We start from the raw sequence: 57,189 nt of genomic DNA, 5'->3' as shown, positions 1-57,189 counted from the left end.
AATGGCACGTGATGCGCGAAGAGACCGGCATTCTGTTTACGCAGTATCCCTACTATTTCGGTGACTTTGCTCTAGCTCGATCTGGAATTCACGGTCAGTTTCTTCAGCGACAGTCGGAACTATACCGATCCGCCTACCTTAGGGTACTTGCATACGCCGTTGCCGCGTGGGATATGCCCGTTCGGTTGGCTACCCAGTACTGCCTTGACGTGCTTCCGGCGGTGCCCCGCTTGTTTGAGGTAGAACCTCAGCCTCGGCCTAAATGGGTGGCCGATTTCCCGGCGAAACTCCACGACCCCAGCGCTGACTTCCAAAAACTTGGACGTGCGCTTGTCAAAGCGGGCGTGTCGAAATCCCGGGTTGCTGTCTCGCTAGACGTTCCCTTGCCAAAAGAGATTGCCGAGTTTGGGGCAGTCTCCGCTACCGCGTACCTCTGTTCGGCGGACTTCGAGCCGGCCGAGGATTTTGACCCCTTCCTGCCCGAGACACTTGTTTTTTCTCATGACGTTGGACTGGGAGACGACATCAGTTTTCGAGACTTCGAGGACGTTCGCGTTGACGGAAAAGTCGGATGGTGCGCTCCTGTGAGCACGCACCTGATACCGATGCCGTCCGGTCTTTGGCACGATGAATACATTGGCGCTGGGATGGCAATACCCGCCGCTTACTGCTTCGACTCGACACCGCGGCTCTCAGCAGACGATCGGGGATTGGCCTTGTTCATCGGCAAGGATGTCGTTGCAACCACCTCATTCTGGCACGATGACTGGACGCCACTTGTGCCCAAAAAGGGTGCGACGCGAGTCGGCGTAGTATCTTGCATCAACCGGCGGCTTCTTAAGAAGACACTTCAACGCTTTGAGGCTCGGCTGGGGTGGTTCGTACGGCTTTCAGCTTTGGAAGGAGAACGCATCTACGGTGATCTCAAGCCTCGCGAACAGCTAACTTTCTTTCTCGACACCAACGAGCTAGGGCCTTAACTGGCTAGCACCCTCACTCGGTGATGCTACTTTCTCAAATTTGATATCCGCCGACCTGGATACGACGACCGCTTGGAGTGGCAAAAGCTGCCATTCAGAACGTAAAAAACTTGGAAGAGCGTGCGCCATAAGTCGCCGCCTTCCAATTTGCAAAATCGAATCTAGCGTCCCACTTTGTCCATAAGCACCCGCAATTCGGGCTGAGGCGCGACCCAGAAAGTTCGAAAAGCTTCCAAGAACCCCAGGCAGACTGGACGCCGCGGCGGACAATGGGGTGCACGGATATCCCGGCGAACATACGCAATGGGGCGGTCAATATCGTCGGCAGAAGAGCGTCCGAAAAGAGCTGTCGGCGGCTCCGTCGTGGGAACGAAAAAAGAAGGGAAGCAGAACTTTCGTGTGCGATTTAGCACACAACATCTGGGAACTAGCTGATTATACTTATATTTCTGCCCCATCCATCATGGAATGGCCGGCTTCCTGTTCGGTGCGGCCCTTTCCTGGCCGAAAGTTCGGCAACGTATTCTGGCTGATCCGTTCGCACCAGTCGCGCGCCGAAATCGGCCTGACGCGAAGCAACCGCGGAAAATATTCGAGCGAGTCCTCGCAGGGCAGGCTGGGTCAGCTGCGTGGCTCGTCGCGGTCGATCAGGATCCGCTCGGCGGCGCCATTGAGATCCTCATATTGGCCGCTCCTCAAGGCCCACAGGAATCCGGCCAGCCCAAGCGCTCCGAGGAACAGGGCCACAGGTATGAGGTAGGCGAGCGTCGTCATGAGGATTGTGCCAGTGCGCCAATGTCGGAGCGCCTGTCATGTCGGGCATTTTGCACCGATGCATTTGACACGAAACCTTGCAGGCGTAGCGCATTGCCGATGACCAGGAGGGACGAGGCGGACATCGCGACCGCCGCGATCAGTGGCGTAACGTGCCCCAGAATGGCGACCGGCACGGCGATGCCATTGTAAACGATCGCGATGGCGATGTTCTGCCGGATCAGCCGTCCGGCCTTCCGCGAAATGTCTAAAGCAAGTGGGACCGCCAGAAGACTTTTACGCAGGAACACGAAACCCGCGGCGTTGCGACCGTGGCCGGAGCGATCGAAACGTGTGCGGCGCCCAATGCAGGCGTGTCGTTGAGCCCATCGCCGACCATCAGCACCTTGTGGCCAGTTCGCGTCAATGCTTCGATGTGTTCGACCTTCCCGGAGGGAAGCAACGCGGGAACGAAGCGCTCGACGCCCAGCGCTTCCGCGACTTCGCCGCAGGCAGCTTCTGTGTCGCCCGACAGCATCTCCACCGACACGCCGGCGCTGTTCAAGAGTTCGAGGGCCGCCTTGGCATCGGCACGCAGCTCATCCTCGAAATCGAAAGTCGCGACAATGACCCCGTCCTTCGTCAGAACGGTTCCGCCATAGCCTTGTTTGCCTTCGCCGCCGGTCCGGGCTTTCCACTCACCCCATCCGCGGCGACCCAGCCGCCAGGTACTGCCCTCGGCGATGGCTTCGATGCCGAAGCCCGGATGCTCGCCGACGGACGCGAGTTTCGGCTGGCCGGCAAAGGCTGTATTGCCAGCGATTGCCTTCGAAAAGGGATGGCGGGAATGCGCTGCCATCTCGGCCGCCATAGCGAGCATCGTCGCATCGATGGACGGCGCATTGATCAGCCTGGGCAGTCCGAGCGTAAGCGTGCCGGTTTTGTCGAACAATGCCGTGTCGATCCCCGCCAGGCGCTCCATGGCGGAGCCGTCCCTGATCATGACGCCGCTTTCAAACAGCCGCCGCGCAGCGACCACCTGCACGATCGGCACGGCGAGACCGAGCGCACACGGGCATGTAATGATCAAAACGGCGATCGCGATTGTTATTGCCCGGTGCCAGTCGCCGGTCGCCGCCATCCAGCCGAGGAACGTCACAAAGGCGGTGAGGTGGACCACGGGGGCGTAGAGCGCGGAGACGCGATCGGCGATCCTGCGATGGCGGGCGCGGCCGCCCTCTGCCGCTTCCATCAGTCGAATCATTTCGGCCAGGAAGGATTCCTTCGCGGCGGCCGTCGCCTCGATGGTCAGCGGACCGGTGAGATTGAGTGTACCGGCCTGGACCTGCGCCCCCGGGCCCACCGTTCTGGGCGTGCTTTCCCCGGAAACCAGGGAACAGTCGAGATCCGACGCCCCGCCAATGATCCTGCCGTCGATGGGCACCCTCTCGCCAGCCGCGATCAAGAGCTCCATTCCCGGTTCGATCTCGCCAACCGGCAAGTAGTCGCGCGAACCATCCTCGCGCAGCACCATGGCGCCGCGCGCCGCCAGCCGAGCCAGTCCGTTTACGGCCGTCCGTGCCCGTTCCCGCATCACGTGATCCAGCGTGCGGCCGATCAGCAGAAAGAACAGCAGCGACACCGACGCGTCGAAATAAGCATGGTCGCCATGGTTGATCGTCTCGTAGAGGCTCATGGCGTAAGCGAGCGATACCCCGACCGCGATCGGCACGTCCATGTTCATGCGGCTGTGGCGCAGCGCATTCCAGGCCGAGCGAAAATAGATGCCGCCGGCGAAAGCGAGCACAGGAATGGCAATCAAGGCCGAGACCCAATGGAACAGGTCGCGGGTCGCGCCTTGCGCGCCGGACCAGACGGAGACTGATAGCAGCATGATGTTGCCCGCCGCAAAGCCGGCGACCGCGACGGCGCGGATCAGTTCCGAGAGCGTCTTGTCCTTCCCGTCAGCCTCGGGATCGAACAGGTGCGCGCCATAGCCCAGCCGTCCAAGTGTGGCGACGAATGGCGGAACCTCCTCGCCGCGCCACCGGACCGAAACACGTTTCGTCGAAAGATTGACACGAGCGCCTTCGACGCGATCCAGCTTGCCGATCGCCGTCTCGATCGTCTGGATGCAGGCGGCACAATGCACAGCCGGCACCGAGAGGTCGGTCTGGCGAAGATTTTCGCCGATCGAGCGGCTCGCCAGTCTGATTTCCTGCCAGAAGGCAGGATCAGTGTGACCTTTTCCAGGTCCAATGCCATTTCGGCGCCTGGCGCGCAGCAGCTCATTGCAGCGCCCCGTGGGAAATCATGATCCGGCGAAGGTCGCGATAGGGTTTCGCAATGCTCGCATCGGCGTCGATTTCGACGATCCAGACGCCATCCTTGGGAATGTGGTGCGCGGCGAATATCTGACCGGAGGCAGCGGCAAGAGTGACGGATTTGTCCTCGGCCTCGTAGGCGGGATGACGAAACAGCACCTTGACGCCACGCAAGGCAACCGGCTTGCCGTCAGCATCGGTGAGACTGTAGCGGACCTCACCGCCTGCGATGGTCAGTTTGCCAGTCCAGCCGAGGGCTGCCTGAGTTCGCCCTTGCTCGGCCTTTTTGTTGAATTGCTGGCTCGCCACATAGGTGTTTTCGACGACAAGGCCGGTCCAGCTCGTGTTGGCGAGCGTCGCCATGGTCAGATTGACCGCTATGACCACGCCGAAGAAGCCAAGGACGGTGAACAGCATATGCCTGCCGGTGAATTCGCGGGATTGTCGCGAGGTGTCGCTCATCTGGCGATCTCCGGTGCGTTGAAAGTGGCCGTGTATTCGTCCGACTCGAACGTTGCCTTGTTTTCGACCCGGAACTTGAAGCTTTGCGCTGCACCCCGAACCTGATCTGCCGGCTGACGCACGAAAACCTTGAGCATCTTCAGCCGGTCGGGTTCGACCGGGATGGCGAAGGAGCGATCCGCCGGCAGGTCGATGCCGACAACGCTCATTTCGGCTCCATGCAGGCCCTGCATCGTGACAATGATCGTTCTTGGTTCGGGGATCATGTTGAGCAGCTTGACGATGTAGCCGTTGCGGATCGAACCGTCGGACAGCGTCACGAACTGCGGGTTGCGATCGTGCAGGACATTCAATTCGAGCCGTTCGCGGGTCAGCAGCGAATAGAGCAGCGCGAGACCGACCGCCGACCAGGCGCCCATGTAGACGAAGGTGCGCGGTCGAAAGATCTTGCGGATATGGAAACGGACCACCTTGTCGGAGAACAGGCCGTCAGCGCTCCTGACCAGTGACGGGTTGACTGAACCGGAGCCGCCCGGGGTCGCCAACATCATGTTGGCGTTGTAGTCGGCCAGCGTCGCATAGGAAATCAGTCCGCGCTCCCTGCCGAGCTTGTCCATGATACCGTCACAGGTATCGATGCAGAGCGCGCAGGTGATGCATTCAAGCTGCTGGCCATCACGAATGTCGATCCCCATCGGGCACACCGCGACACAGGCATTGCAGTCGACGCAGTCGCCGACGGGCTGCCCGGCGGCAAGGACCCTCTTGGCGTGACGCGAGCGCGGTTCGCCGCGCCAGTCATTATAGGTGACGGTGAGGGAATTCTCGTCGAGCATGGCCGCCTGGATGCGCGGCCATGGGCACATGTAGGTGCAGACCTGCTCGCGCATCAGCCCGCCGAACGTATAGGTCGTCGCCGTCAGCACGGACACGGTGATGTAGGCGACGGGGGCGGCGGTGCCGGTGAAGAGTTCCCCAAGCAGCGTCGGCGCATCGGCGAAATAGAAAATCCAGGCGCCGCCGGTCAGCACCCCTATGACCAGCCAAATGGCGTGTTTCGATGTTCGCAGCACGAGTTTGCGCGCAGTCCAGGGACCGGCATCGAGCTTGATGCGCGCGTTGCGGTCGCCCTCGATGGCTCGCTCGACGACCAGAAACAGATCGACCCACACGGTCTGCGGGCACGTATAGCCGCACCAGGCCCGGCCGACGGTGGATGTGATCAGGAAAAGGCCGACACCGGCCATGACCAGCAGGCCGGCGACGTAGTAGAATTCCTGCGGCCATATCTCGATGAAGAAGAAGTAGAAGCGGCGGTTGGCAAGATCGACCAGCACGGCCTGGTCAGGGGCAAATGGCCCGCGATCCCACCGCAGCCAGGGGGTCAGGTAGTAGATCCCCAGCGTGATTGCCATCACCGACCACTTGAAGCGGCGGAAACTGCCAGAGGCCCGGTTCGGGAAGATCTTCTTGCGTCCGGCATAGAGCGGCTGACGGGTCTTGGCGGAGTTGACCGCATCGGCTTCGAGCCGTTCTATTTGCGTGTTATCGAGCACGAGAAGCTCCAGTCACCAGCGACGATTTCGCCGGAAGCCCGACCCATCGGTTTCTGGATGATGCCGAGGCCCGGCTCGCGCCGGGCCTCGTCGCTTGGCGGTTGGGGGGAGGACGAGAATAGGCTTGCGTTCCTATTCTCCGCCGCCAAGCGAATGGACATAGACCGCGAGTTCCTTGACCTTGATCTCGCCGAGACGCCCGATCCAGGCCGGCATGACGCCATGCCTCGGGGCGCGGACCTGCGCGGCGATGGCTGTTTCGCCAGACCCGTAAAGCCAGATCGCGTCGGTCAGGTCGGGTGCGCCGAGCTCCCTGTTGCCCTTTGCATTCTCACCATGACAGGCCGCACAATTCTCGGCGAAAACATTGGCGCCGAGTTCGATCAGGCTTGTGTCCTGAACAGGATCGGAGAGGCTTGCGACATAGGCGCCGACCTGCTTGATCTGATCCGTCGTGATGATGTCGCCAAAAGCAGGCATTTCCGACAGGCGCGTATCCGGGTCTGATGCGAAGCGGATGCCGTGCGCAATCGTCTGCTGGATCTGTTCGGCGTTGCCACCCCACAGCCAATCGTCGTCGTTTAGGTTGGGAAAACCCTTGGACCCTTGAGCGCCCGAGCCATGGCACTGCACGCAATTGACCTTGAACGCGGCGCCACCTGCGGCGACGGCGAATTCGCGTAGTGTATCGTCGGCAGTAATCTCGGAGACGGTCTTCGCCTGAATGGCAGCGACATATTTGCCTTTGGCCACTTCGGCCGCCGCCAGTTCATTCTTGACATCTTTGCGGCTCGAATACCCCAGCACACCCCTGGTCGCGGAAGTCAGCATCGGCCATGCCGGATAGACGACGGTGTAGCCGATCGCCCAGGCAATGGTGATGTAGAAGGTGATGACCCACCAGCGCGGAAGCGGGTTGTTGAGTTCCTTGATGCCGTCCCACTCATGGCCGGTCGTCGAGATGCCCGAAACCTCGTCGATATGCTCGCTGCCCATGATCAGTCGTCCTTGAGAGGAATGTGAGCGGCTCTCTCGGCTTGCCTTCGGCTGCCGGGACGAAGTGCAAAGGCAACGCATCCGAGGAAGAAAAGCGCCATGGCGACCAGACCCCAGCTGTCGGCAAACTCCCGCATCAAATTGTAATCCATGGATAAAACTCCTCAGCGGTAGCCGGCGGCTTCGTCGTAGTTCTTGAAATCGACCAGCGTGCCGAGCATCTGCAAATAGGCGACGAGGGCGTCCATTTCGGTGACCTGTTGCGGGTTGCCGTCGAAGTCGCCGATCTTGGCTTTGGGGTAGCGGGCTTCGAGGCCGGATGTGTCGGCGTTGGGATCAGCCTGCGCCATCAAGTCGGCGCTGGCGTGTGCGATCATGTCGTCGCCGTAGGGGACACCGACACGGCTGTTGGCGACCAGATGCGTCGAGAAATCCTTCACCTCGATGGGCATGTCCTTCAGGAACGCGTAGCTCGGCATGATCGATTCCGGCACCACCGAACGCGGCTCGGTGAGATGCTGGACGTGCCATCCGTTCGAGTAGCGGTCGCCGACCCGGGCGAGATCCGGCCCGGTGCGCTTCGAGCCCCACTGGAACGGGTGGTCGTACATCGACTCGGCCGCCAGGCTGTAATGCCCATAGCGCTCGACCTCGTCACGGAACGGCCGGATCATCTGGCTGTGGCAGAGGTAGCAGCCCTCGCGCACATAGATGTTGCGCCCCACCAGTTCGAGTGGCGAGTAAGGGCGCATGCCTTCAACCTTCTCGATCGTGTTGTCGAGATAGAAGAGCGGTGCGATCTCGACGATGCCGCCGATTGTTACGACCAGCAGGGACCCGAGGAGAAGAAGTGTGGCGTTCTTCTCGATGACCGCGTGTCTCTCCATCAGGCCCATTTTCTGGCTCCTGATCGCACAGGCTGGAGGGCGGGGATGGAGCGCGGCATCGGATCCTCCTCGCGCCGGTAGCCGAGGATGGTCATGGCGATGTTCCAGGCCATGATGAGGGCGCCCGACAGATACATCGCGCCGCCGATGGCACGCATGATGTAGTAGGGATGCATGGCGGCGACGGTTTCGGCGAAGGAGTAGACCAGGAAGCCCTGCTCGTTGTATTCGCGCCACATAAGGCCCTGCATGACGCCGGAGACCCACATCACCGCAGCGTAAACGACGATCCCAAGCGTCGCCAGCCAGAAGTGCCAGTTGACGAGCCGCAGCGAATAAAGCCGGTCGCGGTTCCATAACTTCGGGACCATGAAATAGATCGCGCCGAACGAGATCATGCCGACCCATCCGAGCGCGCCCGAATGGACGTGACCGATGGTCCAGTCGGTGTAGTGCGAGAGCGAGTTGACGGCCTTGATTGACATCATCGGGCCTTCGAAGGTCGACATTCCGTAGAAGGCGATGGCCATGACCATCATACGGATGATCGGGTCGGTGCGCAGCTTGTCCCAGGCGCCCGAGAGCGTCATCAGGCCGTTTATCATGCCGCCCCATGACGGCATCCACAGCATGATCGAGAACACCATGCCGAGCGTCTGGGCCCAGTCCGGCAGGGCGGTGTAGTGGAGGTGGTGCGGACCGGCCCAGATGTAGAGAAAGATCAAAGCCCAGAAGTGGATGATCGACAGCCGGTAGGAATAGACCGGTCGGTTGGCCTGCTTGGGCACGAAATAATACATCATCCCGAGGAAGCCGGCGGTGAGGAAGAAGCCGACGGCATTGTGGCCGTACCACCATTGCGTCAGGGCGTCCTGTACGCCGGAGAAGGCTGAATAGCTCTTGGAGCCCAGGAAGGAGACCGGCACCGACAGGTTGTTGATCACATGCAACATCGCGATGGTCACGATGAAGGAGAGGTAAAACCAGTTGGCGACGTAGATGTGCGGCTCCTTGCGCTTCAGGATCGTGCCGAGGAACAGGATGAGATAGGCGACCCAGACGATGGTCAGCCAGATGTCCACATACCATTCGGGCTCGGCATATTCGCGGCTCTCGGTGATGCCGAGCAGGTAGCCGGTCGCGGCCATGACGATGAAGAGCTGGTAGCCCCAGAACACGAACCAGGCGAGATCGCCGCCGAACAGCCTGGCACGACAGGTCCGCTGCACGACATAAAGTGACGTGCAGATGAGTGCATTGCCGCCGAAGGCAAAAACCACGCCGGAAGTATGCAAAGGCCGCAGTCGGCCGAAATTGAACCAGGGCTGGATGTTGAGATCGGGGTAGGCGAGCTGCAGGGCGATGACCACGCCGACCAGCATGCCGACGACGCCCCAGAACATGGTGGCGATGGCACCGTAGCGGATCGGCCCATCCATGTAAGCGGCGGGGTCGATCGGAACTGCCGGCTTGAACTCCGTGTTGCGCAACAGAATCGCAGTGAAGCCAGCCACGGCGAAGAACAAAACCCACATATGCCGGCGAAAAGGTTCATCTACGCCGAAGCCGGCAGCCAGCAGGGCCGCAAACGCAAACAGGCTTAGAAGGACGATCTCTGTGCCGAATTTCATCGCAAGCCCCGATTTCCAATTCCGGCGGGCGCCAAACCGCAGTGCCTTATTGCGCAGCCGTGGCCTGCTCGCCCTGATCCATGTCAGAGCCGCACGATTTTGCTTCGAGCAGCATCGAGTTCGGTGCGATCAGACTGTGGCGATCGAATGTGGAAGCGCAGCACCGGCCGCCACGCTTATGGACAGGCCCGGCGTCCCCAGTCTGGCCGGGTATGGAGGCGATCGCGGGCGTGTGGGAAGCGCGCCTTCTGTGACGCTGGAAAGTAGGCCGATGCCTTGCCGAACGTCGATCGTTTCAATGCCTTGGGACAGCCAGCGCCAGCGTTGCGCTGCCTTCGTGACATTCATGGTTCGGGGGAACGGCGATTTTCCCCTGCGTATGAGGCGTATTGACTTCGGCCGAGTGCGATCCTGCCTGGAACAGCCGGTTGCACGTCGAGCACCTCGAGGATGGATGCTTCGCCGACGAGTTGGCCGAAACGCACCTGGCTCATGCGATCGGATGGAGAGCGGGCTATCGCTATGCGACTTCTTCTAAGCCCAACGCGAGCATGCCCTGCCCCGAACGAAGTAAGTGACGTAGGCCATGCAGCTTCGGTGTCATTCAAAGGGCGGTTGCGCCTCGGCCGCCGCAGCGCCGTTCCAGCCGGCTCATGCTGTCCACGGTGACACGGCGGTTGTTCTCGATCCGAATCACGCCGTCCATTCTCAGGCTGGTCAGCTGACGGCTCACAGTCTCGTTTGTAATTCCAAGGAAATCAGAGATGTCGGCACGCGTCATCGGCAGCTCGAAGCACGCCGACCTAGCCGCCGGGTCAACACTGGAACCGATGTTCCGGGCGATCATGAGGAGAAAGCTCGCCACCTTCTCCGGTGCGGTCTTGCGCCCCAGAGTCACCATCCATTCGCGTGCCTCGTCGAGTTCGTTCAGCGCCTGCTTGAGCAGGCGATGCACAAATTCCGGTGATTCCTTCATCATCCGTTCGATGGCCGCTCTCGGAAACGAGCATAGCGAGACAGCTGTTGCCGCTTCCGCATTGATCGCGCTTTTCATCTTGAAGGGCCGTCCCAGAAAGTCCGGCGCGAACTGGAGACCGACGATCTGCTGGCGGCCGTCCGAAAGGCTCTTCGTGAGCTTCACCACGCCTGAAAGCACGTTTGAATAACAGTCGACCGCCTCGGCGTCGCCGATCAGTTCGACCCCCGGCTCGATATTGTGCCGCGACGACGTCTTGGCGAGCTGAGCCAAATGGTCTGGTTCGAGCGCACCACAGACACCGTGGTGCCGTGCCTCGCAAGACAGGCAAAGAACGGGAATGCCGGAACTATGAATGTCCTGCCGTAATGTCATTCGATTGCTCTACCGGTCCAGTGCGGGCAGGATAGCAATCGACGGTAGAAAAATCCTTGCGGCAGTTTGTCCGTGCTGAAGGTTGATCGAAATCAGGGCTTAGGCTCATCCAAGCATCCACAGTGCCGGCGACGCAAACACGGTGGGACCACGACATGCGACTGGAGCTAGCTGCCAGACTTGGCGAGAACGTCCCGCGCTATACCAGTTATCCGACCGCGCCGCATTTCAATTCAAGCGTCGATGCTGCCGTTTGTCGAGGCTGGCTGCAGGCGCTCGACGACGGCGATGAGATCTCGCTCTATCTGCACATCCCGTATTGCGACAAGCTTTGCTGGTTCTGCGCTTGCCATACCAAGCAGACACGCCACTACGAACCAGTGGCCGCTTATCTGCGCTCGCTGTATGCGGAGATCGCGACTATTGGCGGCCTTGTCACCGGCAAGGGCCGAGTTCGCGCGGTTCATTTCGGCGGCGGTTCGCCGACGATGCTCAAACCGGAAGATATCGTGGCGCTGGGAACCGTCCTGCGCAACAGCTTCACGTTTCTCCCCGGTGCAAAGATCAGCGTCGAAATCGAACCCAATGATATGGACGATGCCCGCCTCGAGGCACTCGCCGAAATCGGCATGACAAGGGCGAGCCTCGGCGTCCAGGATTTCGACCCGAAGGTGCAGACAGCGATCAACCGCGAGCAGAGCTTTCTGCAGACCAAGACGGTTGTTGATGGCGTCCGTTCGCGTGGCGTCGAATCCGTCAATCTCGATCTGCTCTACGGCCTGCCGCATCAGACCAGGGAGAGCGTCGTCTCCACGGTTGCACAGGCACTGACCCTGGAACCGGATCGGATCGCGCTTTTTGGCTACGCCCATGTGCCGTGGTTCAAGAAACATCAGACGATGATCGACGAGGCCTGGTTGCCGGGTCCGGCGGAGCGGTTTGCCCAATCGCAATTGGCAGCGCGGGCGATCATGGACCAGGGATACGAAGCAATCGGGCTCGATCATTTCGCCAAGCCGGGCGATGCGCTGGCGCTTGCGGCCCGCGCCGGGACTTTGCACCGGAACTTCCAAGGCTACACCGAGGACCGCTACGAGACATTGATCGGCCTCGGCCCATCGTCCATCAGCCAGTTTCGGCAAGGCTATGCACAGAACATGCCTTCGACCGCCGAGTATGGGCGCATGGTCGAGAACGGCGGGCTGGCTGCGGTCCGCGGCATTGCGCTTTCCGAAGACGACCGTGTTCGCGGCTGGATCATCGAGCGGCTGATGTGTGACTTCGGCTTCTCGGCGATCGTACTGGTGGAGCGCTTTGGCGAAGCCGGCCAAAGACTTCTCGTCCGAGCGAGTTCCACGGCCCTCCAAGATCCTGCGCGGTTGCTTGAACTTGATGGTGACCGCTTCGTCGTGCCTGCGGAAAGCCGGCCCTTTGTCAGGAGCATCGCGGCAAAGTTCGACAAATATTTCGAAAGTGGAACGGCCAGGCACTCAGCGGCAGTCTGAGCACCGCAGAGGAACGGTCATGGTTCTCAGTCGATCGTGAACCGATTGCGCTACGTTTTTCACTGTTGATCGGCGACCGTCGTGTCGAGACAAGAGAGCGGACCAGACGCGTCTTGGCATAGCGACGATATCGTCCGGTCGTGCCTTCCGGCGCCGTATTCCATTTCGCAGTCCCTGAAGCGCCACGTCGAGTCCGGCCTCTTTTCTGTATCGGAAGCAGTCGACAATCGTCCTGGCCAGATCATGGTTGTCGGCCGACAGCTCCCTTCGGCCTTGCAACAAGAATCCGCAAGGACCGTGCCAGCTGCAGCAGGCGCCGCCGCATCGCACCACCATACTATCCACCCGTGGCTCGCGCTAACCTTTGATTGGTTCGCGCCAGGCCGACGCCCGTCGAAACCGAGCCTCGGCAACAATCCGAATCGTAAGCGGCTGGCCACGCTCTTGGTGCCGGTGGCAGAAGTCCGCAAGCACCCCGGCAGCGCCGTCAAGCGTGGGACAACCCGTCCACCCGAATATCTGCCGGCGCAGTTTCAGTGAAAAGCGGGCCTAGGCTAGACGGCTCTCTTGTTACCCCAGAGCATAACGTGCAGCTGCGGCAGCACACGGGCTTCGAACCACCTGTCGCGGGTCACGCTATCAACCAGCCACTCCATGCGCTTCAATATTCCGTCAAGGTCGACAGGCGCGTCTTCATTTGCGGGGCGTGGCGGCGTGTGATTGCCGGGTTGCAGATAGATCGGAAGTCGCGGAAATCTCGCAGCGGCGTCTTTCGCGTAGGCGTAGTCCCTTTCGTCGAAAACAATGAGCTTGAGCACGACTTGCGGCCTGCCTTGTGCCGCCTGGAGGCACGCCTCGAAAGCGGCCCAATCGGTCGTCATTTGGCTTGACGGCGGCTTTGGGCTGAGGACTAGCACGTCAAGGTCGGCAAACCAGTCCCTGGCCACCGAACCTTGGGTTTCCAGCGCAAAACGGTAACCTTCACCATGGCCTCGCTCGATGAGCGCGGCGAGCGGCTGGATGGCCGGATTGCCGCCTGACAGCGACACCATCAGCGGGCGGCCACCGGAAAGCGCAAGCACGTTTTGCCACACCGCGCCAATGGACATCATCTCCCATTCATGGCGGAATTGATTGTCCACCGCATGCAGGCTGTCGCACCAGGAACAGCGATAGTCACACCCGCCGGTTCTGACGAAGACGGTCGGCAAACCGATGAGCACGCCCTCGCCCTGGATCGTCGGCCCGAAAATCTCACTCACGCGGATTGCGGGATGCGTATCGGTCATGGCCGGTATTCCGCCCAGGTTTTCGGCGTTTCGCTCACCCGCACGGCCGAGGTTTCGGGCAGGCGTGCCTTGCACCATTCATAAAAATGTCTGGCCAGATATTCCGCCGTGACTTGCTCATGTCCCAGCACGTCGTTGAGATGTCGGTGGTCGAAGCTCTCGTCGATGTAGCGTTTGAATGGCGCCAAATCGTGATAGTCGCGCACGAAGCCGTTCTCGTTCAGTCCATTCGCTGAAAGCTCCACTTCAACGATGTAGTTATGCCCGTGCAGGCGCGCGCATTGGTGATCGGGTGGCAACGAGGTGAGCTGATGCGAGGCTGAGAAGTGGAATTCCTTGGTGATGCGGAACATTACGCGGTCCTCCTTCGCAGCGCATCGAGCCAGAAGTCGGAGTCCTCGTAGTCGGTGGGGTCCGGCTGCCCAGAGAGATGAAACGCCTCGCGCCGCTCGACACAGGTCCCGCACCTCCCGCAGTGACGCTCGGCGCCCTTGTAGCAGGACCAGGTCTGCGCAAATGGCGTGCCGTATGCTGCTCCATTCCTAACAATGTCCGCCTTCGTGAGATTCACATAGGGTGCATAAATGCGAATCTTCGCGTAGCCGTCGAGCGCGTGGTCCTGCATCATCTGGAAAGCGTCGATGAAGGCCGGACGGCAGTCGGGATAAATGAAATGATCCCCACCATGCACGGCCGTCGCCACCGCGTCAGCGTCGTGCGCTGCGGCGAAGCCGAAGGCAATGGCCAACATGATGGCGTTCCGGTTCGGCACCACCGTGACCTTCATCGTGTCTTCGGCGTAGTGCCCGTCGGGCACGTCCACATTATCGGTCAGCGCGGAGCCGGAAAGGCCGCCGCCGATCTCGTGGATGTCGATGATGCGGTGCGGGACGCTCAGTCGCTCCGCACAAAGGGCGGCGAAGCCCAATTCCTTCCTATGCCGTTGGCCGTAATCGAAAGATAAGAGGCCGGCGAGTTCGTGCTCCGCTGCCACCTTGTGAGCAAGGGCGACGGAGTCCAATCCGCCGGAGCAGACGACGAGAGTCTTCATTGTTGGGTCCTTGTTTTAACCGGGTAGGCTGCGACCGGAGATTTCTCTGCGCTCCCAGTACTTCAGGAAATCCATTTTGTGAAGTGAACGGGGGACGAGTTTCATGCGCTGACGTGCCGCTGTGTGCAAGGCGCCCTCGCGGTGAGCCTGCAAGGAACACGGACTAGCGAAACGTCACGCTTCAGCGGAATGCTCAAAGGCGAGCGCACCGGAATATGCTCTGCAGGAGGTCCGGACCTTCGTAAACAAAGTTCTCGACGATCAAGCGCCCGGCGGTCCCGAGCTTCGAGGGACGCCACCGCGAGGGTTTCAGGTACAAGACGGCCCGAGGATGGGCTTGCCGCAAGAGAACGGACTTACCAGTGGGATGTTCAGCGACGCCGATGCAGATGTCTGGAATGATCACGACATCAATTGTCGCGGCAACTTTGGCTGGCCTGCTCCTCGGGTTCCGTAGATCCAGCGCATTCCGCTTCAGGATCGGTTCGAACCGGAGCACGCCCTCGGTCAATGGACTGACCGGCAAACCCTGAATGATCGGTCGTGAGCCGACATCTGTGAACAAGCGGTGTGGTCGATTGCTATCACCCATGTGTTGCGCGCAGGTACCTTATGGCAGTGGATGAACTGGATTTGATGGTTTTACGGCTGGCGGTCGAAAGCGTCCGCTCGCTCTCCTTAAGCTTCGCTGAAAAGGCCGCCGAGGTAGCCACCAGGAGCCGCGGCATCCTGCTTTTCGACGTGCGGGTCGACGGTGACGCGGAGGTCCAGCGGGTCGCAGCCATCCGATATCAGGGCGACCAGATCGGCGTGCTGGCGTTGGACAGACAGGGTCTTGTTACCCACCAGTGCATCGTCAACGGTACGTTCTCACATTTCACTACGCCCTTGGAGAACTGGCACAGCATGCCCCTGTCGATGCAGGCCAAGATCGATGCCAACGGCCATGCCAGTCTCTTCCTAGGGGCCTTGCGAAATGCCGGACATTTGCTGGGCAGCTAGCATTTGGCTAGAATGCATCTGTGAATTTTTGCATGCGCATCGCTGCCGCGGCGGTCGCGGCAAAGCGATCGCCGCGATGATGGCGATCAACGCGCGGGCGTTGCATCGATGCGCGATCGTTTAGACAGAGGTCTCCGCCTGGCATCGAGCAACATGCACGGAGGACGCAAAGCGCAAATGCATCAAGTATTTGAAGGGACGAGCCCCTCGCGCAAATGGAGCTTGCGCTGCCGTTGTCATTCCATCGTGCCGCCGAACTCGGGGGCGTGACGATCGACCACGACGGCCTATTTTTTGCAAAGCCGAATGTCCCGATTCCGAAGCCACGAAAAAACTCCGATCACAGCGAAGAATAGTAACAACACGGGCGACGCAAGCCGCCTTGCCGTAGCAGGGGAGGTGCTTGCGGTGCTCTCACCGACACGAGATCGCAAATGGCACATGGGTGAGCACCAGAACTGGCGACACCCATGGTGATCGGCTTGACTCGCTGGAGGAAGCACAAGGCTCAGCGGGCAGAGGCGCAAGCGACGGTCGGACACTGGCTGGCTGCTCGGGATCTGATCGAGGCGTAGTCGGACAAGGAAGCGTAGTGCCCTACCTCGATGTTCCTAGAAGCGCGCCGGCAGCCTGGCGGGGGGGCTTGGGGTTAGACTGCCGGCGCACGCCACTCATGAAGAGCGGCCCCTTTTTGCTGTTCCGACACCCATAGTCAACCCGGCAGCGTCTGGATGCCCGCTGTGCTCTTTTCAGAGCGGCGCGCGATGCCGGCCATGTCGGCCGATCCTGCCTAGTCCAGGATGGGGGGCCACTCTCGTCGGCCGAGTTGATGCTCCAGCCAGTATCGCCTTGCCGACCAGCATGAGTTCGCTGTTAGCAATCCATCGTCGCGAGCCGATGCTATCGTGCACGTGTCGCAGCACTCCGGGCGGCTATATCGCCTAAGACAGCATGACGAAGCGTTCCAACTTCCTGTTCGGCGAGCCCGTGTGCAGTTCCATCGGACAGTGGACGAGAATTCTCTTGGCGGTACTGCGCCAGAAGGCATTCGCGTCCAACGGAATCAAGCGACGACTATCAGCCGCAAACTTCACATCACAAGAGCGGTCTTCCACCCATTGCAGATTATCCGACTGATCAGGCGGCGTCCGATATGTCCGCCTCTGCCTCAAGAATTCCCACAGGTATGGACAGCGATCTTGCTATCCGATCCCGATAGCCCTTGTTGTACCTCACACCCCGCTCGATGTTTTGGATTTCCTCAGCGGCAAGCCCGCACGCCACCGCGAGGTCCTCGATTGAATACCCAAGGTGCTCACGATAAGCGCGGATGATGTGGGTCCCCTGCGACATAGCCGTCAAGACTGGCTCGGGAATGCGCGAATCCTTCATAAACATCTCCAAGAAGATGGGAGCGCCTGACAAATCGGGAGATTTCCTCCCCGACCCTGGCGCACACCCAGCAAATCAAAAAAATGGACGTCCATTCGGCCGGACCGGCCTCATCCATGGAATGGGCCACTTGAAATTGGCAGCCGGGTCGGAATATGGCGGCTCACCTGCTTCTGATCAAGTTCTAAGAACCTGCCCACCCTGAGATGGCCTGATCGGCTGTAGCGCATTCGACCTGCGATCCTACACGACTCACTCTCGCCGATGGCTTTCTTGAACAGCAACTCGAACTCCCCCTGACGCCTCCAGTGGCTATTCGCGGCACCGTCCACCCAGCCTCGCGGACGCTGATACCTTCGACCAATTTCCACCGCCGATGCAGCGAAAGACGCGCTTGTGCTTGAATCACACATCGATCAACGCTGTTAACGAAATTTTTTAAGCCGCCGATGCTTGTTCGGAGACCGAAAGGATGGGGCGCCCGAGGGCGCTTTTGTGCTGACGTCGGCTTGAGCAAGCTCGATCCGGCTGCCCTGTGCAATCGCCCGACCGGCCGAAAAAAGGATGGCGATTGTCATGATGCGGCGACGGCGAGTTTCCCGAAATTGCAGCAAACAATGGTCATCTGGTTCATCCGGGCTTCGGATCCAGACAGGGGGTAGCGCTTTCGATGGACGAGCATCGCCACCTATAAAGGTTCGCAATCATTCGACCGTGACCGATTTTGCGAGATTGCGCGGCTGGTCTACATCTGTGCCCATGAAGAGCGCCGTGTGGTAGGCAAGAAGCTGTATCGGCAGCGAGAAGATCATCGGCGCGATAATCTCGTCGACAGCCGGCAGCACGAGCGTGTGCATAGTGTCGAGTTTCGATGCGGCTGCCCCTTTTTCATCGGTGATGAGGATAATCCGCCCTCCACGGGCAGCCACTTCCTGCATGTTGGAGACGGTCTTGTCGAAAAAGCGATCATGGGGCGCGATGACGATCACTGGCATGTTGTCGTCTATCAATGCGATCGGACCGTGCTTCAATTCACCCGCCGCATAGCCCTCGGCATGGATGTAGGAAATCTCCTTGAGCTTCAGCGCACCTTCCATCGCTAGCGGGAAACTGGTGCCACGGCCGAGATACAGGACGTCACGACACTTTGACAGTTCGCGCGACAGGAACTCGATCTCCGGCTGGATGCTGTTGAGTACCTGGCCCATGACGCGCGGCACTTCGGCGAGGCTCCTGACGAGCGCCTGCAGCTCGTCTTCGGTTACGGTCCCGCGGGCTCTGGCGGCGCCGATGGCGAGTGCGGCTAGAACGGCAAGCTGGCAGGTAAACGCCTTGGTGGAGGCGACGCCGATCTCCGGTCCGGCAAGGATCGGGAAGACCGCATCGGCCTCCCGAGCGATGGTCGATTCGCAGGCATTGACGATAGCGCCAATTTTCAGCCCACGCTCCTTGCAGTACCTCAACGATGCGAGCGTATCGGCGGTTTCGCCGGACTGCGAAATGAAAAGAGCCGCCGACTGCGGCGACAACGGGATCTCGCGGTAACGGAATTCGGACGCAACGTCGATTTCAACCGTCAGGCGCGCGTAGCGCTCGAACCAGTATTTTCCGATCAGTCCGGCGAGATAGGCGGTCCCGCAGGCCGAGATCGCCAAGCTCGGGATCCTGGCGAAATCGATGCCAGAAACCATGTCGGCGCGATTCTCTATGATGTTGCTATAGTGACGGAGAGCATGGGCGATGACTTCGGGCTGCTCGCAGATTTCCTTCTCCATGAAGTGGCGATGATTGCCCTTGCTGGCCAGATCGGCCGCGGCCGTGGAGGTATGGCGCGGACGCTCGACGGGGTGGCCGTCGAAATCGAAGATATGGGCGCCCGAATTGCCGACAACGGCCCAGTCGCCCTCGATGAGATAGGTAATTTCATTGGTGAAGGGAGCGAGCGCGATCGCGTCGGAGCCCAGGAACATCTCGCCGTCGCCGTGACCGATCGCCAGCGGTGGTCCGTTGCGCGCCGCCATGATGGTCGACGGATCATCTTCGAAGAGGACGGCAAGCGCATAGGCGCCCCTGACGCGTTTCAGCATGGCACGCATCGCCTCTTGCCGCCTCATGCCCTCCCGGCGGTGTCTTGCCAAGAGATGCGCGACGACCTCGGTGTCGGTGTCGGTCTGGAACTCGGCGCCAGCCGCCGCCAATTCGTCCTTCAGCTCGGTGAAATTCTCGATGATCCCGTTATGGACGACGGCGACACCGTCGGTAAAGTGCGGGTGCGCATTGCGTTCCGTCGAGGCCCCATGGGTTGCCCAACGCGTATGGCCGATGCCGATGTTGCCGCTCAGCGGCTCTTCCTTCAGTCTCCTCTCGAGATTGACGAGCTTGCCCTCGGCGCGCCGGCGGTGCAAGGCACCTTCGGTGATCGTCGCAACGCCGGCGGAATCATAGCCGCGATATTCCAAACGCTTCAATGCGTCGACCAACCGATCCGACACCGGCTGTTGCCCAACGATGCCAACAATCCCGCACATGTTCGTCTTCCCATTGTTGCCGGCAGCTTCAGCCCACGCGAGACGGATACCCATCCGGCCGCTTTCATTGGGGACCTTGTAGTAGTATTCGGTAATATTGGTACAATTGATTGTAGGGATAACTATCATCCAGCCCATGGATGAGCCCCTGATCTAAACTTCTCGTTGCGCCTGACGCCCTCATGACCGAACGCAAGCCCACACCCCGCGGCACGAAGGAACAATCGGCCATGCGCGACCATCCCGGCTACGCACCTGACACGAAGCGCCGCCGCTCGTGATCACGCGGTGATCGGCATGATCACAAGCACTGTAGTTAGGCAGCATCAGCGACGCATGATCGGCATCATCATCATCGGCAGCGTCGGCGCCGTCGGCATGATTCACGTGTTCGTCACGTTGATCATAATCATCGTCGCCGCCGATCCAGTTTCTGATTGCCTGCCGCTGTTGACGCGGCTTTCGCCGGTAGAGCTTAGCCCGCGATGGCCTATCAATACGCTGTTAGTCGGCATGGCCGAAACCGAGAGTCAGGCGGCGCACGCCACAGAGCACGTTCAGCGACCGTTTCACTCAGCGCCGGCTTTCTTGGGGTTCGTAACGGTCAACAGGATTCTCGGGGCATGAATGCACTATCACGAAAGCGTTGGTTCTCAGTGCTTCGTCCGTCTTACTCAAACCCGATTCCCGCAGCGGAAGAACTAGCCGCCTTGATGCACGGCGATAAGCTTTTGACGGCCTGAAGCGACGTTGTGGTCGCCGTTGCGGTGCTTTTCCACGCGCCTCGTCAGGCGCCGGGATTGCTCCGTCGTGATGGCAGGCGGGGGTTTGCAGGTTGCGGTCGACGGGTTCGTTTCGGGGCGTCTGCCCCCATCGTTATGTCGCGAGTTGGGGGATGCGATCGAGGACGATGCGCAGGATGCGCTGGTCGGGGCACGATGTCGGCAGGTGCAGGCGGATTTGCGATTTCATCTCGACCACCCGCGCAGCGATTTTGATGAGGCGCAATCGCAGCGTGTCGAATTGGGCGACGGCAAAGCTCGAGCGCCTCGGCATCGCGGCCCCCAAGCCCCACATCAACCAGTAAGCACCGGCATGCAGGAATAGCCGGAACTGGTTGGCCGTCGCTCTGGTGCAGGATGTGCGGTCGGCGGCAAGATGCGTCTTCCACGACTTGATGTGGTTCTCGGCCGCGCCGCGCCGGCAGTAGACATCCTCGTAGAGCGCCTTGGCCTTCCACCGGCAAGGTTGGTGACGACGAAGCGGATATCGCCACCTTGGGCGCCGACCTCGACCCGCGCGATGATGCGCCCGACGCGGCTCCAACTAGCGGCGCCGTCAACGAACTCCTTGAACCTGCGGACCTTGCCTGTCTTACGCTTCGAAGCGCGCCGTCGTGCTGGCCTCCAGATCCGCGACATGCTTGCGCAGGGTCGTGGTGGGCGCGAGGCCAAAGATGAAGTCGACGTCGTTGGCGCGGCACCAGTCGATGACCTGCGGGTTGCAATAATGGCTATCGCCGCGGAGCAGGATTCGAATGTTCGGCCAGTTGATCCGGATCGCCCGCACCAGACGGCGCAGGTGGGGGCGGATCTCAGCCCCACTCGGCCGCTTGGCCGGTCGCAGGATCGCGCTGACGAACCGTCCCGCACCATCGAACACGACGATCGGCTGGAAGCCGTACTCGTCATGGTGGGCATTGAACAGGCGAAGCTGTTGGCCTCCGTGCACAGCGTCGAAGGTATCGTCAATGTCGAGTACGATCCGCTTCGGCACCTGCCGGAACGAGGCGCAATAGAGATCGACCATCGCCCGTCCCATCGCGACCAGCTCCCGCACGCCGGGTAGGTTCTCCAGCCGGCACAGCGTCGATTGCGACGCCAGATCCCGACCCGACGGCAGCGCATCCTGGGCCATCTTGAAGACCGGATCGCGGCGCAGCCGGTTGGCGTCGTTGCCGTCCTCGTAGCCGGCGGCGATCATCTTCATGCGAAAGCCGATCATGTCCGCCAGGCTGTAGACGACTTGGTCCGGGCAGCGCGGATCGTCGATGCAACGCGCCAGACGCGGCCACCCGCAACCGCTTTTCCACCTCGGCCAAGGCCAGAACGCCGCTGTTGGACGACAGCATGCCGCCGTCGAAACGGGCGACGACGGACTTGCCGCCGACTGATGACAAACCGCTCAGCGGCAGCGCAAGATCGTTCATGGTAGGTGTGGTCTCCGGGAAATGGTTCGGATCGGCTTAAGCAACCAAATCCTACGTCATTTCAACGGCTTGCGCCACATCCACCAACCCCCATGAATTTGGTTAGGTTGATGCGGCGTGCCGCCGCCGTGAGGCCGCGCTCGCTCAGCAGCGCGTCGAGAACGACGAGAAGATTCAGATCGAGCCCTTGAAACGCATGTCTTAGCTATCCATAGCGTGGATGCATTTGATTGGAACAAACGATTTTACCAATTTTCCGGAATGTCGCATGGACTTGGCAGGACCTAACGTGCGCCGATCACTGCCTCTATCGCGTGGCGAGTCCCTTGAGAAGAGCCCGAAAGAGGAAATCTGTCGCGTGCGGTGGAGATTGTACTGGGAATGAGAGGCAGCGCTCCGATCATGTCGAACTCTCCGACGAATGGTGGACCGGTACAATAGTTGATCGCAATGGTCCGGAGCTATGAAACATCTCGATTACATATGAGGTGCCGAGTGAATACGCTGACAGCACCCACCGTCGCAGCGTTTAGCTGACGTTTGACGACGGTTCCTATCCATTTACACGCAGATTCTTGATGTGCTGGCGCAAAAGCGGGAGGCCGGCGACTTTTCTTCCTGACGCCGCAGAAGCCGGAACTCGTCCGGTTCCTATGGGCATTGGGCTTGGTCGGTCGCACAGGCTCTATGAGGGGCAATTTTGGCAACGCGACGCGACTCGGGTTTTGAACGACGCCGAAAACGCAAGCTGGAAAGGAACAAGATGGCAGATCAACTCGCCAACGAAATAATGGCCATGATCAAGAAGCGCGCCGCGTCGGAGGGCGGCATAGCGCCTGCCACGGGCGGCGAGATAACGGCTGCCACGGGACTGACTTCGCTCGGTATCGATTCACTGGGATTGGCGGACGTTCTCTGGGACCTGGAGCAGGCCTACGGCATCGAGATCGAGATGAATACGGCCGAGGCATGGTCGGATCTCCAGAATGTTGGGGACATGGTGGAAGCCGTGCGCAGCTTGCTCGCTAAGGGGGTGTGAATGGACAGGCGCGTCGTGATTACTGGGATTGGCGGGATTTGCGGGCTTGGGACCAACGCCGCCGCCATTTGGAGAGAGATGCGAGAAGGCCGCTCCGCCATCGGCCCAATCGTCAACTCCGAGCTCCATGAATTGAGGGTCAGGATCGGTGCCGAGATCAAGGCGCTGCCGGAGCATGACATCGACGGCAAGCAACTCATCTCCATGGACCGCTTCAGCCTGCTCGCTGTGCTTGCGGCGCGCGAAGCCATGCGTCAGGCCGGACTTTCCTCCAAAGAGGGAAATAGCTATCGCTTCGGTGCGACGGTGGGCGTTGGCGGCTGCGGGTGGGATGCGATCGAGCAAACCTACCGCGCCATCCTTCTGGGCGGTAAGCGTGCCGCTCTCTTGACTGTACCCAAGGCGATGCCGGGTGCCGCTGCCGGCCAGGTCAGCATGAGTCTCGGCCTGCGCGGGCCGGTCTTCGGCGTCACGTCCGCCTGTTCCTCGGCAAACCATGCGATTGCCTGCGCGGTGGACCAGATCAGGCTCGGCCGGGCCGACGTGATGCTTGCCGGCGGCAGCGAAGCGCCGCTCATATGGGGTGTGCTGAAGGCATGGGAAGCGATCCGCGTGCTTTCGCCCGATACTTGCCGGCCATTCTCGGCCGATCGCCAGGGCCTGTCGCTTGGTGAAGGCGCCGGCATGGCGGTGCTGGAAAGCTACGAGCATGCCCTGGCTCGGGGCGCCGCCATCCTTGCCGAAATTGCCGGTGCCGGCCTTTCCGCCGATGCGTCCGACATCGTCGCGCCGACTGTCGAGGGGCCGGAGGCAGCAATGCGGGCCTGCCTTGCCGATGCCAGGCTGGACGCCGAGGATGTCGACTATCTCAACGCGCACGGCACCGGCACCAAGGCCAACGACCAGATCGAGACGGCGGCGATCAAGCGCGTCTTCGGTCAGCACGCCTTCTCAATGTCCATTTCTTCTACCAAGTCCATGCACGCGCATTGCCTCGGCGCGTCCGGCGCGCTCGAGTTGATCGCCTGCGTGATGGCTATCCGCGAGAGCGTCGTGCCGCCGACTGCCAATTATCGTGAGCTGGACCCCGATTGCGATCTCGACGTCACGCCCAATGTGGCACGCGAGCGCAAGGTGCGCGTGGCACTGAGCAACTCCTTCGCCTTTGGCGGCACGAACGCGGTTCTGGCGTTCAGGCAGGTGTAGAAGCCATGAGAGATGCCTCCGGCAACATTATCTCTCGCATCCAGATGCTTGCCGGATAACTATTGTGAAGGGCGGGTCATTGACCGCCTCGGCGAATGCGGGAAGTGGCAGCGGAAGCTCGACGATCCGGGGGTATCGTCTTTGCGAAATTCTTAACTGTTGAAGCGGCTTGGACGTACCGCCGCCCCGTAAAAGGTAAGCGAGGCCCTGCGGGCTCGGCTTGAGGGTCTGAAGCTGTACACGAATGTCTGGAAGCCGCAGGGTCGGCTCTGCGCCCGTTATAGTCGCCTGAGTGCTGCCGGCAAGAAGCCACCGGTGGTCATGGCCGAGATCGTGCATGAGATGGCCCCTTCTTGTGGACCATCGGGCGAGAGGTTTCACCATCATAGCGGTCTCGAACCAACGTGCGGCACAGCGCCGGGGGCGGAGCCACGGTGGGGAACTCCCGTCGGTGGTTATGTGGCCGAGCCAGTCCGCGCGGCGCCCTCTCCGATAGGGTTAGAAGGGTTCAGCTAGCTAGGCGCGTGTCACGTTTTGTATAAGGCATAATAGCAGTGAGAAATGGAGATTGATGCCTGCGCGTTTTCGAATAAGGCAATCACTAAGCTGTCACCCGAATTACATCAGGAATTGTCTATAGCCGCCGCCCATCAGGTAGCGGCCACGTTGGATGGCGCGACGCACCTGATCGCGAAGATGGCTACCTGGATAAGACCAATCTTCTTCGACACGGCGTCTCCCGAACAGGGCAATGGCGATCTCCTGATGAGATGCTCCCGCAAGCGAGCCATCCAAAGCCTGGAGCACGAGACGCAGACGCGCTCCGCGGGGCTCCGGCGGAAAGCAAGCAGCTGCCAGGCGGCCGCAACCATTGATGTCGTTCAGGAACTGAAGGGCAGCGACATGGAACTTCAGGTGCTGCGGCTGCACGATCGCGTCGACATATAGCCGCAACGGGCGGAGAACGGATGCACCGGAAAGGGCGATCTGCAGACTCCGGCAGTCCTCCCTCAGCAGCACGTGCTGCACGCCGGCAGGTGTCAGCAGGATGTCCTTGCAGCATGAGAGCGAAGAAAGATCAAGCGGTTCAAAATCGTGGTCGAGCCCAACTGGCTCCGCGGCCGCTCGTAGGATACGGGCGCAGTCGCGCGGATCCCAAAAGACCCTTGCCGACGTAGCGTCCGACTGTGGCGCGTCCGCGAAAAAGGAGGCTCCATTGTCTTAGGAAAGATGATCCTGTCGTCAACTCGATTATCTTCATGTCGGCCTGGGCTCCGACAATGCAGGCGGACGGTGCCATTTTGGCGTGGTCGCGCTGGAATTGTGGATTGCGCCGAAGAAACTCCCAGGCCCAGGCAGTGCGCGGCAATCGTCTGGCGTAGTGGTAAGCTTCGTGACGACGCCAGTCCGGCCAGCATTCAAGACCGACCGTCGCTTCCTTGGGCAGACCAGCATCCTTCACGGCTCAGGTGTCCACAATGCCGACGGGCCTAGAACCGGTTGCCACAGTACCGGTCCGCTCAGACGTCCCCTGCTGCGGATGCGCAAAAGGCTCGCGCGGGAAATCTCGAGAAACCCGGCCACCGCCTCCGTTTTGCCGACGGACTTGGGTTGTCCGATGCGCGACAATGGCCACGTCGCGAGGCGAAGGATCCGTTCCATGCGCGTATCCGTCACCGTTACTATCCGGGTCAGATCCTTGGCCAAGCCGAACTCGATCATGCCCGCGAAGAGCTCGTAGGTTGCCTGGGCCAGCCCGCCCGCTGCCTTGGGCGCCGACGGAGGGAGATCGAGCGCGAAACGACTGCTCTCCCATATGTCGGCAGTCGATGGCATGACGTCAGCACCCAGCAGCACCGGGAACGTGTCGCGCAACATTGTGGGTCCGGTGCTGGGCAAAAGACGCACGCAACCGCGAATTCGCCAGTCGGATCCCTTGAGGAGCAGATAGACAGGCTTCAGACCATCAAACGGGTCTGTTTCCATCTGGTCTTCGGTATCAACTTCCCAATCGAGCCTTTCCTTGAACACCCGAAACCTGAGCCCGTGCATCTCTTTGAGCTCGCTTGCGAACTCGTTGTAAAGGTCTGGTGTTATCAGCTGCATCATGGTCGCCTCCGTGCGGGATGTGTTCCCGCCATCGAAGGGCAAAGCTGGCAACGATGCAGCCTGTAGAGGTTTACAGCTATCGTGGCAGAAGAATCAGGATCTCGCCTGGCCGGAGGCAACCAGTCGTGCAACGGCCTGGTTGATCGTTCGAACGCCAAGCTTTGCCTTGGCGTTTTCCAGATGAAAGGTCACGGTGCGCTTTGAGACGCCGAGAAGCTGGCTGATAACCCAAGCCGACTTGCCGCGCGCCGCCCATTTCAGGCACTCGAACTCCCGCGGGGTGAGCGTTACACCATCCACCACGCGATCGTCGGCGAGCCTGCGCCGGACATGGATATGAAAGTTGATGGCCACCAGCTGCAATGCTTTTTCGTAACGTGTCAGTGACCGCAACAGAGGCGGACGGGACTCGTCGGAAGCAAAGGTCAGGGCAGCAAACCGGCCGCGATGATCATGCATGGACATCGTCAGGCCGCCGCGGATGCCAAACTCAGCCGCACTCTCCAGAATTTGTTGCTGCGAATTCGGCAGACAGTGCCGAGCGCGATCCACACCCCAATCGAAGGTATCCCAGCCTTGCAGCCCGCGCAGGATGACCGGATCAAGACTGTGGTACCGCTGTTGCAGATAACGTGATGTCCAGGATGAAGGATAGTTTGAGATCAATTGCGGGGCGTCGCCGGAGGCCGACGGGTAAGTGAAATAGGCGAATAGCGGAAAATCGAAGCCGGCTGCAGCGGATGCCATTGCCTCACGGAGATCGGCAGCATCAACACTTGCAGACAGTTGCTCGACGAAGTTCTCAAACACGCGATGCATTTGCGCTTTGCGTAACCTCCGTGATCGCTCGATGCCAGGCAGAGACCTTGTTTTAAACGATCCCGGACGGATACAGCGCGTGCCGAGAACCCCGTTAACCTGTTAAAACCCCTGATATTCTGACGTTGTCTATGAGCCGTGTGCCGCCGAGCCAGGCCGCGACAAGCAAGCGTGCAGGTCGGTTAAGGCTTGTCATGGGTCGCAGATCTGCCTCGTCGCGAAGTTCCAGGTATTCGATCTCGCGATAGCCTGCAGCCAGAATTGCTGCGCGCGCTTCGGCAAGCGTTGGCAGGACGGGCGAGCCGCGGGCAAGCCGCTCAGCCGTCTCGAGCAAGACCGATGGTAGCTTGTGGGCAACAGCACGCTCTGCTGGTGAGAGCCGGACATTGCGCGATGATAGTGCAAGACCGTCGGCTTCGCGGACTGTCGGACAAGGAACAATGGTGATTGGAATATCTAGGTCCCGGGCCATATGCCTGACTAGCTGAAGCTGCTGAAAGTCCTTTTCGCCAAAGAAGCCGAAGTCAGCGCTGGTCTGCAGGAAGAGCTTGGCGACGACGGTCGCCACGCCATCGAAATGTCCCGGCCGGAAGGCACCGCACAGGCCCTCGCTGACACCGGACACCGAAACGGTCGTGGCGAAGGCCGCCGGATACATCTCCTCTGCATCCGGCGCATAAAGCAGGTGCGCGCCAAGCGGTGCCAGCTTGGCGGCATCCTCGTCCTCGGTGCTCGGATACGCGGCGAGATCGGCCTGGCTGTTGAATTGCTTCGGGTTGACGAAGAGCGTCACGATCACCCGGTCGGCCTTCACGAGTGCCGCGCGCACCAGGCTGAGATGGCCCTCATGCAGGACACCCATCGTTGGCACGACGGCAATCCCCACGCCCTCGCGGCGCCATGCGGCGACAATTTCGCGAAGCCGGGCAACGCTCCTGACAATCGGCACGCTCACGCTGCTTCTCCGCTCTTGGCCGCGTCCGCGTCGGCGGGCTTGGGCGCATCGGCAAACACGTGCTCGGCGGCCGGAAACTGGCGCTCCTTCACTTCCCGCGCATAGGCCGCGATCGCAGCCGCAGCGGCCTCCCCCAGTTCAGCATAGCGCTTGACGAATTTGGGCCGGAAGTCGCCGAAGAGGCCCAGCATGTCGTCGACGACGAGAATCTGGCCGTCACAGGCTGCCGAGGCACCGATGCCAATGGTCGGGGTCGCCACCTCCCCGGTGATCCGGCGGGCGAGCGCCTCGGGAACCTTCTCCAGCACGACCGCAAAGGCGCCCGCTTCGCTCACCGCAAGCGCGTCGCGCCTGATGCGCTCGGCATCCCCGCCTCTGCCCTGCACGCGGTAGCCACCGATGGTGTTGATCGCCTGCGGCGTCAAGCCGACATGGGCCATGACCGGCACGCCGCGCGCGGCGAGGAAGCGGATCGTCTCTGCCATCGTTTCGCCGCCTTCGAGCTTGACGGCCCCGCAGCCGGTCTCGGCCATGACGCGCGCGGCATTGCGGAAAGCCTGCTCGGGGCTTTCCTCGAAGGAACCGAACGGCAAGTCGACGACCATCAGCGCCTGCTCGAGGCCACGGCGCACGGCCTGGCCGTGCGTGATCATCATCTCCAGCGTCACACCGAGCGTCGAGGGCAGGCCGTGGAGAACCATGCCGACGCTGTCGCCGACCAGCACCACATCGCAATGGGGATCGACAAGCCGGGCGACTGGCGTCGTGTAGGCGGTAAGGCAGACGAGCGGCGTCCCACCTTTGCGCGAACGAATATCCGGCGGTGTGATCGCCTTGGTGTCACCAAACGCACTCAATGGACCCTCCTTCCCCAACGTTACCAACCGCGGGTGTCGCGTTTGCCACATTTTTGTGCAAGTGCGAAGAGCTAAAAATGGCCGTGCAGCTGTGCGGTGTTGACGTGCGGACAGGCGCGCTTACACTTAAATCGATTCAGGCGCCCCCGAGCTGGCCAACCACTTTCGCGAACATGGACGATCAGGCAAAAGGACCCAGGAAAGACAGAGCCGCTGTCAAGGCCGACGAAGTCAAAGTGGACCTGATCGCCTTTGTCGTCGCCGTAAACGACAGTGAACCCTGTGTCCTCACCATCGGCCAGGCGGACACCCTGCCCTCCGGACCATTTGCGCTTGAGCACCGATCGCTGCAATCCGGTTTGAGGGGGTGGGTCGAGCAGCAGACCGGCCATCCGCTGGGGTATATTGAGCAACTCTACACCTTCGCGGATCGGGATCGCATCGGCGCCGAGCGCCAGCAGCGCGTCATCTCCATCAGCTATCTCGCATTGACCCGCAAGGAACAGGCAGCTGGCTCGCCCAAGTGCGGCTGGCAGAGCTGGTATGAATATTTTCCATGGGAGGACCACCGCTCCGGCACGCCTCCGGTCGTGCTGGACGTTCTGCGACCGCGCCTGATTGAATGGGCAGACGGCGTCAGCGACGCGGCCACGCGACGTGAACGCTGGCAGCGGGCGACGATAGCCTTCGGCTTCGACGACCGCCTTTGGAACGAGGAACTCACGCTTCAACGCTATGAGTTAGTCTACGAAGCAGGCCTGGTCCAAGAGGCCGGAAGCGGACGGGACGCGACGCTGCCTCCGCTGGTGCCCAGCAAGTCTATGGTCGCCGATCATCGCCGCATCGTGGCGACCGGCATTGCGCGGCTGCGCTCCAAGATCAAATACCGGCCGGTCGTCTTTGAGCTGATGCCGCCGGTCTTCACGCTTTTGCAGCTGCAGCGAACCGTGGAGGCGCTTGCCGGCAGGCTCGTGCGTAAGCCGAACTTTCGCCGCCTGATCGAGCAGCAGGAGCTGGTCGAAGAGACCGGAGAGGCCACCACGGAGACCGGCGGCCGGCCAGCGAAGCTTTACCGGTTCCGCCACGCCGCTCTCGACGAGAGGGTCATCGCCGGGACAAAATTGCCGCTGGCGCGGGGTTGACATCCCTTATACTCACAGCAAGTATATGCTGGTTATTTTCAACTAGAGTATAAGCTGGAGGGGTCGATGAGCGCCATGCTGCCGACGGCCGCGTTTCTCTACGAGCGCGTCCGACGAGTGATCCCGCCGATCGAATGGCCGGCTTTCGTCGAGGATATCGAGGCGATCCTTGCACTGAAGCGCGAGCGCAACGCCATCATCCTGGCGCACAACTATCAGACGCCCGAGATCTTCCATTGCGTGGCCGACATCGTCGGCGACAGCTTGGCACTGGCCCGCAAGGCTGCGACGATCGAGGCGCAAGTCATCGTGCTGGCCGGCGTACATTTCATGGCCGAAACGGCCAAGCTCCTTAATCCAGACAAGACCGTGCTCATTCCGGATCTCCGCGCCGGTTGCTCGTTGGCGGAATCGATCACGGCAGAAGACGTGCGCTTGATGCGCCAGCGTTATCCCGGCGTGCCGATCATCACTTATGTCAACACGTCGGCCGAAGTGAAAGCCGAGTCGGATATCTGCTGTACATCCGGCAACGCCAAGGCGGTCGTCCAATCCCTTGGCGTTCCCCAGGTGATCATGTTGCCGGACGAATATCTGGCCGAGAATATCGCCGCCCAGACCGATGTGCAGATCATCGCCTGGAAAGGGCATTGCGAGGTGCATGAGCGCTTTACACCGGCCGACATCCGCGAGTTGCGCGAAAGCCATCCCGGCGTGATCGTGCTCGCACATCCCGAATGCCCGCCCGACGTCGTGGCTGAAGCAGATTTTTCCGGCTCGACCGCTGCCATGTCCGACTATGTCGAAAGGCAAAGGCCGGCACGTGTCGTGCTGATGACGGAATGTTCGATGAGCGACAACGTCGCGTTAGCGCACCCAGAGGTCGAGTTCATCCGGCCCTGCAATTTGTGCCCGCACATGAAGCGGATCACGCTTGCCAACATCCGCATGGCGCTCGAGCAGAACCACCATATCGTAACCATCGAACCGGGGATCGCCGGGCGCGCGCGGCTTGCGGTGGAACGGATGCTGGCAATTTGAACGCCGATGTCCGCAGTTTCTTCGGGCGGCCCATCATCATCGGCGGCGGCATCGCCGGACTGATGACCGCGCTTCAACTGGCGCCCGAGCCGGTGCTGCTTCTGTCCAGGACGCTGCTGGGAGCTGACAATTCGAGCACCTGGGCACAGGGTGGTCTGGCTGCAAGTTTCGGCGAAGACGACGATCCGGCACTGCACCTGGCCGATACGCTTGCCGCCGGGGATGGTCTCTGCGACAGAAACGTGGCGAGCCGCATCCTCCAAGCCGCGCCAAAGGCGATAGAGGGGCTTGCGGGCTTTGGGGTTCCCTTCGACCGTACACCGAAAGGATCACTGTGCCTCGGATTGGAGGCCGCACACAGCCGACGTCGCATCGTTCATGCGCATGGTGACGGCACCGGGCGTGAGATCATGCGTGCCCTGATCGCGGCTGTGCGTTCCACACCGTCGATTGTTGTCGCGGAGGGCGTGGAAGCGCGCCGGCTGGCGGTGCGAGAGAATGCGATCCGAGGCGTCTGGGCGAGCGGTTCGATAGGACCTGTCTTCTTCGGCTCACGGCGGGTCGTCCTCGCCACCGGTGGGATCGGGGGACTGTTTCTCGACACCACCAATCCTTGGGGCAGTTGGGGACAGGGCCTGGCGCTTGCGGCCCGCGCTGGAGCTGTCCTTGCCGATCTCGAGTTCATCCAGTTCCACCCGACCGCGCTTGACGGCCCGGAACGCCCTATGGCGCTGGTCAGCGAGGCCGTCCGCGGCGAAGGTGCTGCCCTGATCGACGAAACCGGCCAGGCTTTTCTCCAGAGCGTGCCAGGGGCGGAACTTGCGCCTCGTGATGTCTTGGCGCGCGCCGTCTGGAACCATCTTGCCAACGGCCACCGTGTTTTTCTCGACGCGCGGCAACGGCCTGGCCCGGAATTTGCTCGACACTTCCCGACAATCGCATCAGCCTGTCGTGGAGCCGGCATCAATCCCGCGCGCGATCTCATCCCCATTCGTCCGGCCCAACACTACCACATGGGTGGCGTTGCCGTGGACGGCTCCGGTAGGACCTCCGTCGAGGGGCTGTGGGCCTGCGGCGAAGTCGCTTCGACAGGACTGCACGGCGCCAACAGGCTCGCCAGCAATTCCTTGACCGAGGCCGTCGTGTGCGCCCGCTGGGTCGCTGAAAGTGTCGCCGGAACGCCTGCTCGCAGAACAAAGCCTGCGTTTGCGGACGTTTACCCATCGCCCGCTCCGACACCCGTGCGTGTTTTCCTGTCGCGTGCACTGGGCATCGTCCGGGATGGTGAAGGTCTGAAAGCAGCCGCACGTGCCTTATTGCCGCTCACCGAAAGCAAGGACGCGGCCTCGGATGCGGCGGCTGTCGGGCTAATGATCGCGGTTGCCGCCTTGTTGCGCCAAGAAAGCCGCGGCGCTCATTACCGGACAGATTTTCCTCATCATGCGACTGTCGCCCGACGGTCCGAAATCACCCTCGAAGCCGCCTTGGCCGCTGCGCGGGAACTCGGAAACTCCCCAAGCCTCGAAGGGGCAAAGTGATGACGCTCTCACCGCTTCCCACGGTCATGCTTGAGCCGCTTGTAAGGGCAGCTCTTCTTGAAGACCTTGGCAGAGCCGGCGACTTGACCACGGAGGCCATCGTCCCGAAGGAACACCAAGCGGGAACCGTGTTGGCGGCGCGCCAGTCCGGAGTTGTCGCCGGCCTCGATCTGGCGATGCTCGCTTTCCGCTTGATTGATCCTGATGTCGAAATTTCGGTGGAGCGGGCAGACGGCTGCAATGTCATGGATGGAGAGGTCATTGCATCAGTGGTTGGCCCTGCCCGGGCCATTCTCACAGCCGAACGAACGGCACTCAATTTTTTGTGCCATCTGAGCGGCATCGCTACAGCAACGGCATCGATCGTCGCTGCGGTTCGTGGATATGGCGCGAAGATCGTCTGCACGCGCAAGACGACGCCCGGATTGAGGGCAGTCGAAAAGTATGCGGTGCGCGCGGGTGGCGGATCCAATCACCGTTTCGGCCTCGACGACGCAATTCTGATCAAGGACAACCACATCGCCATCGCAGGCGGCGTTCGCCCGGCGCTCGAGCGAGCACGAAGACGGGCCGGTCATCTCGTCAAGATCGAAGTCGAGGTCGATACGCTGGCCCAGTTGGAGGAGGTACTTGGCTTCGCTCCCGATGCGGTTCTGCTCGACAACATGTCCCTCGCCGATCTTCGCCGCGCGGTCGCAATCGTTGGTGGCCGCACTATCACCGAGGCTTCTGGCGGGATCACGTCCGATACAGCGCGAGCGATTGCCGCGACCGGCGTTGATCTGATTTCAGTCGGCCGACTGACCCACAGCGCGCCGATCCTGGATATCGGCCTCGACTATTGGGACTCATGATTGCCTGAGGAACGAACAGGATCGAATCAACTGTCCTTTCCGATCGTCGTCAATCAGACAGCAAAGCAAGGCAGAACCGGAGAACAGCATGGACATGCAAACAGCCAGTCCAACGCAGACATCGCCACAGGCTCAATCCCCTGACCCTGGAGCGTGGACCCTGGAGAAGGCTCAGGCACTTCACGATGCCCCCTTCAACAATCTCCTCTTCCTCGCGCAAACCGTGCACCGCCAGAATTTCGATCCAAACAAGGTCCAGCTCAGCCGGCTGCTCAGCATCAAGACGGGCGGATGCCCGGAGGATTGCGGCTATTGTAGCCAGTCGGCGCATCACGAGACCGGCCTGAAGGCGTCGAAGCTGATGGAGGTCAGGCGCGTCATCGTCGAGGCGAAGAAAGCGCGTGACGCCGGCGCAACCCGCTATTGCATGGGCGCGGCCTGGCGAAACCCCAAGGCGCGCGACATGGATGCGGTGGTGGCGATGGTCGAAGGCGTCAAGGCGCTGGGCATGGAGACCTGCATGACGCTCGGCATGCTCGATCTTGAGCAAGCCGCTCGACTGAAGCAGGCTGGTCTCGACTTTTACAACCACAACATCGATACGTCGGAACGCTACTATAGCGAGATCATCAGCACGCGGAGCTTTGCGGAGCGGCTCGAGACGCTCGAGCACGTTCGCCAATCCGGCATCAATGTCTGCTGCGGCGGCATTGTCGGCATGGGCGAGGAGCCGGTGGACCGGATCGGCATGCTGGTGACGCTGGCCAACCTGCCGGAACATCCGCAAAGCGTTCCGATCAACATGCTGATCCCGATCCCCGGCACCCCGCTTGCCGACGCCAAGCCCATCGAGCCGATCGAATTCGTGCGCGTGATCGCGCTGGCACGCATCATGATGCCGAAATCGCATATCCGTCTTTCCGCCGGCCGCACGGCCATGACCGACGAGATGCAGGCGCTGTGCTTTTTTTCCGGCGCCAACTCGATCTTCGTCGGCGACACGCTGCTGACGGCGGACAATCCCGGCGAGGACAAGGATACCCTGCTGTTCCGGCGCCTCGGCATCGAGCCGATGGACCTCGAGGCGCAATGAACGGGGCACCGCTTGCCCGCTATGAGGCGACCTTGCAGGGACTGGCGCGCAAGGACCGGCTGCGGACGCTCAAGCCGCGCGCCGGGCTCGACTTCTCGTCGAACGACTATCTCGGGCTTGCCACCTCCAAAAGACTTGGCGAAGCGGTTGCGGCGGCGATTGCGCGTGGCACGCCGGCTGGCGCCACCGGGTCGCGGCTGTTGCGCGGCAATGCGCCGGAACACGAGCAGCTCGAGGCAGACGCGGCGATGTTCTTCGGAGCCGACCGCGCGCTGTTCTTCGGCAGCGGCTACATCGCCAACTTCGCTCTGCTGACGGCGCTGCCGCAGAAGGGCGACCTTTTGATCCTCGACCAGTTCGCCCATGCCAGCATGCATGAGGGGGCACAGGCCGGACGTGCCGAGTTCAAGCTGGCCGCGCACAACGACGTCGATGCTGTCGAGGATGCGATCACGTGTTGGCGCGCCGAAGGCGGCATGGGATGCGTCTGGATCGCGGTGGAAAGCCTTTACAGCATGGATGGCGATTGCGCGCCTTTGGAGAGCCTGGTCGCGCTTGCCGATCGGCACGACGCATTCATCGTCATTGACGAGGCGCATGCCACCGGCGTCTGGGGACCGGACGGCCGGGGGCTGGCCGCCGCTTTCGAGGGCCGCGACAACATCGTCGCGCTCCACACCTGCGGCAAGGCGCTCGGCGCATCTGGTGGGCTCGTGACCGGGCCGAGGACACTGTGCGAGTATCTGATCAACCGTTGCCGGCCATTCATCTACGCCACCGCGCCATCGCCGCTGATGGCGGTCGCGGCGCGCGAAGCGCTCGCAATGCTCGCCGACGAGCCTATGCGGCGTGTTCAGCTGCATGAACGCGTTGCCCTCGCAGGCCGCCAATTGGTCGATCGCTGCGGCGTGATACCAAGTGGCTCTCAGATCCAGCCCTTGGTAATCGGCGATGTCAGGCGCACCATGGCAGTGGCGGCGCGCCTGCAGGCCCGCGGCTTCGACATACGCGGCATTCGTCCGCCGACCGTGCCCGAGGGCACGTCGCGGCTGCGCATCTCACTGACGCTCAATATCGGCGAAGCCGACATTTCCGCCATGCTCGCGGCGCTCGTCGAGGTGTTGGCCCAGACATGACCGGAGGCGACATGACCAAGCGCATCGTCATCACCGGAACAGACACCGGAATTGGCAAGACGGTGTTTTCGGCCGGGCTTGCCGGCCTGCTTGACGGTTTCTACTGGAAGCCGGTGCAATCGGGCCTCGACGGCGAGACCGACAGCGAGGCGGTTGCGCGACTTGCCGGGCTGCCGTCGGGGCGCGTGCTGCCGGAAGCCTACCGCTTGAAGAGCCCGCTTTCGCCGCATCGTTCGGCCGAAATCGACGACGTTTCGATCGAGGCTGCCGATCTTTCGTTTCCGGTCCTGCCGACACCGCTCGTCATCGAAGGCGCCGGCGGGCTGATGGTGCCGCTGAACCGCCGGACAAGGTTCATCGACATATTCGAGCAATGGCAGTTGCCGGTCATTCTGTGCGCCCGCACCGCGCTCGGAACAATCAATCACACCCTGCTGTCGATCGAAGCCCTGCGGGCGCGCGCTATCCCGCTGGCTGGCATCGCCTTCATCGGCGATGAGATGACCGATACGCAACGGACGATCGTGGAATTCGGCGACGTGCCGCAACTCGGCAGGCTGCCGCACCTCGATCCGCTGACGGACAAAACGCTGAGACAAGCGATGATTGCCGGCTTCGACCTCGCTTTGATTGCCGGAGGCGAATGATGACGCAATCCCGTGTGTGGCATCCCTTCACCCAGCACGCGCTCGAGCCGGCGATCCCTGAAATCGTCCTGACGGAAGGCGCCTATGTCCACACGGCCGACGGCTCCCGCATCCTGGACGCCATTTCCTCCTGGTGGGTCGTCACCCATGGCCACCGCCATCCCCGCATTATGAAGGCAATCGAGACGACCGCCTCGAGCCTCGACCAGATCATCTTCGCAGGTTTCACGCACGAGCCTGCCGAATGCTTGGCCAAGGCGCTTGTCGGACTCGCTCCCGCCGGACTCGACTGGGTGTTCTATTCCGACAGTGGCTCGACCTCGGTCGAAGTAGCGCTGAAGATGGCACTCAGTTATTTCCGCAACATCGGCGCCCCACGCTCGCGCATCGTCGTCATGGATCACAGCTATCATGGCGACACGATCGGCACGATGAGCGTCGGTGCGCGTGGCGTGTTCAACGCCGCCTACGAACCCTTGCTGTTCGAGGTCGACACCATCCCCTTTCCGGCAGCGGGGCGCGAGCAGGAGACGCTGGATCGTTTAGAGGCTGTGACCCGCGATCGACGAGCCGCAGCCTTAATCGTCGAGCCGCTGGTGCTGGGCGCCGGCGGCATGCTGATGTATCCGGCTTCAGTTCTGGCCGAATTGAAGAAGATCACTGAGGCCTCCGGCACGCTGCTGATCGCCGACGAAGTGATGACCGGCTGGGGGCGGACCGGAACCATGTTCGCCTGCGAGCAGGCATCGATCTCTCCAGATATCCTGTGCACCTCGAAAGGCCTGACCGGCGGCGCCATCCCGCTGGCCGTAACGCTTGCCACCGATGTCATCTTCCAGGCTCATTATTCCGAGGACCGGAAGAAGACGTTTTTCCATTCGAGCTCCTACACTGCCAACCCGATTGCCTGCGCGGCAGCACTTGCCAATGTCGAGATCTGGCGGGACGAGCCGGTGGCCGAGCGCATTGCGGCCTTGAGCGCAATGCAGGCCACCGGGCTTCGACGCTTTCGCGACAACAGCTTCTTCACCGACTGCCGGGCGACCGGCACGATCGCGGCGCTCGACCTGCGAACCGGTTCCGCAGGTTATCTCGCCGAGATCGGACCGAAACTGCGCGCTTTCTTCCTCGAGCGAGGGCTACTTGTGCGCCCGCTCGGCAATGTCCTCTACTTTCTGCCACCCTATTGCATCACCGGCGACGAGCTCGAGCGACTCTATGACGCCATTGAGGAGGCGGGCGAACGCTTCGGGTCCAGGCCATGAGCAAGTCGTCGCGCATTCTCGGATTTGGCCATCATGCGCCTGGGCGAAAGGTGGCGAATGCCGAAATCGAGAGCAATCTCGGTCTTGATCCAGGCTGGATCGAAAGGCGTACCGGGATACGGTCGCGCTTCTGGGCAACCGACGAAGACACGCTGTCTGGTCTTGCTGCGCAGGCCGGCGACATGGCGCTGGCGAACGCCGGCATTGCGCGCCACGACATCGGTCTGCTGCTGCTTGCCACCTCGACGCCCGACCATCTTCTGCCGCCCAGCGCGCCGCTGGTCGCACACAAGCTTGGCCTTGGCCGCGCAGGCGCGGTGGATCTGACCGGCGCCTGCGCCGGCTTCATCTACGCGCTCATGTTCGCGGACGGATTTACCCGCCTGCACGGCAAAGCGAGCCTTGTTATCGCCGCCAACATCCTCAGCCGCCGCATCAATCCAGCCGAGCGCGCAAGCTCGGTCCTGTTTGCCGATGCCGCCGGCGCCCTGGTGATCGGTCAGTGCGATGATGCTGATCGGGGCATTCTCGGTGCCTCGGTGGATTCGGACGGCTCGCGATACGGGCTGATCCAGATTCCCGCAGGAGGAAGCAACAAGCCGTTCCACGGTGACCTCGATCTCGCGCAAACCCGAATGAGGATGACGGACGGCCGCGAAGTGTTCGCAATGGCCGTGGAGATGATGACCGATTGCTCGACAAGCGCTCTAGCCGCTGCCGGAGTGCGGCCACACGATCTCGGCCGGTTCGTGCCGCATCAGGCCAATACTCGGATTTTCGACGCGGTCGGGAGGAACCTCGGCATCGCGGACCAAGCAATTGTCAAGACGATTGCCGAATACGGCAACTCTTCGGCCGCGACGATCCCGCTGTCGCTCTCGCTCGCCAACCAGACGGAGCCATTCCAGCCTGGAGAGAAAATCCTTCTGTCGGCGGCGGGTGCGGGTCTCAGCGGCGGCGCTCTCGTGGTTGGAATCTAGCCGGCCGGCTCACGCGCGCAGGACTGGTCATGAATGGCGATAGGGCAACAGAACCAATGCCAAAATGGCCTTCTGAAGCTCGACATGACCGAGCTGACGCAGCACGACCCCGTGCGAGCCTCTGGATGAGATCAAATGCATCACCCGTTGCATCATTCGTGCCATCTGAATAAAGCTCAAATACAAAGGGTGAGCCGCCCCATATATGTCTGATACCCGACATTGTTCACATAAAAGGCTCGATGCTTACACGCTCTTTACTCTCTTCTCTTTGCTGTCTGCTCTTTTCTCTTTGCTCTTTGCTCTTCCGTCTTGACTAGCAGGAGCATGCGGCTTATCTCATTGCCGCGTTAGCACTCGCTTCGGCTGAGTGCTAAGCACGCTCCGGCAACGGAGAACCGTTCAACATTCGCACCAAGGAAATCCAAAAATGGCAAAGTCGAATTTCCGGCCGCTGCATGACCGCGTGGTCGTTCGCCGCGTCGAGTCCGAAGCGAAGACCGCCGGCGGGATCATCATCCCCGATACGGCGAAGGAAAAGCCGCAGGAAGGCGAGATCATCGCCGTCGGTTCCGGCGCCCGTGACGAGGTCGGCAAGCTCGTCCCGCTGGACGTCAAGTCCGGTGACCGCATCCTGTTCGGCAAGTGGTCGGGCACCGAAGTCAAGCTCAACGGCGAAGACCTTCTGATCATGAAGGAAGCCGATATCATGGGCGTCATCGGCTGACACGCCGCCTTTCATCCGCACCATCCAATCTGAATTTCGGGCGAAATGCCCAGGAGTAAAAAATGGCTGCCAAAGACGTAAAATTCTCCCGCGACGCTCGTGAGCGCATGCTGCGCGGCGTCAACATCCTCGCCGACGCGGTGAAGGTCACGCTCGGCCCCAAGGGCCGCAACGTCGTCATCGACAAGTCGTTCGGCGCGCCGCGCATTACCAAGGACGGCGTCACCGTCGCCAAGGAAATCGAGCTTGAGGACAAGTTCGAAAACATGGGCGCGCAGATGGTCCGCGAAGTTGCTTCGAAGACCAACGACATCGCCGGCGACGGCACCACCACCGCGACCGTTCTGGCACAGTCGATCGTCCAGGAAGGCCACAAGTCGGTTGCCGCCGGCATGAACCCGATGGACCTCAAGCGCGGCATCGACCTCGCCGTCGCCGACGTCGTCGCGACGCTGATCAAGAACGCCAAGAAGATCAAGACCTCGGAAGAGGTTGCCCAGGTCGGCACCATCGCCGGCAATGGCGACGTGTCGGTCGGCTCGATGATCGCGGAAGCGATGCAGAAGGTCGGCAATGAGGGCGTCATCACCGTCGAGGAAGCAAAGACCGCCGAGACCGAGCTTGAAGTGGTTGAAGGCATGCAATTCGACCGCGGCTATCTCTCGCCCTACTTCGTCACCAACGCCGAGAAGATGGTTGCGGATCTGGAAGACGCCTACATTCTTCTCCATGAGAAGAAGCTCTCCAACCTGCAAGCCATGCTGCCGATCCTCGAGGCCGTCGTGCAGACCTCGAAGCCGCTGGTCATCATCTCGGAAGATGTCGAAGGCGAGGCCCTGGCCACGCTGGTCGTCAACAAGCTGCGTGGAGGCCTGAAGATCGCTGCCGTCAAGGCGCCGGGCTTCGGTGATCGCCGCAAGGCCATGCTGGAAGACATCGCCATCCTCACCGGTGGCCAGGTCATTTCCGAAGACCTCGGCATCAAGCTCGAGAATGTCGGCCTCAACATGCTCGGCCGCGCCAAGAAGGTGTCGATCTCCAAGGAGAACACCACCATCGTTGACGGCGCCGGCAAGAAGGAAGAGATCCAGGGCCGCGTCGCCCAGATCAAGCAGCAGATCGAAGAGACCACCTCAGACTACGACAAGGAGAAGCTGCAGGAACGTCTCGCCAAGCTGGCAGGCGGCGTTGCCGTCATCCGCGTCGGCGGTGCGACCGAGATCGAAGTCAAGGAAAAGAAGGACCGCGTCGATGACGCCCTCAACGCGACCCGTGCGGCCGTCGAAGAAGGCATCGTTCCCGGCGGCGGCGTCGCCCTGCTGCGCGCTTCGCTGGCCATCACCGTCACTGGCGCCAACTCCGACCAGACCGCGGGCATCAGCATCGTGCGTCGCGCGCTGCAGGCTCCGGCCCGTCAGATCGCGGCCAACGCCGGTGCGGAAGCATCGATCGTCGCCGGCAAGATCCTCGAGAACAAGGGCGCGACCTTCGGCTACAACGCCCAGACCGGCGAATATGGCGACATGATCGCCATGGGTATCGTCGATCCGGTCAAGGTTGTGCGCACGGCTCTGCAGGACGCGGCCTCGGTCGCCGGCCTGCTGGTCACCACCGAAGCCATGATCGCGGAGGCTCCGAAGAAGGAGTCGGCTGGCGGCGGCATGCCTGGCGGCATGGGCGGCGGCGGCATGGGCGGCATGGGCGGTATGGATTTCTAATCCAGCCCCTATCAACCTACAGCGGAAAGGGCGGCAGCAATGCCGCCCTTTCCTTGTGTGCCGAACATGATCGACAACTTGGAGTGCGTCCCGAGGATCTCCTTCGAGCCTCACCGCATGGTCGAGAATTAGGATCTTGTCCGATCGAGCAATTCGCGGGCTCAACCTGGTCAAACCGGCGCCCCCTACGAACTGCCCGATCCTTGAGGATTCCGCTGCGCGACAATCACGATGATTCATTCAGTTGGTAGCTATAGGCGGTGAATCATGAGGGGCATTGAGGAGCGTGGCAAGGCGCCCATCTCGGCATTTAACTCCATCGAGCGTGATATCAGGGACAATTCTCTCATCGGAACCGGCGGCTGGCGTTGAAGGACCCGGTGAATCATCCTGTTCTATGGTGGAGCAGACGCGCTCTGAGCCTCAAGATCAAGCGTTTCCTCCTCTGAGTATCCTTGATCTGCCGCTGGAGATTCTCGTTGATATTGCTGAGCGGCTCAGCCCGATGGATCTGCTGAGGAATCCGCACACAAATCAAGAGCTGCGTGTCGCCGCGATGATAGTCGCAACGCCTCAAGAAAGGCGGATTCAGGTTCAGGCCATCTGTGGCAGCCCTTGCAACCGGGCTCCAGCAGCGTCTCGTCGTCGTGGCCGAGGGGCCTCGTGACGCCGACGACTGCGCTTCGGCCTTGCGGGGCCTTGGAGCGGGCGTGGCAGCGCTTGCACCCGAGCTCCAGCGGCGTCTCATCCTCCTCGCCGAAGGGCTAGCCCAGGTCTCAGACCATTGCACTGGAGGGCCTCGGAGCAGGCGTGGGTGGCGGACATAGCACCTGTCCCATACCTATGAATACGTTTGGCTGAAGCAGACCGATGGCTGCGCGTCGAAGCCGAAGCCGTCGAGTTCGCGGACAAACGGGAACTGCGCGATCTTGCTCGACATGAGCGTGTCGAGCTGGTCGCGGATCGCCGTCAACTTCAGCCGATCCAGGATTGCGATCAGCAGGTCATGATCTAGGGTCGTCATCACCAGCTCCCTCCGGCCGCCGCTTCGTACTCGGCGAGTGGCCGCAGCAAGGTGGCCGGGGGTGATCTTGATCCGCTCGGCGCGCACCGGCCCTTCGAAGCCGGCAACGCCGACAAAAGGCTCTGTCGCAAACCTGGAAATGGGGTTGTGAACGGCCATTTCGGCCTGTCCGTCAGGCAGCGAGGATATCGCAACAGCGATCGACAGACTTGTAGGCATACCTCGCCTGTCGCTTGCCCATCATGTGGATCATCTCGATGCCGGAGAGGATAACCACGTCGTTCGCATGCGACTTGAAGCCGAGCATGGATCGGATGCGGCTTGATACGCCGGTGATCCTGTTCGATGCGATTGTTGAGATGCCGGCTATTGTGGAGCGGATCGGCTTCAGCGGTCGCCGCGATCGCTGCCGCAGCCGACTTTCAGCGTCGCAGGAAAGGATTGCTTCGTAATTGGTCTGGCTGCCGTCGATGACGATGCGCTCCGGCCGGCCATGGCGCGTCAGCGCCTTGCGGAGGAAGCGTTGGGCCGCCACCTGGTTACGGTTTTCGCTAAAGAAGAACTCGACCGTATCGCCGAGGATGTCGATAGCGCGGTAGAGATACCGCCGCGGACCTTGATGTACGTCTCGTCCAATGCCACTTGCTGCCGACCACACGCTTGCGCGGGTTGAAGCGCTCCAGCAGCTGCGGCGAGAAGTTGGGCGACCCAGCGATGCACAGTGGAGTGGTCGACCTCCAACGCGTTCGGCCATCATCTCTTCCAGATCGCGCAGGCTCAGAGTGTAGGCCAGGTACCAGCGCACGCACAGCAGGATCACCGACTGGTCGAAATGGCGGCCCTTGAACATCACGTGCTCCTCCACAGCTGAGGCGTTTTTCTTGCCATGCTCGCTTACAAAAAGGTTTGCGACAGAGCCGTTCGAACCGCATGCCGACACCATCGTCAAGGGCGGCCGCGATGTCCACTATGGCCACAAGATCCTATGAGGAGGGTGGATAGCGACCTGCGCTGTGGCAAAGGTGAGGTTGCTAAACCCTAGACACCCTACCTTGGAGGCCGAGCATGCCCGTTGCAGCACACCGACCCGATGCGTTGACCGCCATCCGCACTGATCTTGGCGCAATTTTCGTCTCGTTGGAACTCAGCCGCTCGAAATGGCTGATCACCTCGCTGTCGCCGGGCGCTGGCGAGAAGATGTCGAAACACGCAGTGGCGGCCGGCGACGTGGCCGGCATGCTGGCGCGGTTTGCCGAGCTCAACCGGAAGGCCGAGGCGCGGACCGGGAAATGCTTTCCGATCATCGTCGTCCAAGAGGCTGGGCTCGACGGCTTTTGGATCCACAGGGTGCTGCAGGCCGAAGGAATCGAAAGCCACGTCGTCGATCCGGCCTCGATTGCCACCTCACGCCGGCGGCGTCAGGCAAAGACCGACAAGATCGACGGCGAGGCGCTGGTGCGCGCGCTGCTCGCCTATAAGAGGGGCGAGCCGCGCGTCTGCGCCATGCTGCGGGTGCCCACCCCCGAGGAAGAGGACCGCCGCCGCCTCTCGCGTGAGCGCAAGGCCTTGACGAACGAGCGGACCCGCCATGTCAACCGCATCAAAGGCCTGCTGTTTGCACAGGGTGTCTCCGGCTACGAGCCGTTGCGGCGCGATCGGCGCAGGTGCCTTGAGGCGCTGAAGACCGGCGACGGGCGTCCGCTGCCGGACCATCTGAAGCAGCAGATTGATCCCGAACTCGAACGGCTGGAGCTGCTGATGGAACAGATCAAGGCGGTCGAGGCCGAGCGCGACGCCATGCTTGCGACCGAGCAGAGTGCCTCGCCAGCCCCGGCCATGCTGCTCGACCTGAAGGGCATCGGGCAGGAGTTTGCCGCCGTGCTGTGGACGGAGGGCCTGTCGCGGCACTACGACAACCGACGACAGCTGGCCGCCTACGCCGGCCTGGCGGCGACCCCCTGGCAAAGCGGCTCCGTCTCACACGACCAGGGCGTTTCGAAATCCGGCAATCCAAGGCTGCGAACTACGCTGATCCAACTCGCGTGGCTATGGCTGCGCCATCAATCGCAATCGGCGCTCTCCTTGTGGTTCAAGGAGCGGGTGAAGCAGAACGGCGGGCGCCTCAAGAAGGCGACGATTGTGGCGCTCGCCCGCAAGCTACTCGTGGCGCTGTGGAAATACGTCAACGCCGGCGTCGTCATCGAGGGGGCGGTCATGAAGAGCGCCTGATGCCGATTGCCGCTCACCCATGGAATGTGAACTAAGCACTTCTTCCAGGGCCTGATCAGTCCTGGCGGATCCAGGTGGACGAACCGAAGGTTGGGATGGCCTAAAATGCCCCGCCACAAGAATGGTCCCGTCCTCCTGAGCCCGTACCCGCCGCAAGCGGGATGTTGGTGCCGCTGTTTCGAGCAGCGACCGTATATAAGTTGGATTGGGCTCGGATAACCGGGCCGCGTCATGCCATCGGGCTCAGACCATGGATTCCGCAACACATCGAGAAGGTGAAGAAATGTTGCCCTGACACACCCGTTCCGTCTTTACCTTCCTCATATAAGCTCAACCTGACGACGGGCAGGCAGTCTGTTCTTTCAATTTAGACCAACTATGCGGATGCCGCCTCAGTCAATTCAAGAATGTAACCAATGCCGCGCATGGTCGTGATACGTGGCGTTGCACCTGACCTACTCAGGTGTCCACGTAAGCGATAGATTCCGACTTCAAGCGCGTTGGCAGATACCTCGTCGTTGAACGAATAGAGGTGATCTTCCAACTGCGCACGAGGCACGATGCGGCCTGCACGGATAAGCAGATGCTCTAAAATACATAGTTCGCGGCGTGCGATCTTCAGAGGATGACCCGAGACGGAAACCTGTCGGCCGATCGGATCGAAATTGAGATTGCCAAATACAACGATGGGGTCGGTCACCTGTGTCGACCGGCGCAGAATGGCTCTCATTCTGGCGATGAGCTCATCGAAAGAGACGGGCTTGAGCAGAAAGTCGTCCGCGCCACCGTTGAAAATTGCAATCCGCTTCTCGAGATCGTTGATGCTACTCATAATGAGGGTTGGAACTGAATGCCCGTTGCTCCTTAGCTGTCTCAGCCAGCCCAAGCCATCGCCATCTGGCAGAGCCAACTCCAGCAGGAGAATTTCATAGGTTGCGCAACAAAATGCCCTCGAAGCCTGTTCCAGGTTGCCAACTACATCAACGGCAAAACCGCTATCCCCGAGCGCAACTCGCACAGCGCGCGTAAGATCCACATGATGATCAATGAGCAGCGTTCGCATTTCACGTCCTATCAAGGTCGGACAGGTCACCGTCCGCTGTAAGACCGGGGCGACAGCGGAAGTCGCGCAACTCTTCGTAGTGTTCGTAACGCTCTTTCCGATGGGTGATCGCGGGAGCATGCAAGCCGCACGCCTGCAATAGTCGGGGATGGAACACGTGAAGACCTGTTGACGGGCTGAAACCGTCGGTCGGCGGGCCCACAATGCCACCGACTCTGCCTGCGATTTCTCTGCGCATCGATCCTCCTATGGGTTGCGTCGCAACATCCAGCTGAGGTCGCAAGGGCAGGTTGCGGCTTTGTTCATTGAGAGGACCCCCTGGAGGCAATACCAGGAGGATTCCCTATATGGCACTTCCCGATTTACCACCGGTCATTCCGAACCACGTTCGGCGGCTTTGAAGACACTCATTGAGCGCGGCTAGGTAAATCAAGGGTACGACCTGCCGGGTGTCGATGCCGCTTTTGAAGCAGGCATCGGCACCAGCTCGGTGAGCGTCGCCCGCGCAATTCAGCGGACGCGCTCGATACGCCCAGTCGAATCGTGCCGCAACTTGCCGCGCCGACAGGGCGCCCGAAGACTTCAGACTTGTGACCGAAGGTCTACGCCCAGTCCTCCTCCCATTATCCACCTCCCTCAAATCAAAGTGGACGTTCAATCTGAACAAATTACGCCATCGTATCACAAACGACTTACCGATCCCCGACGTGCTCTAGCCTTAGTGCTTGTTAAGAAGGTCGGCTACTGTCTCTCCGCGTCGTCGGGCATCGGCGGCGAGCCACACCTCCCCCACCTCATACACTTCGCCGTGGGTACTGAACGGCACAATGACGTCAATGGCAGCCGACAGCAGGTCAAGAAGCGTGTGGTCTTCCACAGCAGCTCCTTGCGGGCTGCTCTTGACGAGTGAAAAGAGCTTTTTAAAGCCTTGGACCGGATCCGCCCCATGAATCGTTGATATTGATCCCGCATGGCCGGAGACGACTTCGCTAAGGTAGGCCCAAGCAGCATCATCGCGCATCTCGCCAAGCAATATTCGATCAGGGCGCATGCGCAAGCTGGCTTGCAACAGTTGCTCGGCTGTCACCGCACCTACGCTTGCTCGGTCCTTCGGATAGAGTAACCGGACATGGTTCTCGTGCGGGATTGCAAGTTCGAGCGTGTCCTCGATACTTATCAGCCTCTCTTGCGGGGGTATAGCGTTGATCAAAGTCTTGCTCATTGTCGTTTTGCCGCTTCCAGTAGGTCCGCAAAGCAGCATCGTGAGCCGCCCGCAAACGCATGCTCGCAAAAATTGCTCCAAGTCACCATGGTCGTAGTGCTGAAGAATCGTTTCGTCCTGCCGCTCTTGGCGCTCCTTTCGTGACCGCCATTGATTCCAACGCGAGTATTCGTAGCGAGAAGAAACTTCCTTGAGTTCGGTCACACGACTTGAGGGACGCCGTATCGTCAGGCTTATTGTTCCTGACGGAACAGCGGGCGGCAAACAGATCTGCAGCCGCTCTCCGTTCGGCAGCTCAGTCGCACAGAGGGGGCTTTGCGGTCCGACATCTTGCTTGCGCAGCGCTCCAGCGAGGATCGCGATGTCCTCCAGATCGTCATAAGATAGCGGCAGCGGATGTTTCGTGAAAACGCCGGCCTGTCGGACAAAGGCTTCCCCAGGCCGGTTGATAGCGACCTCTTCGGTCCTTGGCTCCTCAAGCCATTTCAAAACAGGGTTGAGAAGCAAACGCAATTGAGGGTCAGCCTCCGGTCGCATTGTTGTCTCTCCGGCGTTGGCGATGTTGGGGGGCTGGCGCCACGGCGATCGGTCTAAGATCGTATACATCTGAGAAATCGAGGTCCCGAGCCACAAAGATGGATACAGCATCTCCCTGGTTTTTCTTCAGAGTTGGCGGAACGTTGATCGTTGCTCTAAGGGTCGTGTCAACGGCTTGTCCGGCGTTGCTCTGGAAGCTGTTGATGCCGCTTCCTCCACCTGAGCTGCCAGCGTATTGACCGGCGGCCTGAAACGCGCCTTGAATGACGCTCATGAGCATTGCTCCGCCAAAGCGCTGCCAGAAGTGATTATCCACCGTGCCAGGCATTCCGGAGCGGCCGAGCTCGTCAGCGCCCGGCGACGCTAGCGAAACGAGGGCATGGTCAGGCGTTTCGATGCGCGTCCACAGCACGAAGACACGCGCATCCCCCTGTTGGAGACCACGCTGAATCTCGCCAATCACGGTCGTCCCGCGATCCAAAAGCACCACGTTGTTGGTGGCGCCGCGGACGTCTTTAGGTAAGACGCACTTCACATAACCCGGTAAATTTGTGTCGACTGCCGTTTGCAAAATGCAGGGAATTATCGTTCCTTTGGTAATCACGAGATCAGGGTGCGGCAAAAGTGTGGCCCGGCTTGGCTCCTGTATATCTGGCTTCAATCGCCCCGTCAGATCGCCAGCGTCTGAAATCTCATGCGAGGTCGCGGGAGCATCCCTATGGTTGTCTTCGCTCCGCTGACCGTCGTTGGGCATTTGACCGCTGCCACTGTAGGCGAAAATTGGTGTTTCCTCCGGCGGCGGATCAGCTGGCGCCGGAGGCGGCGTGGATGGCGCAGAATCTCCTGCCTGCGCCGCCTGTACGGGTGCTGGAGCTTCGGGAGCAATCTCAATCGGCACGGGGCGGAATGGCTCGGCGTCGGCGACAATTGGAGGTTTTGGCTGAGTTGGCTCGTCTTGTGTGCTGGGACGACCGCCGAGCCAGATGAGCGATAGAGATGAGATGAGAACAAGAGCAGCGACGGCCAACTTCTGCAATCCCGAAACATGCCGGCGGGCCGGCTCCGAGACCATCGATCCTGAGGCATGGACATCATGTCCCGACTGTGGGCCGGTTTCATTCATCGGCCGGGCCTTTCAAAACGCGCCACACGTCGGGTGTCACTGTACCGGTCCCTGGCGCTCGTCCCACAGGGTCATAAGCCCTGTTGAAAATGGACAAGACCGTATTGCCATCTCTCAGACGCCATTCCCGGGCGACTGCGGATACTTCAACATAGTCTCCTTTGACCGTGTAATTGGCAGCGGCTTCCTTGCCGTCGGGATTGATAATGTAGAGGGAGGGTATGCGGGAATTGCTTGCGAAGCCAAATACGGTGGTAAAGCCATTATCGAAAACTTCCAGCGGCGCCAGCGATCGATCGCCCTTTGCGACGTAGTGAAAATTGCTTTCGTCCGGACTGGTAGTTGCGGCGGGCCGATTCAACAAATCCTGAACTCTCTCGTCGCGCAGCACTTTCGCCCGGGCCTGACCAAGAATCGAGCGCCTTTCTGCGTCCTTTCTCTGAGCAGCAGCCTCATCAGCAGGATAGGTGAACTGCACACTGTAGTATAGGTCAGGTTGCTGCTCATCGAGTTTTGGCATCGCTCTCGTTGAAATACTGAAGACGTATCTCCGTGTACCGGACTCACTCTCGGCCAGCACGACGACCGGCTGCGGCGGGAGCATCCGGCTAGCCTTAAAAAAGAGATAGTTGGCGCGCGGGAGCGCAGCCAGGTCTTTGCTATTGGAAACGGCCACGGCTGCGACTGTCTCGTTGGCCGCGAATGTGACAACCAGCGTTGCCCCCACTGCGGTAGACAGGCGCACCACTTCGTCAGGACGGTAAGCCAGGTAGCGCATGCGCGCATCATGCTTGCCGGCAAGTGGTGTGTCTTCCGCTGACGCTTCCATCGTTAAGAAGAGTGAACAGACCAGCGCGAGAAACGCTCTTTTTGTCATGGCTGCACATAGCCCAGGTTCGATACGCTATCTTCCGAGCTTTGATAGGAAGTGACGAGTAGACCTCCCGGATTGGTGAGCCTCGATTGCCCAGGCAGACCCGTCAAGCGCTCGTAGCGGATGGTAGCTGTCCAGGTGGTCACTATCGGCATCTGCCCATCGACAACAAGCGTACGTTTGTAACGGATCTGTTGAACGTCCGGACTGATGTCGTTTGAAGAAATATGCCCGACCTCGAGCTTGCCGCGTTTGCCGACCGTGACTTGCGGCGAGGTGGGATTCGGATAGTTGAAGAAATCTTGATATTGCTGTCGCACAGCCGGCGCGCTGAAACTGGATACGAGGTCATAGGCGTATTGGGCTGTATCTGCTGTGTACCCCTCGCGCAGGCGTACATATTCCCACAGCGAAGCATTTATGACGGCTCGGTCTTGGGTTGCCGGCAGTCGAGAGACTGACACTTCGCTGTCGACGGTCCCATCCGGCCGGACCCAGAGGAACACAGGTACGAGCTTGGCCAACGGGACCATGGCAGCAATGGTAAATGCCTGGGCAACATTTCCTAGGACCGCCGCTGCGGCAAAGGCTATCAGGGCCTTTGACAGGCGCCGCGCAGACTTCGCTCGTGAAGTTTGAAACGCTTCCACCTTCTTATAGTGGGCGGCTAGCGTTTCTCTCTCCACCAGAAGGGCATGTTCAGGAACTTTCACTTTGGCTCTTCCGCGCATTCGACCTGAAGATCCTCAGGGGTGGTTTCCCATTGTCCCACGTTCAGTTGGAATGGGGCACCCGCGCATGTCGCAAGCCCATGGCTCGTCTTGCAGGCGGCCAAAGCGAGGATTGACAGAAGTAGGCAATATTTCATGTTTTTGGCACCGAGCTTGTCGATTGATTAACCACCCGCCGTTTTGGCAAAGTGGCGATTGAGGCTGTTAAGAGGTCGGTTCGCACCTCCCCAAGAGCCGCCGGCGATGCTGCTGGCGATCGTCGGAAGCGCGACGATCAGAGCGTCACCAGCTAGGAAAAGCATGTCGAGCTCGTAAAGCCCGATGATCTTGGCTGCTGTCGTGCCCGAGAATTTGATCATCAAAAGCATGGCTGCCAGCGAGACTGCTTCGGCAGCGATTACTATCGTTGCAACGATGTTGAGGAGGAGAAGCAGCAGCCCGTACGAGAGCAGTTGGCCGATCCATCTGGTGGCTATGTCTCGAGTGTGATCAAAAAGGTAGCCTACAAGGACCAGGGGGCCGATCGTCAAGAGCACCTTCGTCAGAATTCCAACGGCATCGTAGATCTCGAACGCTGTCCACAGCGCGCCGTAGAAAATCCATTGCGCTCCCTCGAAAGCAAGTATGTCCTGGCCGTTCATAGGCCCAATTTCGGAAGCAATCAGCTGAAAGACATACTGGCTTGAAGCAAACATGAGATCGAGCTTCTGGGGGATTCCGATGAAGGGCAAGTCGCTGCCACTGATGTCGTGAGCCAACCTCGGAATCGTGTCGTCGAAGAGCGCTTCAATGTACTGCTGATAGTTGGCCTGCCCTAAGATAAGGGCGACGACAATCGACACCATGATTACGCGCGAGATACCCCCGCGCGCATCGACTTGACCACGCATGACCAGACAGCCTTGGATTATTATCCAGAGCGTGACACACGCAACCAGAGGCGCACTGACCGCCGCTTGGACGTTTTCAAGCACTTTGTGCAGCCCGGACGTGAAGGCCCCATGAAAGATCGTGTGTATAGTCGTGAATGGCGCGGGAATTTTGAAATTCATGGCGTGAGCCTGATGTGTCCCTGATCAGCGCAGCTGAGCCTGATGAACTCTGTGTGGTTTACGGGAGGATGCTAAACATATTAGCGGTGTCCTGATGTTCGCGACGCTGCGTGGCGGCCTCCTCCACGGCGTGAAGGCTCCCTTGTGCAGTGGCCATTGTCAGCAGACTCGTGGCCTGGACATTTTGGATCATCGCATCGTGAATCTGCTTGAGGACCAGACCGTTGGTCACGGTGGCCTGCATAATATTTCCCGAGCGGGAAAGCTGACCAAGCGTGCCGGCGTTATCCTTAAGGCGCTTGTCCATCATGCCCAAAGTGTCGGCTGCAATAGCTGCGGCATTGGCGGCCCCGGCGATTTGTCCCTGTAACAGTTTCGCTTCTGAATCGGTGCCGTTGACTATCCGATTTGGGTCCTTCGCAATGTTACGGGCCATAATCGAAGCTGGCGCCCGAGCATCAAACATCTGCTCCTCCAGCTTATTGCTCGACGGGTAGTGATTTCCTTGGTTAAGTGAGCTTAGCAGTCCCGTGACAGCGAATGACGACGTTAGAATTGTCACCATTTCAATCGTGGTAGCGAGCGTCTCGATTGACCTCTCAAGGATCGCCGCATTGGAAAGCGCTGTTAAGGTCGCTTGTGTTTCTGTTACAGGGTCGCTGACGATAAATTGCGAACGGGCCTGTCCGTGAAGCAGAAGGGAAGCAGCAAGGGTCGTTACTGCAAGTTTGGCAAATTTCATGAATATTCCTCCGTCAGTCTTGAACTTCGTGGTACCGGGCCATGAACTTGTCGAGCCACCCACTTGGGGCGTCTCCGTGCTGGTTACGAAGCTGGTCGGCAAAGCGCACTGTGTTGGCCCGCCCCGAGAGTACGGCTACGTACTCGCGCATCTGCCCAAGATCGAATTCGCAAACAATACTCCCGCTATCGCGCTTGAGCAAAAACTTGCGGCTGCCGATTGCCATTCCCTGGCGGATTGCCTCGAACTCCTGCGCAGTGCACTTCAAGCCATCGACATACGCAGAGCGGTCCGCCGTCGGTGATGGGTAGAAAATTTTCGTCATACATTGCGCAACGAGACTAGCTCCGAGAGGCGATTCCAGAACGTGTTCAGGCTGCTGCGTTGCGAGTATCAACATGCCGTTGTTTTTGCGGACCGTGAGCAAGAACTTGTCGATAACGGCCGAGAATTGGGGGTTGAGTAGATAGAATCGAAATTCGTCGCAGCTCATGACGAACCGACGACCATCGACGATAGCGCCCACTCGATGCAGAAGGTATGCGGCGGCCGGTGCACAGACCTCCTCATATTCCAGGAGCTGCGTCATGTCGAAGCCCGTAATGGAGGCATCCAGCCTTACTTCGTCCACGTCGCCGTCAAAGGCCCATCCAAGCGCCCCCCCTCTACACCACCGCTGCAGCCGTGCTCCTGCGCCCTCGGAGGGGCTGTGCAATAGGAACTCGCGCAGGCCCGCAAGTGAGCGCATAGGGGGTTCGAACGAAAGCTGACGAACAATGCCGCGTTCCAGCCGACGGCTTTCCTCCGGCGAGATCGGACCACGGCCGTCACTCTCGATCAGGGCCATCAACCACTCGCGCAGAAAGTCCCGGGAGGCGGAGGTGTTGTCCAGTCCACGCAGAGGGGCCAAGCCGCTCGGAGCGCCTCTGCGCAACGCAAGATATGTCCCTCCCGTGGCTCGCACCAGCAGTTCACCACCCCGATCCTTGTCGAAGAAGACGATCGCACCATTGCGATCGACCAGGCTTTGCTCAAGCATCGCGAGGACAAAGGTCATCAGCGTCGTCTTGCCTTTGCCAACGGGCCCGAATATTGCCGTCATGCCGACGTCATTCTCATGGGGGATGTAGTCGAAAGAAGTTCCACCGTTTGTGCGAAAGCGCGCAACAGCATTGCCCCAGTGGCCGGAACTGGAACCGCTTGGGAAGTTCTCAAATGAGACGAGCCCGGCAAAATTGTGTGAGGTGATCGCCCCCGGGCGCGTGCGCCACCTGTTGTTCCCCGGAAGTTGGGACCAATATGCGGCCTCCATGCCGATGCCCTCTTGGACGATAACGGCGCCCGCGTCGGCCAGCCGTGCGCGGGCACTTGCTGCGCGATCTGCAAGGCTATTGAGGCTGTCGGCATAGACGCACAGGCTCAGATGATGCGAACCCATCACGAATTCGTTGCTTGCCAGTGCGTCCTCTGCCTCGGCAAGTTCATTGATCTGGGTGAGAGCCTTGTCGCCGGCACTCGTCATCTGGCTGGACTTAAGGCTTAGTTTGGCATGAGCTTGTGGGCGAGTGAGGAAGGAAAAGCTCTGGCTCAGGACAAGCGGGAAGTTGGCGGACAGCAAGGAATTTAGCATGCCCGGCCGCGTCGTCGCCGGATATTCACGGAACGAAAACAATGATCCGACGGAGCTATCCCCGGGCCTTCGAATCTCAAGCGCCCGCTTCCCGCAGATGACCTGGTCAGTGTAGATCGAGGCGCCAAGTGAGCCGGTAACCATCGGAACCGGAAGAAACCGGCAAGTCATCATGAGCCGAAGCGCCTCGCCGATTTCCGTGAAGAGCACGTTGCCTTTCTCACGAATGCCCAACCGGCGCAGACCGTAACCGCCGAGTGCGCCAGCAGTGATGTGCCAGAGGTCTTCCAGGCTCCGCATTTGGGTGGCTAGATCGTGCTCATTCCGTCTGCGGGACTTGGCAATCCGCAAGCCGATCTTGCCGATTGCGGTGCGGGGGGACACGATCAAAGTGAGGAAGTGATCGTTGCGAAAGAGCTTTCCCGACAGCACACGACGCTCGTAGGCCTCGCTCAGACTGCCAGCGAATGCACTTTGAAACTGGCGCGGCGCCGGCGCCGGCACATCGTTGTGTCTCACAAGATGAGCGTATATCGAGACATTGTCATCGGCGATGTTGCGCAAGAGAGTGTTGAACGCGCGGCAGCGCGAGTTGCGCATCTCAGCGTCTTCCAAATCAAAGGGCACACCGTTCACATGTGCAATGGCCATGATCGATCCGTCTTCCAGAAGGACAACCTGATCGCTTACGTGACCAACATACGGAAGGTAGATCTCGCCAGACCTCTCGGTCCGGCCGCTGGCGCCGAACATTACACCATTCCTCTTCCGCGTTTCGGCACTCTGATCGGATTGGCGCTGACGCTTGCGCCTCCCCAGACCGGCCCGTCCACGCTTCTGCCGGCCGTCTGCAAATAGAGCAGCACGACGCTTGCCGCGTTATAGTCACGCTCAACAACCAGCCGTGCTCCGAACCAGAGTGGCACGAGAACGATTTCGTAGAGCGGGTTCTGAAGGATAATGATAACAAGCCCAGCCAACATCATGAGCAATCCGGCCAGCGTCAGCGGCACCCCCAGAAACAGTGCGGGGCGCGTCGCCGCCACATAGAGGGTGCTCACTTCCAACCGGTCGCTCATCAGCCGCCGCCTATGAGCGCCTTGCCCAGGAAGCTGGCCCCGAACATGATGACGATCCCTCCAACGACACCCGCAACCAGGCCAAGTGAAGCACGACCGAACATCCAAGAGATACCGATGGCTACGAGCCCGAGCACGGCCAGTGATTGTCCAAAGGGGCCAAGTATGAACGTGCAGATATTCTGGACCATCTTGGCAGGATCCGTCCCTCCGGTCACCTGAGCCGCGGCTGGCCCGCTGTAGAAGACCGTCCACGCCGCGCCTGCAGCAGCGGCCGGTACATATTCAGCCGCCATGCGCAGCATGGAAAAAGGCGAAGGAACACGCGTTTTAAGCGCACGAAGTATCTTGAGTGGCGTCATCATTGCATCTCCATGTTTCAATCGAATACGAGTTTGTTCGGGTTCCCGGGTTCCCGTGCTTTCGCAGCCTGGCTGCCTGTCGGACCGGAGGGATCGGCCCCGGAGCGGTCTGGCTGATACGAGCCCCAAATGTCCCAAGAATCTTGGTTGGGCTGCTTCTTTCTATTGGCCTGTTGGCTCTGCTGGAGCAGAGGCGGCACGGCTTTCCGACCGGGTGCCTCAAGGTGCGGCACATCTCGAGCAGTCGGCTCCAGCGTTCGCTCAAGGAGACTTGAGATGTCCTTTGCGGCCGACTCGACCTTGCGTACATAACCGTTGGCGAAGCCACGCGTGACGTCGCCCGTGTTATAGGCCGAGATGGCACGGCGAAGCGCCAGTTGCTGTGCCACAGCAGTGGTGCCGCCGGCATACCGGCTTTCAAGCAAGTGGGCGGCAGCCGAAAGCGAGGCGCAGGGCTCGAAAGCCCTTTCCGGCGTAAGATTGAGCATGGCAAAGTTCTTGCTGTTTATCTGCATCAATCCAACATCGACAGAATGTTGTGCTTCGAGGCGTTCCTTGATGCCCCGCGTGGCTTCCAGGTGGTCTATCCAGCGAAGCTGCTCACCTGTGGTGTTGTCATGAGCCACCAGCGTGTCAAAGCCACTTTCAATCTTGGCAATCGCGGCGAGGGTGGACGGCGCAACCCAGGGAGCGCATTTGCGCGACAGGCTGCGGAACTCACGCGGAGAAAGTGGCGCGGGCTCGGCTGGGAGTGACATGGATGTCAACAGGACGACGGCGAGCGGCCAAGCTGCAATAAACATTCCCTATCACCTACCTTTCCAAGCCGCCGGACGGGTTCTGGCCCTGTCCGGCACGCGCTTATCGGGGAGGTTTGTTACTGTGTGATGTTCAAGTTCAGCTTTTCGGTTTCAATTGAAGCAAAGACCGTGTTCGTATCAGCGTGGGTGAGCATCTTGCGCATGCGTGGGTGGCGCGGGCCCGATCAGCCAGCGACATCCGGAGCATCTTGGTACAATGACTCCTGTACAGGATTTTGCTCGTCCCGGCCGTCCGTTGCTCCTGGAGTGTGGGCCACGACTTTGGCGTCATGGATGGTACTTCTGTCAGCGCCAAGCCAAGGACAAAATGGGGAGCTTGGCGGGCTTGTTCAGGCTCGGGATCACCGTGGGGAATCGACTAAGGCGATAAAGCGGCCCAACTTTGCCGGTATGCTGCCGGTCCTTAAAGAGCAGCCATGCGCGGCCCTGCACACTCAGATCATTGCTTGAGACGCGAGCTCGTCCGCGAAGCTGGCTCGAAGGCGCAAATCCGCGGCGGCGAGGGTCAACTGGGAAGACTGGCGGCGCAGCCCATCCTGGTGCGAGCCTGACGGAGTCCGACGGCGCAATGGACAAGCATAGTGACACGCTCAAGATGGAGGAGTTGCAGTAACTGAGAAATGTTAGCCCGGACGTTCACCGCAACCGGCGACCTGCCGGTCGCCGAACAGCATTTGAGGCCGCCGGCCACCTTGGACGAAGCCGGCTTGGCAGGAGACACACTATTTTGCACAAGGCCGCTGCAGCGAATCACGGTCTTCTTCCGCCGACCGCCTCTCCGATCAAGCCAAACGCCGCGCTGCTCAACCATGTCCGAGCTGGATCCACGAGCCGGAGGATATCGAGATGATCCAGATCCGCAAACTCCAGGATGACCAGGATGCAAGGGCATAGCAGGAAACTTGGCATCCATGAGGTCGAACTTGAGTGATATTGGCAGGCCTGCACCAACGGGGGAGCTCGAAGCGAAAAAGCGAAGGACCACACGGCAGGGTCATGTCGGCGCTTGGACCTGTCTGGTGGCCACGGGCTGCCTTGGTGCGGTCAATTCGCTGGGGATGAAAAGAACAGGACGAGCACGGCCTCACATTGGCCGCACGCAATGGCGAGTGGTATCAAGGAGCAGCTGTTCTGGGTCGGTGCCCCAGGGTTGCTCGGCAACAGGTTTAGAAAAGGGGATTCAAGATTGAAGGTGTGCCGTTGAAACATGTTCTTGTCATTGACGATGATGCCGCAATGCGGCGCCTCATCGCCGAGTATCTCACGATGCATGCCCTGAAGGTAACCGCAGTCCACGATAGCAAGCAGTTTGACTATGTTCTTTCACGTGAGCCAGTCGATCTCGTGGTTGTTGACCTTAACCTAGGCCGGGAGGATGGACTTGCGATCGTCCGCAATCTGGCGACAAAATCGGATGTTCCTATCATAGTGATCAGCGGCGACCGGCTTGATGAGGCGGAAAAAGTGGTTGCACTGGAGCTCGGCGCAACCGATTTCATTCCCAAGCCTTTCGGGATGCGCGAATTCCTGGCCCGCATTCGAGTAGCGCTACGCCAGCGCATTTCTAGTCCGCGAACCAGAGAGCAGCGCTCATTTCGCTTTGGGGCCTGGAAGCTCAGCGTGAAGCAGCGGCGACTGATCTGTGCGGAGCGTGGCGA

At 60.5% G+C, this 57,189-nt stretch carries 51 protein-coding genes and 5 pseudogenes (1 of these 56 only partly in view); 20 read left to right on the top strand and 36 right to left on the bottom strand.

The features are described 5' to 3' along the window. On the top strand, positions 1-980 hold the 3' portion of the coding sequence (locus tag NKI54_RS24435) for a hypothetical protein (RefSeq protein ID WP_352692559.1). It extends 490 nt beyond the left edge of the window; 980 of the gene's 1,470 nt are visible here — the last part of the coding sequence; the start codon falls outside the window, past its left edge; its stop codon occupies positions 978-980. Positions 981-1,601: 621 nt separating this feature from the next. Here the strand turns inward: NKI54_RS24435 and ccoS are convergent. From ccoS to NKI54_RS24390, 9 genes and pseudogenes are all read right to left on the bottom strand, one after another. Next, positions 1,602-1,754 (bottom strand): cbb3-type cytochrome oxidase assembly protein CcoS, encoded by a 153-nt coding sequence (gene ccoS / locus NKI54_RS24430; protein ID WP_352649465.1) that lies wholly within the window; start codon positions 1,752-1,754, stop codon positions 1,602-1,604. Continuing rightward, positions 1,751-4,025, bottom strand: a pseudogene (locus NKI54_RS24425) (heavy metal translocating P-type ATPase). The gene ccoS and the pseudogene NKI54_RS24425 overlap by 4 nt, the downstream one beginning before the upstream one ends. After that, positions 4,022-4,519 (bottom strand): FixH family protein, encoded by a 498-nt coding sequence (locus tag NKI54_RS24420; RefSeq protein WP_352692558.1) that lies wholly within the window; start codon positions 4,517-4,519, stop codon positions 4,022-4,024. Before NKI54_RS24420 ends, NKI54_RS24425 begins: the two are co-directional and overlap by 4 nt. Then, on the bottom strand, positions 4,516-6,075 hold the full coding sequence (gene ccoG, locus NKI54_RS24415) for a cytochrome c oxidase accessory protein CcoG (protein ID WP_352692557.1): 1,560 nt from the start codon (positions 6,073-6,075) through the stop codon (positions 4,516-4,518). Before ccoG ends, NKI54_RS24420 begins: the two co-directional genes overlap by 4 nt. Positions 6,076-6,207: 132 nt before the next feature. Continuing rightward, the gene (gene ccoP, locus NKI54_RS24410; RefSeq protein ID WP_352572082.1) at positions 6,208-7,071 is read right to left on the bottom strand and encodes a cytochrome-c oxidase, cbb3-type subunit III; all 864 of its coding nucleotides are present in this window, start codon (positions 7,069-7,071) and stop codon (positions 6,208-6,210) included. A 2-nt stretch (positions 7,072-7,073) separates the two neighbouring features. Further along, entirely contained in the window at positions 7,074-7,223 is a 150-nt protein-coding gene (locus NKI54_RS24405) for a cbb3-type cytochrome c oxidase subunit 3 (protein WP_352692556.1), read from the bottom strand. Positions 7,224-7,235: 12 nt separating this feature from the next. Further along, positions 7,236-7,967, bottom strand: coding sequence for a cytochrome-c oxidase, cbb3-type subunit II (gene ccoO, locus NKI54_RS24400; protein WP_352692555.1), 732 nt, complete (start codon positions 7,965-7,967; stop codon positions 7,236-7,238). After that, the gene (gene ccoN / locus NKI54_RS24395) at positions 7,958-9,589 is read right to left on the bottom strand and encodes a cytochrome-c oxidase, cbb3-type subunit I (protein ID WP_352692554.1); all 1,632 of its coding nucleotides are present in this window, start codon (positions 9,587-9,589) and stop codon (positions 7,958-7,960) included. The genes ccoO and ccoN overlap by 10 nt, the downstream gene beginning before the upstream one ends. A gap of 604 nt (positions 9,590-10,193) precedes the next feature. Next, positions 10,194-10,940 (bottom strand): Crp/Fnr family transcriptional regulator, encoded by a 747-nt coding sequence (locus tag NKI54_RS24390; RefSeq protein ID WP_352692552.1) that lies wholly within the window; start codon positions 10,938-10,940, stop codon positions 10,194-10,196. Positions 10,941-11,095: 155 nt separating this feature from the next. Between NKI54_RS24390 and hemN the strand changes: the two genes are divergently transcribed. Beyond that, positions 11,096-12,445, top strand: coding sequence for an oxygen-independent coproporphyrinogen III oxidase (gene hemN / locus NKI54_RS24385; RefSeq protein ID WP_352692551.1), 1,350 nt, complete (start codon positions 11,096-11,098; stop codon positions 12,443-12,445). A 554-nt stretch (positions 12,446-12,999) separates the two neighbouring features. Here the strand turns inward: hemN and queE are convergent. Genes queE through queC form a run of 3 tightly spaced genes read right to left on the bottom strand, consistent with a single transcriptional unit; the run spans position 13,000 to position 14,785 of the window. Further along, entirely contained in the window at positions 13,000-13,734 is a 735-nt protein-coding gene (queE, locus tag NKI54_RS24380) for a 7-carboxy-7-deazaguanine synthase QueE (protein ID WP_023679624.1), read from the bottom strand. After that, positions 13,731-14,087, bottom strand: coding sequence for a 6-carboxytetrahydropterin synthase QueD (gene queD, locus NKI54_RS24375; protein ID WP_023679623.1), 357 nt, complete (start codon positions 14,085-14,087; stop codon positions 13,731-13,733). The genes queE and queD overlap by 4 nt, the downstream gene beginning before the upstream one ends. Further along, positions 14,087-14,785 carry a 7-cyano-7-deazaguanine synthase QueC gene (gene queC / locus NKI54_RS24370; RefSeq protein WP_352692550.1) on the bottom strand — a complete coding sequence of 233 codons (699 nt, stop codon included), beginning with the start codon at positions 14,783-14,785 and terminating at the stop codon, positions 14,087-14,089. Before queC ends, queD begins: the two co-directional genes overlap by 1 nt. Before the next feature lie 612 nt (positions 14,786-15,397). Between queC and NKI54_RS24365 the strand changes: the two genes are divergently transcribed. Together NKI54_RS24365 and NKI54_RS24360 are read left to right on the top strand one after the other, a co-directional pair. Next, complete coding sequence (locus tag NKI54_RS24365; protein WP_023679620.1) at positions 15,398-15,787, top strand: hypothetical protein; 390 nt, start codon at positions 15,398-15,400, stop codon at positions 15,785-15,787. Between the two features lie 215 nt (positions 15,788-16,002). Beyond that, a complete protein-coding gene (locus tag NKI54_RS24360) occupies positions 16,003-16,143 on the top strand; it encodes a hypothetical protein (protein ID WP_352692549.1) in 141 nt (46 codons plus the stop codon). A gap of 781 nt (positions 16,144-16,924) precedes the next feature. On the opposite strand, the gene NKI54_RS24355 is transcribed toward NKI54_RS24360, so the two are convergent. Both NKI54_RS24355 and glmS read right to left on the bottom strand, forming a co-directional pair. Next, positions 16,925-17,179: a helix-turn-helix domain-containing protein gene (locus NKI54_RS24355; protein ID WP_031212627.1), complete on the bottom strand. Its 255-nt coding sequence runs from the start codon at positions 17,177-17,179 to the stop codon at positions 16,925-16,927. A gap of 704 nt (positions 17,180-17,883) precedes the next feature. Further along, positions 17,884-19,707 (bottom strand): glutamine--fructose-6-phosphate transaminase (isomerizing), encoded by a 1,824-nt coding sequence (gene glmS, locus NKI54_RS24350; RefSeq protein ID WP_023679615.1) that lies wholly within the window; start codon positions 19,705-19,707, stop codon positions 17,884-17,886. A 336-nt stretch (positions 19,708-20,043) separates the two neighbouring features. Between glmS and NKI54_RS24345 the strand changes: the two genes are divergently transcribed. Continuing rightward, on the top strand, positions 20,044-20,334 hold the full coding sequence (locus NKI54_RS24345; protein WP_352572085.1) for a hypothetical protein: 291 nt from the start codon (positions 20,044-20,046) through the stop codon (positions 20,332-20,334). A gap of 249 nt (positions 20,335-20,583) precedes the next feature. Here the strand turns inward: NKI54_RS24345 and NKI54_RS24340 are convergent. Beyond that, positions 20,584-21,916, bottom strand: a pseudogene (locus tag NKI54_RS24340) (IS1380 family transposase). A 763-nt stretch (positions 21,917-22,679) separates the two neighbouring features. Between NKI54_RS24340 and NKI54_RS24335 the strand changes: the two are divergent. Next, positions 22,680-22,955 carry an acyl carrier protein gene (locus tag NKI54_RS24335; RefSeq protein WP_352692548.1) on the top strand — a complete coding sequence of 92 codons (276 nt, stop codon included), beginning with the start codon at positions 22,680-22,682 and terminating at the stop codon, positions 22,953-22,955. Next, complete coding sequence (locus NKI54_RS24330) at positions 22,956-24,161, top strand: beta-ketoacyl-[acyl-carrier-protein] synthase family protein (protein ID WP_352692547.1); 1,206 nt, start codon at positions 22,956-22,958, stop codon at positions 24,159-24,161. It abuts the gene before it with no gap. Here the strand turns inward: NKI54_RS24330 and NKI54_RS24325 are convergent. The 7 genes and pseudogenes from NKI54_RS24325 to panB form a co-directional block, all read right to left on the bottom strand. After that, positions 24,148-24,312: pseudogene (locus NKI54_RS24325) on the bottom strand (LysR family transcriptional regulator); the annotation flags it as partial. The gene NKI54_RS24330 and the pseudogene NKI54_RS24325 overlap by 14 nt on opposite strands. A gap of 467 nt (positions 24,313-24,779) precedes the next feature. Continuing rightward, the gene (locus tag NKI54_RS24320; RefSeq protein WP_352692603.1) at positions 24,780-25,091 is read right to left on the bottom strand and encodes a DUF2285 domain-containing protein; all 312 of its coding nucleotides are present in this window, start codon (positions 25,089-25,091) and stop codon (positions 24,780-24,782) included. Between the two features lie 157 nt (positions 25,092-25,248). Beyond that, entirely contained in the window at positions 25,249-25,623 is a 375-nt protein-coding gene (locus NKI54_RS24315) for a transcriptional regulator domain-containing protein (RefSeq protein WP_352692546.1), read from the bottom strand. After that, positions 25,620-26,270: an acyl-homoserine-lactone synthase gene (locus NKI54_RS24310; RefSeq protein WP_352692545.1), complete on the bottom strand. Its 651-nt coding sequence runs from the start codon at positions 26,268-26,270 to the stop codon at positions 25,620-25,622. The genes NKI54_RS24315 and NKI54_RS24310 overlap by 4 nt, the downstream gene beginning before the upstream one ends. 93 nt (positions 26,271-26,363) lie before the next feature. Then, positions 26,364-27,089, bottom strand: coding sequence for a LuxR family transcriptional regulator (locus tag NKI54_RS24305; RefSeq protein WP_352595633.1), 726 nt, complete (start codon positions 27,087-27,089; stop codon positions 26,364-26,366). 94 nt (positions 27,090-27,183) lie between these two features. Then, positions 27,184-28,044 (bottom strand): pantoate--beta-alanine ligase, encoded by an 861-nt coding sequence (gene panC / locus NKI54_RS24300; protein ID WP_352692544.1) that lies wholly within the window; start codon positions 28,042-28,044, stop codon positions 27,184-27,186. Then, positions 28,041-28,901, bottom strand: a complete 861-nt coding sequence (gene panB, locus NKI54_RS24295; protein WP_352577956.1) for a 3-methyl-2-oxobutanoate hydroxymethyltransferase — start codon at positions 28,899-28,901, stop codon at positions 28,041-28,043. The genes panC and panB overlap by 4 nt, the downstream gene beginning before the upstream one ends. Positions 28,902-29,074: 173 nt before the next feature. Between panB and NKI54_RS24290 the strand changes: the two genes are divergently transcribed. The 11 genes from NKI54_RS24290 (at position 29,075) to groL (ending at position 41,042) form a co-directional block, all read left to right on the top strand. Next, positions 29,075-30,043, top strand: coding sequence for an NUDIX hydrolase (locus NKI54_RS24290; protein WP_352692602.1), 969 nt, complete (start codon positions 29,075-29,077; stop codon positions 30,041-30,043). Between the two features lie 66 nt (positions 30,044-30,109). Beyond that, positions 30,110-31,084: a quinolinate synthase NadA gene (gene nadA, locus NKI54_RS24285; protein WP_352692542.1), complete on the top strand. Its 975-nt coding sequence runs from the start codon at positions 30,110-30,112 to the stop codon at positions 31,082-31,084. Next, positions 31,081-32,622 (top strand): L-aspartate oxidase, encoded by a 1,542-nt coding sequence (locus tag NKI54_RS24280; protein WP_352692541.1) that lies wholly within the window; start codon positions 31,081-31,083, stop codon positions 32,620-32,622. The genes nadA and NKI54_RS24280 overlap by 4 nt, the downstream gene beginning before the upstream one ends. Beyond that, positions 32,622-33,476 (top strand): carboxylating nicotinate-nucleotide diphosphorylase, encoded by an 855-nt coding sequence (nadC, locus tag NKI54_RS24275; protein WP_352643785.1) that lies wholly within the window; start codon positions 32,622-32,624, stop codon positions 33,474-33,476. Before NKI54_RS24280 ends, nadC begins: the two co-directional genes overlap by 1 nt. 94 nt (positions 33,477-33,570) lie before the next feature. Further along, positions 33,571-34,569: a biotin synthase BioB gene (bioB, locus tag NKI54_RS24270; RefSeq protein ID WP_352692601.1), complete on the top strand. Its 999-nt coding sequence runs from the start codon at positions 33,571-33,573 to the stop codon at positions 34,567-34,569. Further along, the gene (locus NKI54_RS24265) at positions 34,566-35,705 is read left to right on the top strand and encodes an 8-amino-7-oxononanoate synthase (RefSeq protein WP_352692540.1); all 1,140 of its coding nucleotides are present in this window, start codon (positions 34,566-34,568) and stop codon (positions 35,703-35,705) included. Before bioB ends, NKI54_RS24265 begins: the two co-directional genes overlap by 4 nt. A gap of 11 nt (positions 35,706-35,716) precedes the next feature. Next, positions 35,717-36,352, top strand: coding sequence for a dethiobiotin synthase (gene bioD / locus NKI54_RS24260; RefSeq protein WP_023679599.1), 636 nt, complete (start codon positions 35,717-35,719; stop codon positions 36,350-36,352). Continuing rightward, complete coding sequence (locus NKI54_RS24255) at positions 36,352-37,617, top strand: adenosylmethionine--8-amino-7-oxononanoate transaminase (RefSeq protein ID WP_352692539.1); 1,266 nt, start codon at positions 36,352-36,354, stop codon at positions 37,615-37,617. Before bioD ends, NKI54_RS24255 begins: the two co-directional genes overlap by 1 nt. Next, positions 37,614-38,597 carry a 3-oxopimeloyl-[acyl-carrier-protein] synthase BioZ gene (bioZ, locus tag NKI54_RS24250; protein WP_352594790.1) on the top strand — a complete coding sequence of 328 codons (984 nt, stop codon included), beginning with the start codon at positions 37,614-37,616 and terminating at the stop codon, positions 38,595-38,597. The genes NKI54_RS24255 and bioZ overlap by 4 nt, the downstream gene beginning before the upstream one ends. Before the next feature lie 430 nt (positions 38,598-39,027). After that, entirely contained in the window at positions 39,028-39,324 is a 297-nt protein-coding gene (gene groES, locus NKI54_RS24245) for a co-chaperone GroES (protein WP_352692538.1), read from the top strand. A 62-nt stretch (positions 39,325-39,386) separates the two neighbouring features. Beyond that, a complete protein-coding gene (groL, locus tag NKI54_RS24240) occupies positions 39,387-41,042 on the top strand; it encodes a chaperonin GroEL (protein WP_352692537.1) in 1,656 nt (551 codons plus the stop codon). An 865-nt stretch (positions 41,043-41,907) separates the two neighbouring features. Here the strand turns inward: groL and NKI54_RS24235 are convergent. Then, positions 41,908-42,066 (bottom strand): annotated as a pseudogene (locus NKI54_RS24235) (ATP-binding protein); the annotation flags it as partial. 172 nt (positions 42,067-42,238) lie between these two features. Continuing rightward, the gene (locus NKI54_RS24230; protein WP_352692536.1) at positions 42,239-42,916 is read right to left on the bottom strand and encodes a DDE-type integrase/transposase/recombinase; all 678 of its coding nucleotides are present in this window, start codon (positions 42,914-42,916) and stop codon (positions 42,239-42,241) included. A 215-nt stretch (positions 42,917-43,131) separates the two neighbouring features. Here NKI54_RS24230 and NKI54_RS24225 point away from each other — a divergent pair, with 215 nt between their 5' ends. Then, positions 43,132-44,295, top strand: a complete 1,164-nt coding sequence (locus NKI54_RS24225) for an IS110 family RNA-guided transposase (RefSeq protein WP_352692535.1) — start codon at positions 43,132-43,134, stop codon at positions 44,293-44,295. Between the two features lie 376 nt (positions 44,296-44,671). Here NKI54_RS24225 and NKI54_RS24220 read toward each other — a convergent pair whose 3' ends face one another. From NKI54_RS24220 to NKI54_RS24165, 12 genes are all read right to left on the bottom strand, one after another. Then, the gene (locus NKI54_RS24220; protein ID WP_023679590.1) at positions 44,672-45,358 is read right to left on the bottom strand and encodes a response regulator; all 687 of its coding nucleotides are present in this window, start codon (positions 45,356-45,358) and stop codon (positions 44,672-44,674) included. Between the two features lie 718 nt (positions 45,359-46,076). Beyond that, positions 46,077-47,117, bottom strand: coding sequence for a P-type DNA transfer ATPase VirB11 (virB11, locus tag NKI54_RS24215; RefSeq protein WP_352692534.1), 1,041 nt, complete (start codon positions 47,115-47,117; stop codon positions 46,077-46,079). After that, a complete protein-coding gene (virB10, locus tag NKI54_RS24210; protein ID WP_352692533.1) occupies positions 47,101-48,240 on the bottom strand; it encodes a type IV secretion system protein VirB10 in 1,140 nt (379 codons plus the stop codon). Before virB10 ends, virB11 begins: the two co-directional genes overlap by 17 nt. Beyond that, on the bottom strand, positions 48,233-49,117 hold the full coding sequence (locus NKI54_RS24205; RefSeq protein ID WP_023673701.1) for a TrbG/VirB9 family P-type conjugative transfer protein: 885 nt from the start codon (positions 49,115-49,117) through the stop codon (positions 48,233-48,235). Before NKI54_RS24205 ends, virB10 begins: the two co-directional genes overlap by 8 nt. Beyond that, positions 49,114-49,827 (bottom strand): type IV secretion system protein VirB8, encoded by a 714-nt coding sequence (locus NKI54_RS24200; RefSeq protein WP_023679587.1) that lies wholly within the window; start codon positions 49,825-49,827, stop codon positions 49,114-49,116. The genes NKI54_RS24205 and NKI54_RS24200 overlap by 4 nt, the downstream gene beginning before the upstream one ends. Continuing rightward, the gene (locus tag NKI54_RS24195) at positions 49,824-49,982 is read right to left on the bottom strand and encodes a type IV secretion system lipoprotein VirB7 (RefSeq protein ID WP_081731114.1); all 159 of its coding nucleotides are present in this window, start codon (positions 49,980-49,982) and stop codon (positions 49,824-49,826) included. The genes NKI54_RS24200 and NKI54_RS24195 overlap by 4 nt, the downstream gene beginning before the upstream one ends. Before the next feature lie 27 nt (positions 49,983-50,009). Beyond that, entirely contained in the window at positions 50,010-50,897 is an 888-nt protein-coding gene (locus NKI54_RS24190) for a type IV secretion system protein (RefSeq protein ID WP_023762840.1), read from the bottom strand. A gap of 58 nt (positions 50,898-50,955) precedes the next feature. Then, positions 50,956-51,639, bottom strand: coding sequence for a TrbJ/VirB5 family protein (locus tag NKI54_RS24185; RefSeq protein WP_023673704.1), 684 nt, complete (start codon positions 51,637-51,639; stop codon positions 50,956-50,958). A gap of 13 nt (positions 51,640-51,652) precedes the next feature. Beyond that, the gene (virB4, locus tag NKI54_RS24180) at positions 51,653-54,022 is read right to left on the bottom strand and encodes a type IV secretion/conjugal transfer ATPase VirB4 (protein ID WP_352692532.1); all 2,370 of its coding nucleotides are present in this window, start codon (positions 54,020-54,022) and stop codon (positions 51,653-51,655) included. After that, entirely contained in the window at positions 54,022-54,348 is a 327-nt protein-coding gene (locus tag NKI54_RS24175) for a type IV secretion system protein VirB3 (RefSeq protein WP_023673706.1), read from the bottom strand. The genes virB4 and NKI54_RS24175 overlap by 1 nt, the downstream gene beginning before the upstream one ends. Further along, positions 54,348-54,653: a pilin major subunit VirB2 gene (gene virB2 / locus NKI54_RS24170; RefSeq protein WP_023673707.1), complete on the bottom strand. Its 306-nt coding sequence runs from the start codon at positions 54,651-54,653 to the stop codon at positions 54,348-54,350. Before virB2 ends, NKI54_RS24175 begins: the two co-directional genes overlap by 1 nt. A gap of 74 nt (positions 54,654-54,727) precedes the next feature. Then, positions 54,728-55,513, bottom strand: coding sequence for a type IV secretion system lytic transglycosylase VirB1 (locus NKI54_RS24165; protein WP_352692531.1), 786 nt, complete (start codon positions 55,511-55,513; stop codon positions 54,728-54,730). Between the two features lie 1,218 nt (positions 55,514-56,731). On the opposite strand from NKI54_RS24165, the pseudogene virG reads away from it, so the two are divergent. Continuing rightward, positions 56,732-57,189: pseudogene (gene virG / locus NKI54_RS24160) on the top strand (two-component system response regulator VirG); the annotation flags it as partial.

Origin of the sequence: Mesorhizobium sp. M0663 (genome assembly GCF_040320585.1) — a bacterium.
GTDB lineage: Bacteria > Pseudomonadota > Alphaproteobacteria > Rhizobiales > Rhizobiaceae > Mesorhizobium.
The sequence above is the reverse complement of the archived record's forward strand: the minus strand, read 5'-3'. Positions and strand labels throughout refer to the sequence as shown.

Excerpts from the sequence above, each read along its gene's own strand:
- nadA (WP_352692542.1), top strand. The coding sequence starts at position 30,110 with ATGAGCGCCATGCTGCCGACGGCCGCGTTTCTCTACGAGCGCGTCCGA.
- queE (WP_023679624.1), bottom strand. The coding sequence starts at position 13,734 with ATGACCGATACGCATCCCGCAATCCGCGTGAGTGAGATTTTCGGGCCG.
- queC (WP_352692550.1), bottom strand. The coding sequence starts at position 14,785 with ATGAAGACTCTCGTCGTCTGCTCCGGCGGATTGGACTCCGTCGCCCTT.
- NKI54_RS24195 (WP_081731114.1), bottom strand. The coding sequence starts at position 49,982 with ATGAAATATTGCCTACTTCTGTCAATCCTCGCTTTGGCCGCCTGCAAG.
- NKI54_RS24255 (WP_352692539.1), top strand. The coding sequence starts at position 36,352 with ATGACGCAATCCCGTGTGTGGCATCCCTTCACCCAGCACGCGCTCGAG.
- NKI54_RS24405 (WP_352692556.1), bottom strand. The coding sequence starts at position 7,223 with ATGGATTACAATTTGATGCGGGAGTTTGCCGACAGCTGGGGTCTGGTC.
- bioZ (WP_352594790.1), top strand. The coding sequence starts at position 37,614 with ATGAGCAAGTCGTCGCGCATTCTCGGATTTGGCCATCATGCGCCTGGG.
- NKI54_RS24355 (WP_031212627.1), bottom strand. The coding sequence starts at position 17,179 with ATGAAGGATTCGCGCATTCCCGAGCCAGTCTTGACGGCTATGTCGCAG.
- ccoO (WP_352692555.1), bottom strand. The coding sequence starts at position 7,967 with ATGGGCCTGATGGAGAGACACGCGGTCATCGAGAAGAACGCCACACTT.
- NKI54_RS24335 (WP_352692548.1), top strand. The coding sequence starts at position 22,680 with ATGGCAGATCAACTCGCCAACGAAATAATGGCCATGATCAAGAAGCGC.
- groL (WP_352692537.1), top strand. The coding sequence starts at position 39,387 with ATGGCTGCCAAAGACGTAAAATTCTCCCGCGACGCTCGTGAGCGCATG.
- virB11 (WP_352692534.1), bottom strand. The coding sequence starts at position 47,117 with ATGCGACCGGAGGCTGACCCTCAATTGCGTTTGCTTCTCAACCCTGTT.
- hemN (WP_352692551.1), top strand. The coding sequence starts at position 11,096 with ATGCGACTGGAGCTAGCTGCCAGACTTGGCGAGAACGTCCCGCGCTAT.
- virB4 (WP_352692532.1), bottom strand. The coding sequence starts at position 54,022 with ATGTTCGGCGCCAGCGGCCGGACCGAGAGGTCTGGCGAGATCTACCTT.
- NKI54_RS24190 (WP_023762840.1), bottom strand. The coding sequence starts at position 50,897 with ATGAATTTCAAAATTCCCGCGCCATTCACGACTATACACACGATCTTT.
- NKI54_RS24360 (WP_352692549.1), top strand. The coding sequence starts at position 16,003 with ATGGAGCTTGCGCTGCCGTTGTCATTCCATCGTGCCGCCGAACTCGGG.
- queD (WP_023679623.1), bottom strand. The coding sequence starts at position 14,087 with ATGTTCCGCATCACCAAGGAATTCCACTTCTCAGCCTCGCATCAGCTC.
- NKI54_RS24330 (WP_352692547.1), top strand. The coding sequence starts at position 22,956 with ATGGACAGGCGCGTCGTGATTACTGGGATTGGCGGGATTTGCGGGCTT.
- nadC (WP_352643785.1), top strand. The coding sequence starts at position 32,622 with ATGACGCTCTCACCGCTTCCCACGGTCATGCTTGAGCCGCTTGTAAGG.
- virB10 (WP_352692533.1), bottom strand. The coding sequence starts at position 48,240 with ATGAATGAAACCGGCCCACAGTCGGGACATGATGTCCATGCCTCAGGA.
- NKI54_RS24165 (WP_352692531.1), bottom strand. The coding sequence starts at position 55,513 with ATGTTTATTGCAGCTTGGCCGCTCGCCGTCGTCCTGTTGACATCCATG.
- NKI54_RS24345 (WP_352572085.1), top strand. The coding sequence starts at position 20,044 with ATGATCGGCATCATCATCATCGGCAGCGTCGGCGCCGTCGGCATGATT.
- NKI54_RS24365 (WP_023679620.1), top strand. The coding sequence starts at position 15,398 with ATGGCAGTGGATGAACTGGATTTGATGGTTTTACGGCTGGCGGTCGAA.
- glmS (WP_023679615.1), bottom strand. The coding sequence starts at position 19,707 with ATGTGCGGGATTGTTGGCATCGTTGGGCAACAGCCGGTGTCGGATCGG.
- NKI54_RS24230 (WP_352692536.1), bottom strand. The coding sequence starts at position 42,916 with ATGTTCAAGGGCCGCCATTTCGACCAGTCGGTGATCCTGCTGTGCGTG.
- ccoS (WP_352649465.1), bottom strand. The coding sequence starts at position 1,754 with ATGACGACGCTCGCCTACCTCATACCTGTGGCCCTGTTCCTCGGAGCG.
- ccoN (WP_352692554.1), bottom strand. The coding sequence starts at position 9,589 with ATGAAATTCGGCACAGAGATCGTCCTTCTAAGCCTGTTTGCGTTTGCG.
- NKI54_RS24420 (WP_352692558.1), bottom strand. The coding sequence starts at position 4,519 with ATGAGCGACACCTCGCGACAATCCCGCGAATTCACCGGCAGGCATATG.
- ccoP (WP_352572082.1), bottom strand. The coding sequence starts at position 7,071 with ATGGGCAGCGAGCATATCGACGAGGTTTCGGGCATCTCGACGACCGGC.
- NKI54_RS24305 (WP_352595633.1), bottom strand. The coding sequence starts at position 27,089 with ATGCATCGCGTGTTTGAGAACTTCGTCGAGCAACTGTCTGCAAGTGTT.
- bioB (WP_352692601.1), top strand. The coding sequence starts at position 33,571 with ATGCAAACAGCCAGTCCAACGCAGACATCGCCACAGGCTCAATCCCCT.
- virB2 (WP_023673707.1), bottom strand. The coding sequence starts at position 54,653 with ATGCTGCGCATGGCGGCTGAATATGTACCGGCCGCTGCTGCAGGCGCG.
- NKI54_RS24265 (WP_352692540.1), top strand. The coding sequence starts at position 34,566 with ATGAACGGGGCACCGCTTGCCCGCTATGAGGCGACCTTGCAGGGACTG.
- bioD (WP_023679599.1), top strand. The coding sequence starts at position 35,717 with ATGACCAAGCGCATCGTCATCACCGGAACAGACACCGGAATTGGCAAG.
- NKI54_RS24290 (WP_352692602.1), top strand. The coding sequence starts at position 29,075 with ATGGACGATCAGGCAAAAGGACCCAGGAAAGACAGAGCCGCTGTCAAG.
- NKI54_RS24175 (WP_023673706.1), bottom strand. The coding sequence starts at position 54,348 with ATGAGCGACCGGTTGGAAGTGAGCACCCTCTATGTGGCGGCGACGCGC.
- groES (WP_352692538.1), top strand. The coding sequence starts at position 39,028 with ATGGCAAAGTCGAATTTCCGGCCGCTGCATGACCGCGTGGTCGTTCGC.
- NKI54_RS24220 (WP_023679590.1), bottom strand. The coding sequence starts at position 45,358 with ATGCGAACGCTGCTCATTGATCATCATGTGGATCTTACGCGCGCTGTG.
- NKI54_RS24390 (WP_352692552.1), bottom strand. The coding sequence starts at position 10,940 with ATGACATTACGGCAGGACATTCATAGTTCCGGCATTCCCGTTCTTTGC.
- NKI54_RS24205 (WP_023673701.1), bottom strand. The coding sequence starts at position 49,117 with ATGACAAAAAGAGCGTTTCTCGCGCTGGTCTGTTCACTCTTCTTAACG.
- NKI54_RS24310 (WP_352692545.1), bottom strand. The coding sequence starts at position 26,270 with ATGATGCAGCTGATAACACCAGACCTTTACAACGAGTTCGCAAGCGAG.
- NKI54_RS24185 (WP_023673704.1), bottom strand. The coding sequence starts at position 51,639 with ATGAAATTTGCCAAACTTGCAGTAACGACCCTTGCTGCTTCCCTTCTG.
- NKI54_RS24225 (WP_352692535.1), top strand. The coding sequence starts at position 43,132 with ATGCCCGTTGCAGCACACCGACCCGATGCGTTGACCGCCATCCGCACT.